48 protein-coding genes (1 of these 48 cut by a window edge) are annotated in these 57671 nt (G+C 68.4%); 28 read left to right on the forward strand and 20 right to left on the reverse strand.

What is annotated here, in order from left to right:
• Positions 1 to 143: 143 nt before the first annotated feature.
• The gene (locus QMG86_RS12345) at positions 144 to 584 is read right to left on the reverse strand and encodes a hypothetical protein (RefSeq protein ID WP_281879606.1); all 441 of its coding nucleotides are present in this window, start codon (positions 582 to 584) and stop codon (positions 144 to 146) included.
• Positions 585 to 1103: 519 nt separating this feature from the next.
• Here QMG86_RS12345 and QMG86_RS12350 point away from each other — a divergent pair.
• On the forward strand, positions 1104 to 2453 hold the full coding sequence (locus QMG86_RS12350) for an aminotransferase class I/II-fold pyridoxal phosphate-dependent enzyme (RefSeq protein WP_281879608.1): 1350 nt from the start codon (positions 1104 to 1106) through the stop codon (positions 2451 to 2453).
• Here QMG86_RS12350 and QMG86_RS12355 read toward each other — a convergent pair.
• The 3 genes from QMG86_RS12355 to QMG86_RS12365 are packed head-to-tail and all read right to left on the reverse strand — an operon-like array spanning position 2450 to position 5619.
• Positions 2450 to 3421: an LLM class flavin-dependent oxidoreductase gene (locus QMG86_RS12355; protein WP_281879609.1), complete on the reverse strand. Its 972-nt coding sequence runs from the start codon at positions 3419 to 3421 to the stop codon at positions 2450 to 2452. The genes QMG86_RS12350 and QMG86_RS12355 overlap by 4 nt on opposite strands.
• Before the next feature lie 20 nt (positions 3422 to 3441).
• Positions 3442 to 4746 carry an NtaA/DmoA family FMN-dependent monooxygenase gene (locus QMG86_RS12360; RefSeq protein WP_281879611.1) on the reverse strand — a complete coding sequence of 435 codons (1305 nt, stop codon included), beginning with the start codon at positions 4744 to 4746 and terminating at the stop codon, positions 3442 to 3444.
• Positions 4747 to 4764: 18 nt separating this feature from the next.
• Positions 4765 to 5619, reverse strand: coding sequence for a sulfurtransferase (locus QMG86_RS12365; RefSeq protein WP_281879612.1), 855 nt, complete (start codon positions 5617 to 5619; stop codon positions 4765 to 4767).
• 173 nt (positions 5620 to 5792) lie between these two features.
• Here QMG86_RS12365 and QMG86_RS12370 point away from each other — a divergent pair, with 173 nt between their 5' ends.
• From QMG86_RS12370 to QMG86_RS12400, 7 genes are read left to right on the forward strand one after another with little or no spacing between them, the layout of a single operon-like run.
• Positions 5793 to 6680: a sulfurtransferase gene (locus QMG86_RS12370; RefSeq protein ID WP_281879613.1), complete on the forward strand. Its 888-nt coding sequence runs from the start codon at positions 5793 to 5795 to the stop codon at positions 6678 to 6680.
• A gap of 6 nt (positions 6681 to 6686) precedes the next feature.
• Positions 6687 to 7634: an ABC transporter permease gene (locus QMG86_RS12375; protein ID WP_281879614.1), complete on the forward strand. Its 948-nt coding sequence runs from the start codon at positions 6687 to 6689 to the stop codon at positions 7632 to 7634.
• A complete protein-coding gene (locus tag QMG86_RS12380) occupies positions 7631 to 8482 on the forward strand; it encodes an ABC transporter permease (protein WP_281879615.1) in 852 nt (283 codons plus the stop codon). Before QMG86_RS12375 ends, QMG86_RS12380 begins: the two co-directional genes overlap by 4 nt.
• Complete coding sequence (locus QMG86_RS12385) at positions 8479 to 10092, forward strand: ATP-binding cassette domain-containing protein (protein ID WP_281879617.1); 1614 nt, start codon at positions 8479 to 8481, stop codon at positions 10090 to 10092. The genes QMG86_RS12380 and QMG86_RS12385 overlap by 4 nt, the downstream gene beginning before the upstream one ends.
• Positions 10085 to 11788, forward strand: a complete 1704-nt coding sequence (locus tag QMG86_RS12390) for an ABC transporter substrate-binding protein (protein ID WP_281879618.1) — start codon at positions 10085 to 10087, stop codon at positions 11786 to 11788. Before QMG86_RS12385 ends, QMG86_RS12390 begins: the two co-directional genes overlap by 8 nt.
• Positions 11789 to 11828: 40 nt before the next feature.
• Positions 11829 to 12827 (forward strand): ScbA/BarX family gamma-butyrolactone biosynthesis protein, encoded by a 999-nt coding sequence (locus QMG86_RS12395; protein WP_281879619.1) that lies wholly within the window; start codon positions 11829 to 11831, stop codon positions 12825 to 12827.
• Complete coding sequence (locus tag QMG86_RS12400) at positions 12824 to 13489, forward strand: HAD family hydrolase (protein ID WP_281879620.1); 666 nt, start codon at positions 12824 to 12826, stop codon at positions 13487 to 13489. Before QMG86_RS12395 ends, QMG86_RS12400 begins: the two co-directional genes overlap by 4 nt.
• 8 nt (positions 13490 to 13497) lie before the next feature.
• Here the strand turns inward: QMG86_RS12400 and QMG86_RS12405 are convergent, their stop codons facing one another.
• Positions 13498 to 14907 carry an FAD-dependent monooxygenase gene (locus QMG86_RS12405; RefSeq protein WP_281879621.1) on the reverse strand — a complete coding sequence of 470 codons (1410 nt, stop codon included), beginning with the start codon at positions 14905 to 14907 and terminating at the stop codon, positions 13498 to 13500.
• Between the two features lie 165 nt (positions 14908 to 15072).
• Here QMG86_RS12405 and QMG86_RS12410 point away from each other — a divergent pair, with 165 nt between their 5' ends.
• Together QMG86_RS12410 and QMG86_RS12415 are read left to right on the forward strand one after the other, a co-directional pair.
• Positions 15073 to 16401, forward strand: coding sequence for an MFS transporter (locus QMG86_RS12410; RefSeq protein ID WP_281879622.1), 1329 nt, complete (start codon positions 15073 to 15075; stop codon positions 16399 to 16401).
• Positions 16398 to 17609 (forward strand): cytochrome P450, encoded by a 1212-nt coding sequence (locus tag QMG86_RS12415; protein ID WP_281879624.1) that lies wholly within the window; start codon positions 16398 to 16400, stop codon positions 17607 to 17609. Before QMG86_RS12410 ends, QMG86_RS12415 begins: the two co-directional genes overlap by 4 nt.
• Here the strand turns inward: QMG86_RS12415 and QMG86_RS12420 are convergent.
• Together QMG86_RS12420 and QMG86_RS12425 are read right to left on the reverse strand one after the other, a co-directional pair.
• Positions 17599 to 17943 carry an ArsR/SmtB family transcription factor gene (locus tag QMG86_RS12420; RefSeq protein ID WP_281879626.1) on the reverse strand — a complete coding sequence of 115 codons (345 nt, stop codon included), beginning with the start codon at positions 17941 to 17943 and terminating at the stop codon, positions 17599 to 17601. The genes QMG86_RS12415 and QMG86_RS12420 overlap by 11 nt on opposite strands.
• Before the next feature lie 265 nt (positions 17944 to 18208).
• The gene (locus QMG86_RS12425; protein WP_281879627.1) at positions 18209 to 18760 is read right to left on the reverse strand and encodes a dihydrofolate reductase family protein; all 552 of its coding nucleotides are present in this window, start codon (positions 18758 to 18760) and stop codon (positions 18209 to 18211) included.
• Positions 18761 to 18961: 201 nt separating this feature from the next.
• Here QMG86_RS12425 and QMG86_RS12430 point away from each other — a divergent pair, with 201 nt between their 5' ends.
• The gene (locus QMG86_RS12430) at positions 18962 to 19651 is read left to right on the forward strand and encodes an esterase/lipase family protein (protein WP_281879628.1); all 690 of its coding nucleotides are present in this window, start codon (positions 18962 to 18964) and stop codon (positions 19649 to 19651) included.
• Between the two features lie 71 nt (positions 19652 to 19722).
• On the opposite strand, the gene QMG86_RS12435 is transcribed toward QMG86_RS12430, so the two are convergent.
• Entirely contained in the window at positions 19723 to 21000 is a 1278-nt protein-coding gene (locus tag QMG86_RS12435) for a serine hydrolase domain-containing protein (RefSeq protein WP_281879630.1), read from the reverse strand.
• 514 nt (positions 21001 to 21514) lie between these two features.
• Here QMG86_RS12435 and QMG86_RS12440 point away from each other — a divergent pair.
• Entirely contained in the window at positions 21515 to 23863 is a 2349-nt protein-coding gene (locus QMG86_RS12440; protein WP_281879631.1) for a serine/threonine-protein kinase, read from the forward strand.
• Between the two features lie 197 nt (positions 23864 to 24060).
• Here QMG86_RS12440 and QMG86_RS12445 read toward each other — a convergent pair whose 3' ends face one another.
• The 4 genes from QMG86_RS12445 to QMG86_RS12460 all read right to left on the reverse strand — a co-directional run bounded on the left by QMG86_RS12445 (position 24061) and on the right by QMG86_RS12460 (position 28349).
• Entirely contained in the window at positions 24061 to 25572 is a 1512-nt protein-coding gene (locus tag QMG86_RS12445; protein WP_281879632.1) for a lectin-like domain-containing protein, read from the reverse strand.
• Between the two features lie 350 nt (positions 25573 to 25922).
• Positions 25923 to 26606, reverse strand: a complete 684-nt coding sequence (locus QMG86_RS12450; protein ID WP_281879633.1) for a hypothetical protein — start codon at positions 26604 to 26606, stop codon at positions 25923 to 25925.
• A 329-nt stretch (positions 26607 to 26935) separates the two neighbouring features.
• Positions 26936 to 27619: a hypothetical protein gene (locus QMG86_RS12455; protein WP_281879634.1), complete on the reverse strand. Its 684-nt coding sequence runs from the start codon at positions 27617 to 27619 to the stop codon at positions 26936 to 26938.
• A gap of 433 nt (positions 27620 to 28052) precedes the next feature.
• Positions 28053 to 28349 (reverse strand): DUF1330 domain-containing protein, encoded by a 297-nt coding sequence (locus QMG86_RS12460; protein ID WP_281879636.1) that lies wholly within the window; start codon positions 28347 to 28349, stop codon positions 28053 to 28055.
• A gap of 188 nt (positions 28350 to 28537) precedes the next feature.
• Between QMG86_RS12460 and QMG86_RS12465 the strand changes: the two genes are divergently transcribed.
• The 3 genes from QMG86_RS12465 to QMG86_RS12475 all read left to right on the forward strand — a co-directional run bounded on the left by QMG86_RS12465 (position 28538) and on the right by QMG86_RS12475 (position 31043).
• Positions 28538 to 29440, forward strand: coding sequence for a LysR family transcriptional regulator (locus QMG86_RS12465; RefSeq protein WP_281879637.1), 903 nt, complete (start codon positions 28538 to 28540; stop codon positions 29438 to 29440).
• Between the two features lie 197 nt (positions 29441 to 29637).
• Positions 29638 to 30231 carry an ATP-binding cassette domain-containing protein gene (locus QMG86_RS12470; RefSeq protein ID WP_281880928.1) on the forward strand — a complete coding sequence of 198 codons (594 nt, stop codon included), beginning with the start codon at positions 29638 to 29640 and terminating at the stop codon, positions 30229 to 30231.
• Positions 30231 to 31043 (forward strand): ABC transporter permease, encoded by an 813-nt coding sequence (locus QMG86_RS12475; protein WP_281879638.1) that lies wholly within the window; start codon positions 30231 to 30233, stop codon positions 31041 to 31043. Before QMG86_RS12470 ends, QMG86_RS12475 begins: the two co-directional genes overlap by 1 nt.
• A gap of 71 nt (positions 31044 to 31114) precedes the next feature.
• On the opposite strand, the gene QMG86_RS12480 is transcribed toward QMG86_RS12475, so the two are convergent.
• Complete coding sequence (locus QMG86_RS12480; protein WP_281879639.1) at positions 31115 to 33223, reverse strand: polyprenyl synthetase family protein; 2109 nt, start codon at positions 33221 to 33223, stop codon at positions 31115 to 31117.
• Positions 33224 to 33622: 399 nt separating this feature from the next.
• Between QMG86_RS12480 and QMG86_RS12485 the strand changes: the two genes are divergently transcribed.
• Positions 33623 to 34720 (forward strand): YihY/virulence factor BrkB family protein, encoded by a 1098-nt coding sequence (locus QMG86_RS12485; protein WP_281879640.1) that lies wholly within the window; start codon positions 33623 to 33625, stop codon positions 34718 to 34720.
• A gap of 19 nt (positions 34721 to 34739) precedes the next feature.
• On the opposite strand, the gene QMG86_RS12490 is transcribed toward QMG86_RS12485, so the two are convergent.
• Both QMG86_RS12490 and QMG86_RS12495 read right to left on the reverse strand, forming a co-directional pair.
• Positions 34740 to 37124: a SpoIIE family protein phosphatase gene (locus QMG86_RS12490; protein WP_281879641.1), complete on the reverse strand. Its 2385-nt coding sequence runs from the start codon at positions 37122 to 37124 to the stop codon at positions 34740 to 34742.
• The gene (locus QMG86_RS12495) at positions 37124 to 41656 is read right to left on the reverse strand and encodes a HAMP domain-containing protein (RefSeq protein WP_281879642.1); all 4533 of its coding nucleotides are present in this window, start codon (positions 41654 to 41656) and stop codon (positions 37124 to 37126) included. The genes QMG86_RS12490 and QMG86_RS12495 overlap by 1 nt, the downstream gene beginning before the upstream one ends.
• Positions 41657 to 42033: 377 nt before the next feature.
• Here QMG86_RS12495 and QMG86_RS12500 point away from each other — a divergent pair, with 377 nt between their 5' ends.
• A complete protein-coding gene (locus tag QMG86_RS12500; RefSeq protein ID WP_281879643.1) occupies positions 42034 to 42237 on the forward strand; it encodes a hypothetical protein in 204 nt (67 codons plus the stop codon).
• Positions 42238 to 42438: 201 nt separating this feature from the next.
• Here the strand turns inward: QMG86_RS12500 and QMG86_RS12505 are convergent, their stop codons facing one another.
• Both QMG86_RS12505 and QMG86_RS12510 read right to left on the reverse strand, forming a co-directional pair.
• Entirely contained in the window at positions 42439 to 43362 is a 924-nt protein-coding gene (locus tag QMG86_RS12505; RefSeq protein ID WP_281879644.1) for an RNA polymerase sigma-70 factor, read from the reverse strand.
• Between the two features lie 80 nt (positions 43363 to 43442).
• On the reverse strand, positions 43443 to 44624 hold the full coding sequence (locus QMG86_RS12510; protein ID WP_281879645.1) for an NAD(P)/FAD-dependent oxidoreductase: 1182 nt from the start codon (positions 44622 to 44624) through the stop codon (positions 43443 to 43445).
• 246 nt (positions 44625 to 44870) lie between these two features.
• On the opposite strand from QMG86_RS12510, the gene sigJ reads away from it, so the two are divergent.
• Together sigJ and QMG86_RS12520 are read left to right on the forward strand one after the other, a co-directional pair.
• Positions 44871 to 45815, forward strand: a complete 945-nt coding sequence (gene sigJ, locus QMG86_RS12515) for an RNA polymerase sigma factor SigJ (protein WP_281879646.1) — start codon at positions 44871 to 44873, stop codon at positions 45813 to 45815.
• 82 nt (positions 45816 to 45897) lie between these two features.
• Positions 45898 to 47082, forward strand: a complete 1185-nt coding sequence (locus QMG86_RS12520; RefSeq protein WP_281879647.1) for an NAD(P)/FAD-dependent oxidoreductase — start codon at positions 45898 to 45900, stop codon at positions 47080 to 47082.
• 56 nt (positions 47083 to 47138) lie between these two features.
• Here the strand turns inward: QMG86_RS12520 and QMG86_RS12525 are convergent, their stop codons facing one another.
• Positions 47139 to 47738 (reverse strand): TetR/AcrR family transcriptional regulator, encoded by a 600-nt coding sequence (locus QMG86_RS12525; protein WP_281879648.1) that lies wholly within the window; start codon positions 47736 to 47738, stop codon positions 47139 to 47141.
• 94 nt (positions 47739 to 47832) lie between these two features.
• Between QMG86_RS12525 and QMG86_RS12530 the strand changes: the two genes are divergently transcribed.
• Together QMG86_RS12530 and QMG86_RS12535 are read left to right on the forward strand one after the other, a co-directional pair.
• Positions 47833 to 48855: a saccharopine dehydrogenase gene (locus QMG86_RS12530; protein ID WP_281879649.1), complete on the forward strand. Its 1023-nt coding sequence runs from the start codon at positions 47833 to 47835 to the stop codon at positions 48853 to 48855.
• A 189-nt stretch (positions 48856 to 49044) separates the two neighbouring features.
• Positions 49045 to 50148 (forward strand): spore photoproduct lyase family protein, encoded by a 1104-nt coding sequence (locus tag QMG86_RS12535; RefSeq protein WP_281879650.1) that lies wholly within the window; start codon positions 49045 to 49047, stop codon positions 50146 to 50148.
• 41 nt (positions 50149 to 50189) lie between these two features.
• Here the strand turns inward: QMG86_RS12535 and QMG86_RS12540 are convergent, their stop codons facing one another.
• Positions 50190 to 51221 (reverse strand): DUF2293 domain-containing protein, encoded by a 1032-nt coding sequence (locus QMG86_RS12540; protein ID WP_281879651.1) that lies wholly within the window; start codon positions 51219 to 51221, stop codon positions 50190 to 50192.
• Between the two features lie 123 nt (positions 51222 to 51344).
• Between QMG86_RS12540 and QMG86_RS12545 the strand changes: the two genes are divergently transcribed.
• The 3 genes from QMG86_RS12545 to QMG86_RS12555 all read left to right on the forward strand — a co-directional run bounded on the left by QMG86_RS12545 (position 51345) and on the right by QMG86_RS12555 (position 53906).
• The gene (locus QMG86_RS12545; protein ID WP_281879652.1) at positions 51345 to 52118 is read left to right on the forward strand and encodes an arsenate reductase/protein-tyrosine-phosphatase family protein; all 774 of its coding nucleotides are present in this window, start codon (positions 51345 to 51347) and stop codon (positions 52116 to 52118) included.
• Positions 52119 to 52194: 76 nt separating this feature from the next.
• Positions 52195 to 52590 carry a VOC family protein gene (locus QMG86_RS12550; protein WP_281879653.1) on the forward strand — a complete coding sequence of 132 codons (396 nt, stop codon included), beginning with the start codon at positions 52195 to 52197 and terminating at the stop codon, positions 52588 to 52590.
• 11 nt (positions 52591 to 52601) lie between these two features.
• The gene (locus QMG86_RS12555) at positions 52602 to 53906 is read left to right on the forward strand and encodes an APC family permease (protein WP_281879654.1); all 1305 of its coding nucleotides are present in this window, start codon (positions 52602 to 52604) and stop codon (positions 53904 to 53906) included.
• A 220-nt stretch (positions 53907 to 54126) separates the two neighbouring features.
• On the opposite strand, the gene QMG86_RS12560 is transcribed toward QMG86_RS12555, so the two are convergent.
• Positions 54127 to 55149, reverse strand: a complete 1023-nt coding sequence (locus QMG86_RS12560) for a zinc-dependent alcohol dehydrogenase family protein (protein ID WP_281879655.1) — start codon at positions 55147 to 55149, stop codon at positions 54127 to 54129.
• A 92-nt stretch (positions 55150 to 55241) separates the two neighbouring features.
• Between QMG86_RS12560 and QMG86_RS12565 the strand changes: the two genes are divergently transcribed.
• From QMG86_RS12565 to QMG86_RS12580, 4 genes are all read left to right on the forward strand, one after another.
• On the forward strand, positions 55242 to 55637 hold the full coding sequence (locus QMG86_RS12565) for an MmyB family transcriptional regulator (RefSeq protein ID WP_350356404.1): 396 nt from the start codon (positions 55242 to 55244) through the stop codon (positions 55635 to 55637).
• Positions 55638 to 56056: 419 nt separating this feature from the next.
• Positions 56057 to 56365 (forward strand): hypothetical protein, encoded by a 309-nt coding sequence (locus QMG86_RS12570; RefSeq protein WP_281879656.1) that lies wholly within the window; start codon positions 56057 to 56059, stop codon positions 56363 to 56365.
• Between the two features lie 396 nt (positions 56366 to 56761).
• A complete protein-coding gene (locus tag QMG86_RS12575) occupies positions 56762 to 57370 on the forward strand; it encodes a LysE family translocator (RefSeq protein WP_281879658.1) in 609 nt (202 codons plus the stop codon).
• Between the two features lie 286 nt (positions 57371 to 57656).
• Positions 57657 to 57671: the 5' portion of a manganese catalase gene (locus QMG86_RS12580; protein ID WP_281879660.1), read on the forward strand. 897 nt of this gene lie beyond the right edge of the window; only the first 15 of its 912 coding nucleotides appear in the window; its start codon is at positions 57657 to 57659; its stop codon lies beyond the right edge, outside the window.

The raw sequence follows: 57671 nt of genomic DNA on the forward strand, positions 1-57671 counted from the left end.
GGGTCGCCACAGGCGACTCGACGACGACGTGATCGCCACTACGGCGGCTCCTGTGGTTATCGATCGAGCCCTGGCCGCGGAGCCTCAAAGCAAATGACGAACAACGCCGGCCCGACGAAGCAGGCCGAGCCTTGTCCGCCTTCTCACCAAGGGACGAAGCGCCACAGCTGGGTACCGTCACGTGTGTTGTCGACGACCGTGAGCCCGTAGTGGGGCCCTGCTGGGGCGAGGGCGAGGGCGTGGTTGAAACCAGGTACGAGAACGGCCGCTTCCTCCTCGGCGTCCCCGTCGAAGCTCCATGGCATGGCACCGTGAATTTCCCCGCCCCCGCACACAACGGGATCACCTTTGTGGCCCGTCCCGCCCAGGAGCAGCATCGTGTTCGTTTGTTCGTTTGTCAGCTGGACAGTCGAATCGTCGTCCACCTCGACGAGCCAGAGTTGACCGTAGTCGTTGCGGTCCGGACCCACCAGCCCGACGGCCACGCCTCGGCCGCCGGTGTCGGCGCCCGTGAGCCCCATCGCGGCGCCGTCGAGTTGCGGGTTGAGAATCTGGTACCGGCCCTCGCGGGGGAACTTGGTCATGGTCTCTCCTCACTGTGGGCATACCGCCACTGAGCTTTACGCCGTGCTGATCCGATAGCTGTCGTCAGCAGCGTAGGATCTCGGCAGGAAGAATCTGATCGCCCAGTTCGGGTGATTTCGGGTGCGGGCCGGACACACGGGTCGACCCTTTGGTACGTTCCTGCGACGCTCCGACCCGCCACGGCCACCTCGATTCCTTACCGGATCCGAACCGCGGAAGGATCTGCGGAAGCACTCGCACCGCGGGGGATGTGGCACCTCCAGAGCGCGGTGTCCTGCCCCGCCGAGCGGGTGCTGCCCGGCCGCGTTCTCGTCGGCTATGACGGTCGCGCGGATGGTCGCGAGATCGCCCCCCTGCCCACACGGGCCCCGGGCACGGGCCGCCGATCCATCGGCTGATCCGCCGGTCGCTCCGGGGTCGCTGGACGGGTGGATACATATCTCTAGCATCCGGGAACAAATTGGTTCGCTGGACACATATATTCTCCGTACGGGTGGCCGACGACGAGTGGAGTGTCAGTGACGGAGGATTCTGCACTGCTGGTGCGGGCGTTGCAGGCCGATGCTTCGCACACCCCCGAGTCGGTACGGGCGGTCACGGCCCGGCTGATCCGGGATGGTGCGCTCACCTCGGGTGCGCGCTTGCCGACCATTCGCGAGGTCGCCCGGCGCTGCGGACTGAGTACGCGCACGGTCGTCGCCGCCTGGAGCGCGCTGCGCGCGGAAGGCCTGATCGCCACCAATCGACGCGGTGGCACGGTGGTGGCCGCGCTCGCGGAGGTCCCCGCGGGCCGTGCGCTCGCGGCCCGCGACCTGCTGACCGGAAGCCCGGACTACGCGCTGCAACCGGATCTGGCGCCCGCCATGCTGGCCGGATTGCACACCGATCAGCTCAACCGGCCCGGGCGTGACTACATCACCGATCGGCTGCGCGAGGCCGTCGTCGACGGCTGGCCCTTCCCGGCCGAGGCCTTCGCCGCGGCGGGCGGCGGTTCGGAGGGATTGTTCCTCGCGGTGGACGCCGCCGCGCCCGCGGGTTCCCTTGTCGCTGTGGAGGAGCCGGTGATGCCGGGCTTCCTCGACACTCTGGCGGAGGTCGGGTACGAGGTGCTCGGTATCGAGTCCGACGAACAGGGGGCGCTGCCCGGCGCGCTGGCGGCGGCGCTGCGGCGGCAGCCGTCGGTGGTGGTGCTCCAGCCGGAGGGCGGGTACGCGATGGGTGGCGCGCTGTCGGAGGACCGGGCCACGGAGCTGGCCGCGGTGCTCGCCGCGGCGGAGCAGGTGCCCTGGATCGTCGAGGACGATGCGGTGGGACCACTGGCCCTGGCCCAGGCGCCCTCGCTCGGCCGCTGGTTCCCGCGCCACAGCGTGCGGGTGCGCAGCTATTGCAAGGCCTACGGCATGGACATTCGGACCTGCGTCATCGGCGGCAGCGCCGAATTGGTCGACCGGGCCATCCGGGCCCGGGTCCACGGGATCGCCGCCAACAGTCGGATCCTGCAGAACGCTTTGGCGCACCTCATCGTCGACCCCGCGACCGCCGCACTGATCGATACCGCTCGCGATCGCTACACCGCCCGTCGGGAAGGGCTGCTCGCGGCATTGCGCGAACGCGGCGTCACCGCACGTTCCGGGGTGAACAGCCTGGTGGTGTGGGTGGAGGTCGCCGATGAACAGGCGGCGCTGCTCGGGCTGGCCCGGCACGGGATCGTCGTCGGATCCGGTGCGAAATCGTATGTGGCGCCGCCGCGTCCTGGCGTGGTGCGCGTCGCGGTGCCGCAGCTACCCGATGCGGACGCCGGGCTCGCCGAACTCGCTCGCCTGCTCGCCGAGGCCGCCGGTGCCACGCATCGGGAGTTCCTGGACTAGCGGACCGACCGTGGATGCAGCCGCGGGGCTATCTCGGCGCCGACGCGGTGCAGGCATTCCGCGTATCGGGGATGGCCGACCGCGAGGGGGATCTGGAACAGCACCTCGGTGGCGGCGGCGAGGCCTCGGTCCTCGCGCAGCTGTTCCACGATCTGCTCGGCGGATCCGATCCGGATGCGGTTGTCCGCCAGAAGCCGTCGCCGGTCGGCGGCGCTCGGCGGCTGCGGGTAGTAGGCCGGGCTCAGTCGGATGTCGGTGTCGAGCAGGTCGAGCGCGTCGCGCTCGCTGTCACCGGGCAGCACCGTGACGCTCGCCCCGATGCGCGGCGTGCCGCGGCAAGAGGACAGGTAGGCGTCGACGAGGTCGGCGACATCGCCGCCTGCGCGCGCCTGCGAGTTGCCGTGCGGAAGCAGTCCGTCGCCGGCCGCGCCCGCGCGCCGCGCGGTGTCGCTGTTGCCGGTGGACTGCCAGAGCCGGGAACGCAGGGTGCCCGGTGGCGGATACAGGGCGATGTCGTCGGTGACGCGCCCGGAAGCCAGTAGACGCTGTAGCGCGGCCAGCCGGTCGGCGTACAGCGACTCCCGGTCGGTGTCGGGAACACCGAATCCGCTGTAGCTGGAGGCGGAGTGGCCGAATCCGAGGCCCTTGCCGACACCGAGTTCGAGCCGTCCACCGCTGAGCGCGTCGGTGACCACCGCGTCCTCGGCCAGGCGCACCGGATGTTCGAACGGCAGCGCGACCACGCCGGTGCCGAGCCGGATCGTGGCGGTGTGCTGGGCGACCGCGGCGACGAAGGGGAACACGGAGGGCAGTGCGGCGTGATGGGCCTCGAAATGCCGGGTCGCGAACCAGACGGTGCCGAAGCCGAGTCGTTCGGCGCGCACACCGATGTCGATGGTGTGCCGGTAGACCTCGGCGACGGGCGGGCCGCTGCGCAACTGCACGAACAACGACGGCGCGTCGGTCACGGCCGGCGACGAAGAAGTGATCACAGCCGGTAGTGCCCTCTCAGGGTGGTGGTGTCGTATTCGGTGCGGAAGAGGCCGCGACGGCGCAGCAGCGGAACGACATGGTCGACGAAATCGGCCAGCCCGCCGGGCAATTCGTCGATCATCACGTTGAAACCGTCGACAGCGCCCGCCTCGAACCAGTCCGCGATGAATCCGGCCACCTGGTCCGGGCCGCCGACCACCTTGGCGTGCACACTGCCCGAGGCCAGCAGTCGCGCCGCGCCGCGCGTGTCCGCGCCACTGGAGCGCACGTACTCGAGCAGCACCGCGCGTTGTCCGCGTGATCCCGCGTCGGTGGTCTCGTCGGGGATCCGCTCCCACGGGAACGGTGCGTTCAGGTCGAGATCGGCGGGGTCGACGCCGAGCCGATCGGCGAGGTTGACCAGTTGGACGTCGTCGGGAATGAGGTCGATGAGCTCGCGCTCGCGTCGCCGGGCCGCGGCTTCGGAATCGGCGAGCACGACGATCAGCCCCGGCAACAGCTTCACACTGTCGGGGGCGCGCCCTGCGTCGGCGGCCCGACGCCGGAGTTCGGTGCGGCGCTGTGCCGCGGACTCGGGATCGACGTGTGCGGAGTAGACGGCGTCCGCCGTCCTCGCGCCCAGTTCCACGCCGTGGGTGGAGGCGCCCGCTTGGATCAATACCGGCCTGCCGTGGGTCAGTGGAGGCGCCTTCAACGGCCCGGCCACCCGGAAGAACTTGCCGTCGTGGTCGATCGGCCGCACCACCGCCGGGTCCAGGTAACGGCCGGTGGCCTTGTCCCCGACGACCGCGTCGGCGGGCACCGAATCCCACAGCGCGGTCACCACGTCGAGGAATTCGGCGGCGCGGGCGTACCGTTCGGACTTCGGCAGGGCCTGGTCCAGGGAGTAGTTGCGGGCTGCGGCGTCGCCGCCGGTGACGACGTAGTTCCAGCCCACCCTGCCACCGGACACCGCCGACAGCGCGGCGAACGAGCGTGCCAGATTGTAGGGGTCGCTGTAGGACGTCGTGGCGGTGATGATCAGGCCGATGTGGCTGGTGTGCGCGGCCAGCACGGATTGGGCGATGAACGGGTCGAGCAGCCGGCTCGGCGCATTCCAGTCCTTGGCCTGGATGTCCGGTGAGTCGGCCAGGAACACGGCATCGAGCAGTCCGCGTTCGGCGATGCGTGCCACGTCGAGGTAGTGCTCGATCCCGACGAAATGCGCCGCGGGTTGTTCGGCGCGCCGCCACGGGCTGCCGAGGGTGCCGCCGGGTATCAGGTTGGCGTTGAGGATGACATGTCGTGGCTGGTCGGCCATGGGCGGATCTCCGGGGGATCAGAGTGACGGGACGGGGCCGGGCGCGGGGGAGTCGCCGCGGACGAGGGGGCGTGCCGGGTCGGCGGTCCACTGCGAGAGCGAGCCGGGATACAGGGCGATCTCGATGCCGAGCGTGGCGAGGACGAAGACCTGCAGGGCCGCGGCCATCGCGCTGCCGCAGTGGGTGGCCGCGGGCGTCGCGGGGCCGAGGCCGAGGCCGTGATAGCGCGCACGCAAGGTGTGTTCGTCGCGGAGCAGTCCGTGCTCGTCGAAGTCGTCGAAGACCGGCGCGCTCACGGCGTCGGGGATGTGACCGGCGAATAGGCCCTCGCCGCGATAGTGGCTGTGCGGGCGGGCATCGAGGAGGATGCCGCGTGCGGGCAGGGTCGCGACGGCGGCGGTGCCGACGACGGGAAGTCCGCCGGGCCGCGCGGACACGGTTCCCGCCGCGACGGTTTCGGCGCCGCGGACGACGGGGCCGCCGGCCGCGCGCCACGCCCGCAGCCCACCGTCGAGGAGCCGGACGTCGGTCAGTCCCGCCCAGCGCAGGACCCACCAGGCGCGGGCGGCGGGCACCGAGCGGGAGTCGTCGTAGACCACCACGGTGCTGTCGGCGCGGATGCCCCAGCGCCGGAGCGCGGCGGTGAGTGGTCCGGCTTCCGGAAGCGGGCGGGCGCCGGAGCTCGCGGTGGCGGCGCCCGCCAGGTCGGCGTCGACGTCGACGAACCGCGCTCCGGGCAGGTGCCCGCGCCGGAATCCGTTCGGGTCGGGTCCGACCGCGCCGACCCGGACGTCGAGCAGCACCAGCTGTTTCGGTGGGTCGTCACGCAACCTGCTTGCGGAGATGAGGTGGGCGGCACGGGCGCCGGACATCGCGTTCCTTTCGACGCTCGGACGATGCGCGGTGCCGAGGATATGTATTCCGACGCGCTGGAAACATAATTCCAGTCTTCGTGACTTTTTGTGTTCACAGTATCGCGGTGCCGCTCATATGTTTTCACCGCCGAGGTCGCCCGACCCGGCGCAAATCAGCGGGAGGGGCTGCTGTGGGAGACATCCTGACGAGCCGAGTCGTCGACGCGGAATGGTTGCGGACCCGCCTCTGGGACCCCAGCGTCGTCGTCATCGAGGTGACCAACACACCGGCTGCCGAGTCGGACCGCGGCGCCATCGCGGGTGCGCGCACTGTGTACTGGAAGGATCTGCTCTGGCACCGCTCGCGCCGGGAATTCCCCTCGGCGCCGGTTCTGATAGATCGTCTGCGCGCGCTGGGCGCCGGTGCCGAGTCGACGGTGGTCTTCGCGGGCGAGCCGACGCAGTTCGCCGCGTACGCCCTCTGGGTGGCCGCGGCCGTCGGGGTCGGTGGCGACCTGCGCTATCTGGACGGTGGATTGCCCGCGTGGCGCGCCACCGAAGCGGCGAACGGCACCCCGTCGAGCGCCTCCGCCGCACCGATCGAGCGCGCTGCCGAGGCGCGGGTCTCCGAGTCGCCGCAACCGCTGCCTCAGGTCGCGCCGCGCCACGACGAAATCGTCGTCGGCCGGGACGAGGTACGCGCCGCACTCGGATCGCCCATCGCGATCCTGGATCTGCGCTCGCCGCAAGAGTATTCGGGTCTGCGGGTGTCCCCGCTCACCGAGCCGATCGATCACGGCGCCGAACGGGCGGGCCGGATTCCGGGCGCGCGGAGCCTGCCCGCGCAGGATCTGCTCGACGAGCACGGACTGCTGCGGCCGGTGTCCGAACTCCGGGAGCGGGTGGCGGCGCTCGGCATCGACGGCGCCGACCGGATCATCGCCTACTGCCGGCTCTCCCATCGCGCCGCGCTGGGCTGGCTGGTGTTCACCGACCTGCTCGACGATCACCGGATCCGCGTCTACGACGGATCCTGGACCGAATGGGGCAGCCTGGTCGGCGCGCCCATCGAGGACTGAGCCGCGATGAATCCACACCGGCGCAGCATGATCGGCCGCATCGCGGGCGTAGTCCTGTCCGCGGTGGCGATGATGTGGGCCGCGGTCACCCTGGCATTCCTGGCCGTGCACATCGCCCCCGGTGATCCGGTCACCGCGATCATGGGGGAGTCCAGCGATCCGGCCCTGCGTGCGCGGATCGAACAGGACTGGGGTCTGGACCGCCCACTGCTCGTGCAGTACGGGCGACACCTCGGACGGCTGCTACACGGCGACCTCGGCTACTCGTACGTGCGTGGCGAACCCGTCACCGACATCGTGTTCGGCGAACAATTGGGCAGCAGCGCGCAACTCGCCGGATTCGCCCTGCTCCTCGCGGTCATCCTCGCGCCACTGCTGGCCGTGCTCACCGCGGGCAGGCGCGATGTACTGAGCCGGTCGATCACCACGGCCGAGATCGTGGTGGCCTCCGCGCCGCCCTTCTGGACCGGACTGCTGTTGATCTGGATCTTCGCCTTCACGCTGAAGGTGCTGCCGGTGACCGCGGGCAACGAGTTCCAGCGCCTGATCCTCCCGGCCGTCACCCTGGCCCTGCCCATCGCCGCGGTGTTGTCCCAGGTGATGCGTGAGGGGATCGAGCGCGCGCTCGAGCAGCCGTTCGCGTTGACGGCCCGATCGCGTGGGATCGGCGCCATCCGCCTGCGCCTGCGCCACGGACTGCGCCATTCCCTGATCCCCGCCGCGACTCTGGCCGGATGGGCCGTGAGCGGACTGCTCACCGGGACCGTCGTCATCGAGGAGGTCTTCGGCCGGTCCGGCGTGGGGCGGGCGACGGTCGAGGCCGTCGGCTATTCCGACGTTCCGGTGGTGCTCGGTGTCGCGCTGCTGTCGGCCGCGGTCTATCTGATCGTCACGGTCGTCGTCGACATCGCCTATCTCTGGATCGACCCGCGCCTGCAGGAGGCTTCCGCATGACGACAGCCATACTGCGGCAACGCTTCACGCTCTCGGTGCCGCACCGTCCCGTCGCCGTCCTGATCGCAGGCGCGGTGCTCGTTCTCGCGGTGGCCGCCGCCCTCGTGCCCGCCCTGCTCGCCTCCGGCGACCCCCTGCGGACCGACCTGGTCGCCGCGCATCTGGCGCCGTCGCTGTCACATCCGTTCGGCACCGATCAACTCGGCCGTGACGTGTTCACCCGTGTCGTGCACGGCGCCCGGTTGTCGCTGTTCATCGGGGTGTCGGCAACGGCGCTCGCGGTGCTGCTCGGCGTGAGTGCCGGACTGGTGGCCGGAATCGGTGGCCGAGTCGTGGACGCCATCGCCTCGCGTGTCTTCGATCTGCTCGGCGCGTTCCCCGAGGTGCTGCTCGCCCTGGTGCTCATCACCTTCACGGGCACCGGAACCGGCAATCTCGTTCTCGCCCTCGGCATCGCCGCGGCACCGAGATTCGCCAGGGTGATGCGGGCGGAGACCCGGGCGGTGCGCGCCGCCGACCATGTCGCGCAGGCGCGCCTGCTGACCCGGTCACGCGCGCGGATCGTCGTTCGCCACATCCTGCCGAACGCGTTGCGGTCGCTGCCGGTTGTGGTCACCCTCGGCCTCGGGACCAGCATTCTCGGCGCCGCCGCCTTGAGTTTCCTCGGCTTCGGCCCGCAACCTCCCGATCCGGAGTGGGGTTCCATGCTCGCCGAGGCGCACGGCGATCTGCGTATCGCGTGGTGGTCGGTCGCCTTTCCCGGCGCCGCCGTCACGGTCGTGGTCCTGGCCACCACGGTGCTCGGCCGCCACGTCGGGCACCGCTTCGAACGAAGGGCACAGCCATGACGCTCACCGCCGCCGCCGTGCCGAGCACGGACACCGTGACCGACACCGTGCTGAGCGTGCGGAACCTGCGCGTCGGTTTCCCAAGGACCGCGGGCGATGTCGTCGAGGGCGTCGGCTTCGACCTGCGGCGCGGCGAGATCCTCGCCATCGTCGGCGAATCGGGTTCGGGCAAATCGGTGACCACGCGCAGCCTTGTCGGCCTCGCGGGGGCAGGCGCCCGGGTGCGGGCCGACCGTTTCGAGCTGTTCGGCGCCCCGGCCCTAGGACTGAGCGAACGGCAGTGGCGCCGGGTCCGTGGCACCCGGATCGGATTGGTGTTCCAGGACGCGCTCGTCGCGCTCGATCCGCTGCGCACCATCACCGACGAGATGACCGAAGCGTTGCGCGCGACACCGCGCTCCCTGCGCGCGGCCCGCATCGACGAGCTGCTGCGCTCGGTGGGGATCGCCGATCCCGAGGTGCGCAAGCGGCAGCGACCGTTCCAGCTGTCGGGTGGCCAGCGCCAGCGCGCGCTGATCGCCTCCGCCCTGGCGGGCGATCCGGACATCCTCATCGCCGACGAACCGACCACGGCGCTGGATGTGACGGTCCAGGCGCAGGTGCTCGAACTGCTGGTCCGGCAGGTCGCGGGCGGGCGGTCGATGATCCTGGTGAGCCACGATCTGGCGGTGGTGGCCTCGGTGGCCGATCGCATTCTGGTGATGAAAGCGGGCCGCGTCGTCGAGCAGGGGCCCGCGGCGCAGGTCATCGGCGATCCGCGGCACGTGTACACCAAGGCACTGATCGCCGCGGTGCCGCGGGGCCGGGCGGGCGCACCGCCGTCACGTTCGGGCGCACCGGTTTTCACCGCTAGGGCGCTGACCAAGTCGTATCGGGTGCGGGGCCGTGCGGTGCCCGCGGTAGCCGACATCGGCTTCGAGGTCCGGGCCGGTGAGGTGCTCGGCGTGGTCGGCGAATCCGGTTCGGGCAAGTCGACGGTGGCGAAGATGATCACCGGGCTGATCCAGCCGGACGGCGGCGAGATGCGTTTCACCGGAGCGCCGTTGACGCCGCGCACCCGCCGTCCCGGGCGGATCGGCCTGGTCGCGCAGGATTCGACCGGCTCCTTCGACCCCCGCTACCGGGTGGGCGAGATCATCGGCGAGAGCGTCGCCTTGCGGGTCGGCCGTCGCCGGCGGCGCGCCGAGGTGCTGGATCTGCTCGACGCGGTGCACCTGCCGACAGGCAGCATCGATCGCCACCCCCGCGAACTGTCGGGCGGACAGCGTCAGCGCGTCAATATCGCCAGGGCGCTGGGCAGCAGGCCGGAACTGGTGGTGTGCGACGAGCCGGTGTCGGCACTCGACATCTCGGTGCAGGCCCAGATCCTCGAGCTGATCGCCGAACTCGCGCGTGAGCGCGGGGTCGGCATCGTCTTCATCTCCCACGATCTCGCCGTGGTCCGGCAGATCTGTCACCGCCTGCTCGTTCTGCATGGCGGCGTGATCGTCGAATCCGGTTCGGCCGACGACGTTTTCACGGCGCCGGCTTCCCCGTACACACGTTCCCTGCTCGATTCCGTGCCGCGCCTGGCGGTACCGGACACCACAGAAAGCCCTTCGCGTGCGTAATCGCCTCACTCGACTGTTCATCGCGCTGGCCGTCGGCGTCGTCCTCGCCGCGGGAGCCTGCGCCTCGGACCCGGAACCCGGCAGCGGCAAGGGCGGACCGACCTCGCCCGCACAGCCGGGCGGCACCTTCACCATCGCCTTGCCGTCCTATCCGACACGCGGCCTCAATCCCCACGTCGGCGCGGCCTTCGACGCCTCCCAGGTGCTCCGCAACAGCTACGACAGTCTCATCGCGGAGGACCGCGACGAAAAGTTCCACCCGTGGCTCGCGTCCGAGTGGACCGTTTCCCCCGACGGCACGGTGTACGAATTCACGCTGCGCCGGGACGTGACCTTCCACAACGGGGAGAAGTTCGACGCCTCCGCGGTCAAGGCGAACATCGATGTGCTGAGGAATCCGGACACCCCGTCCTGGACGGTGCTCGGCCTCCTGCAGTACTCCAGCGTCAGCGCGGTCGACGTGCTCGACCCCTACAAGGTGCGGGTCACGCTGAGCACACCTCGCGCGGACTTCCTGTCCACCCTCGCCGGACTCAGCGGCGCCATCGTGGCTCCCAGCACGCTGAACGTCGACAAGGAGACCCTCACCAGCGGGACCGGGCTGGTCGGTTCGGGTCCGTTCATCCTGGACAAGGCGGTCCAGGGACAGGAACTGCGGTTCCACCGGAATCCCGACTACCGGTGGGGTCCCGCCACCGCGACGCATCAGGGCGCCGCGTACGTGGACGACCTCGTCGTCAAGTACATCCCGGAAGCTTCCACCCGCGCGGGCCTGCTGCGCAGCGGCGAGGTCGACGCGATCGGCACGGTCAAGGCCACCGACATCTCCCTGTTCGACGGGATCGACCGATTCCAGTACGAACAGATCGGCTCGTCGGCCGCGCCCACGGTGATCATGCTCAATCTGACCAACGGCCCGACCACGGACGTGCGGGTGCGGCGCGCCATCGCCGGCGGCGTCGACATCGCCGCGGTGGTGGACAGTCTGACCAAGGGTTCCCAGCAGCGCGCCTGGAGCCTCATCTCTCCGGACAGCGCCTACTACGACGCCAAGTACGAGACCAAGGGCAAACCCGATGTCGCCGCCGCCCGCGCCCTGCTCGATCAAGCGGGCTGGACCGGCAAGGACGCCGACGGCTACCGCACCGACGCGGCGGGACAGCGCCTGACCGTCCGGCTGCTCGCCACGACGCCCACCTACCCGGAGGACGATTTCCTGAAGGCATGGCAGGCCGAGCTGCGCCAGAACCTCGGGATCCGGGTCGAGTTGCAGTTCGTCGAGAACGCCCAGGTCTACGACCTGCTGGCGCGCAACCAGTACGAGGCGTTCCCGCGCCAGGTCGGCGGCCTCGACCTGTCGCTGCAGTTCAACCGCGCCTACGGTTCCACCACCCCCGATCTGAAGTACGGCCAGATCGACGGCATCACCCTCGGTTCCATCGTCGCGGGCGCGAAACTCGCCGATCCGCAGGTGGACCGGTGGCTCATCGAATCGACCAAGGCGACCGACCCGCGACAGCGCAAGCAGCTGTTCGACACCATCACCGCGCACCTGCTCGACAACGCCGTCGCGATCCCGCTCTACACCGACCGCAACAGTGTCGCGGCGAGTTCCGCGATCCACAACGTGACCTCACTGTTCGACCCGCCCCGCAACACCGTCAATGCCTGGGCATACGACATCGCCGTCCGCTGACCAGTCTGCCGCCAACCCATCCTTCCAGGAAGGCACGATCATGACCGCCGCAACCCAAACCCTGACCTTCGATCGCAATATTCCGCGAGGCATCGTGCACCGGGAATCGATCGCCGAGGTCTTCCTCACCGACGCGCAACCGATTCCCGACGGTGCGGTGTTCGCCGCCCAATTGCCCCGCAACCACTCGTATTTCAGTGACCATCGGGGCACCGCGACCACCTACGATCCACTCCTGCTCATCGAGGTGTTCCGGCAGGTCGCGATCTATCACGCGCACACCTTCCTCGGGGTGGCCCGCACGGAGAAGTTCATCTTCGGATCGGCGGATTTCACCATCGCCGACCCCGACACCCTGCGGATCGGCAACTGCCCGGGGCACTGCGTCATCGAGGCGCGGGTGATCGGCGAGAAGCGCCGTGACGATCAGGTCGTCGGCCTGTCGCTCGAGATGGTCGCCGAGATCGAGGGGAGGGAAGCCGCACGAGAGGTGATGGTCTACCAGTGGATGCCCGCCGCGGTGTGGAACCGGATCAGGGTCCGCGGGCGCGAAGCGCTGGGTCTGCCCGCCCAGCATGTGATTCCGGGGCATTTACCGGTCGCGCGGATGCGGCCGGGTTCGGTAGGCAGGCACAACCCGCGCAATGCGATCCTGGCGAATCCGGTGCTGTCGGGGGAGCGCGAGCTGACGGCGTTGACCATCATCGACACCGACCATCCTTCTCTCTTCGATCATGCCCTCGATCACGTTCCCGGCATGTTGCAGTTCGAAGCGGCCCGGCAGGTCGCGATGGCGGCCGCGAACGCTGTCCTCGGCCTGGACACCAGCCGCATGGTGATGCAGCAGCTCCAGATCGAGTTCACCAAGTTCGGGGAATTCGAGCGCGAGACCATCGCCAGGGCCACCGTGGCCGCACTTCCCGGTGCGGGCGGCGGCGTGCGGGCGCGGGTCGACCTGACCCAGGGCGCGGATGTGATCGCCGCCGGTGAGGTGGAACTGCGCTTCCGTCCGGCCGACGTCGGGACGATGGTCCAGTGACCGCCGCGAAGACGGCGGGGCCGTTCGTCTGGTTCGATTTCGGCGGGGTGCTCTCACCGCCGCTCGACGACCTGTTCCTGCGCTACGAGGAGGTCGCGGGCATTCCGCCCGACCTGTTGAAATTCGCCATCGCCGAGGTGGGCGCCGAATACGGGCTGGCGCCGCTGGCCCCGATCGAACTGGCGCTGCTCGACGAACGCGAGTGGGTCGGCAAGCTGCACGCCGTGCTCAGGGCCAAGCAACCCGAGCTCGACCTCTCGCGCAGCGAACCGGATTTCGGCAGGCAGTGGTTCGCAGGCCACCGCGCCAACAGCGCGGTCCGCGACTTCGCGATCGAGCTGGCCGACAGCGGAACTCCGGTCGGGGTGCTCAGCAACAATGTCGTCGAATGGGAGCCCTACTGGCACGAGATGATCGATCTGGATGGGGTTTTGAGCGCCCTGGTCGATTCGTGCAAAGTCGGGGTCCGCAAGCCCGATCCGGAGATCTTCGCCCTCGCCGCCGAGCAGGCGGGCGTCGCCGCCGGTCAGTGTCTGCTCATCGACGACCTCGCGGAGAACTGCGCCGCGGCACGGGAATCCGGCTGGCAGGCGGTGCGGTTCCGTGCTGCCGGACAGGCGATCGCCGAGGTGCGCGAGGTGCTGGAACGATGGCCGGGCTGAGCGCTGTCTCACCAGGCGCAGGCCAGGTAGCCGTCCGGGCGGATCAACGCGCAGGTCCACGCCTGGTCCGGAGTCACCTTGCCGGTCACCGTGATGGCGTCGGCGGGGACGTGCGGGACCGCGACGTGCTCATCGGGCCGGATCGCCACGAACCGGCCCGCCCGCAACAGCTCGGTGAGGGTCAGCACGCCGCCGTCGGCCTCGGTGACCACCAGATCGTGCTGGAATCCGGACTGGAACTGGCCGCTGATGAGCTGCGCGACGGCGTCGTGGATCGCCGGGACCGCGAGCATGGCCAGCATCGCCGCACGCAGTTCGGGCTCACGCGGGTTCATCATCCGCGATTGCAGCACGGTGTTGGCGACCACCGCCGCCGCGACGGCGACCCGTTCGCGCGAGTACTCGTCGAGGACGGCGGGCCCGTCGTGGCCGGTGATCACGCGGGCCAGTCGCCAGCCCAGCGCGAACGCGTCCTGCATGCCGGTGTTGAGGCCTTGGCCGCCGAGAGGATAGTGACTGTGCGCGGCGTCGCCTGCCAGCAGCAGGCGTCCGTCCCGCAGGCGGGTGCGGTAGCGGCCGTGGTCGCTGAACCGGGTGAGGTGGCTGATCTCGCTCAGTGCGGGCGATGCGCCGAGCACGTACTCCAGGCGTTGCCGGTACTCCCGCGCGTCGGGCTCGGGCCGGTGGTCGAGGGCGCCGCTGAAATCCATGGCGATGATGCGCGCGGGACCGTAGGGATTCGGATTGTGCAGGGTCCATCCGGTGGGCGTCGGACTCCAGCCCGGCGGGATCCCGTCGTCCGGGGCCGTGACGGCAAGCCCAGCGATGGCGTTCATAGTCGCCGGGTACACCTTGGCCGGGAAGTCGCCGGTGCGGGCGACGAGGCTGCGGGCGCCGTCGGCGCCGACGGCGTAGCGGGCGCGGACACGCAGCGAGCGGTGTTCGTCCTCGCCGGCCACCTCGGCCACCACCGCGTCGTCGTGGACCTCGAGTCCGGTGACGGTGTGACCGCGCAGGATTCGTGCGCCGAGATCACCCGCGCGCTCCTCGAACGCCGCCTCCAGCCGTGCCTGCGGAATCCCCGCGATCGGACCGGGCTCGACGCTGGGCGCGCTGATCGTCAGCACCGGCTGTGCCGCGAACTGGAACGGGGTCCGGCGCACACCGTGCGGATCACGCTGGATCGCTTCGGGATTCACGGAGGGGAGATATCCGCGGCGCGCCAGCAGCGACAGCGATCGGGCGTGCACCGTGCCCGCCCGCGGGCGCAGGTCCAGTTCGGTGCGGGTCTCGACCACGACGACCCGGATGCGCTGCAGCGCCAATTCGGCGGCTACCAGCATGCCGACCGGGCCGCCGCCGACCACCAGCACATCGGTGTCGAGGAAATCCGGTCCGGGCCGGTGCGCCGTGCTCATCACATGCTCCTGGGGCGAGGTCGGGGATCTGGTCCGCGGCAGCAGTTGTACGAAGATGATCGTAGCTACTAATATCATAGTACCTATTAGCCCGGTGGTACCTCGCGCATTCCGAAGTCCTCCCGCCGTGCCGAGCCCACCCGACCACCGCCCCAGGGGGTATCCATGTCGACCGTCACCACCGAAACCGAAACTCGCGGCGCGCCACCCAGCGGCGCGACACTGCCCGTGGTGCTCGCCGCCCAGTTCGTCACGCCGATGGCCATCGCGGGCACCGCCATCGCGCTTCCGCTCATCTCGCAGGACCTCGGATCGAATCCCGCCGCGCTGCAATGGGTCGTGAACGGATTCAATGTCGCCTTCGCGCTCACCACGCTGCTGTGGGGTGCGGTCAGCGACCGCATCGGACATCGGCGCACCTTCGGGATCGGTACCGCGCTCGTCGTCGCGGGGAGTGTCGGCAGCGTCGCCGCACCGAACCTGTTCGTCCTGGACCTGGCGCGCGTCGTCGCGGGCGTCGGCGCCGCGGCCATCCTGACCGGCGCCACCGCGCTGCTGTCGGCGGCTTACGAGGGGGCTCGCCGGACCAAGGCGTTCGCCGTCTTCGGCACCGTGAACGGGCTCGGCCTCGCGCTCGGCCCCACCATCTCCGGGATTCTGATCTCACTGCTGGACTGGCGGGGCGTCTTCCTGGTGCACGCGGTGATCCTCGCGGCCGCCGGTGTCGGCACACGGGTGCTGCCCGCCGTGAAACCCGCTGTGGCCGAACACGGTCCGATCCTCGATCTCGGCCTGCTGCGCAACCGGGAGTTCCTGGCCATGTGCCTGGTCCCGGTCGCCGGATCGATCGGCTTCGTCACCCTGCTGACCTACCTGCCCTCGGCGTTGAGCGGCATCACCGACCTCTCGGCGGGCGCCTCCGGACTGCTCATGCTCGCGATGACCATTCCGGTCTTCGTCGCGCCGGTGGCCGTCGGACAGCTCGTCACCCGCTTCCCGTCGCTGACCGTCGGTCGGGTGGTCTACCTCGCGCTGGGCGCCGCGATCCTCGGCAACGCCGGTGTGCTCGCCCTCTCCGAAGACCGTTCGGTGGCCTGGATCATCGTGCCGATGGTCTTGCTCGGCTTGGGTTTCGGCCTGCCCATCGGTCTCGTCGACGGTCACGCGCTCTCCGTGGTGCCCGCCGAACGCGGCGGCACCGCCGCGGGCCTGCTGAACTTCTTCCGCATCGGCAGCGAAGCGCTGTTCGTGGCCGGGTACGCCATCGTGCTGTCCACGGTCGTCGGCACCCGGCTCAGCGGGAAGGCCGCCGACGACACCGCCGCGGGCCAGTTCGGCCATCCCGACGTCTACCGCTCCGCCTTCACGATCACTGTCGGCGTCCTCATCGCCCTGCTCGTGGTGCTCACCATCCTCATCGTCGCGGTGCGCGGCAACACACGAGCCACCGAGAACCGGGACATCGGTTCCAGTCCAGAAGGAGTCACCTCATGACCCACGCACTCGACGCGGTCCGGGTCGATCTCGACGGTATCGCCAATATCGCGCCGCCGCTCATGATCGAACCGCTACCGCAGCGTTCCACCGGCGGCTTACCGCAGGTGAAACTGCCCAGCGGCCACACCGCCGTGCACGTGACCGCCTACCGCGACGTGCACGCGGTGCTGACCGACCTCAGCTTCGCGCGCGCCGAAACCAACGTCGAGGACGGGCCGAGCTTCCTGCCGACCATCATGCCGACGGAAATGCTGCTCAACCTCGACCACCCCGATCACGGGCGGCTCAAGGGCTTCGTGGCCTCCGCCTACAGTGCCGCCACCATGGCCCGGCGAGTGCCCGCGGTGCACCGGGTACTCGACGACGCGCTCGCCGAACTGCGCGCACAGCACGAGCGCGGATCGGCCGATCTCGTTCGCGCCCTGCTGGATCCGGTCACCATCGGCGTCAACGTCGACTACCTCGGCATACCGACTGCCGATCTCGCCTATTTCCGGCACCTGTCGCGGGAGATGCAGCTCGGCGACGACAGCGACGTGGACAAACTGCTGGCCGATTTCTGGACCCTGTACCACTACATCGAGGATCTCGTCGCCCGGCGGCGGGAGCTGCGGCCCGGCCTGATCCTCGACCTGCTCGCGGCGCGCGATTCCGTGTCCCCGCCGGTCACCGACGGGGAGTACGCGGCGATCCTGCTCGGCTCACTGGTCGGCGGGGACCAGAACATCCTGTCGGTGATCGCCAAGATCGCCTATGTGGCCCTCGCCAGGCCGGAGCTGTGGCAATACCTGGTGGACAATCCGGACGCCATCCCCGCCGCGGTGGAGGAGTTCCTGCGGTTGCTGCCGCTGGGACGGATCTCGACCTTCCCGCGCGTCACCACCCGTGCGCTCACGCTGTCGCAGGGGACGCTGTATCCCGGCGACATCGTCTACGCCGACGCGCATTCGGCCAACCGTGATCCCGAGGTGTACCCGGACCCGGCGGTGATCGACCCGGCCCGTAACGGCAAGCGGCACCTGCAATTCGGTTACGGCATGCACCACTGCATGGGTGCGGCCATGGCGCGCATGGAGATCACCGAGGTGCTGCGCAGGCTCGTCACCGAGCTGCCGACGCTCCGGCTCGCCGTGCCCGAGGACCGGATCCCTTGGGAGACCGGCATTCTCGTCCACCGGCCGACATCACTGCCGGTCACGTGGTAGCCGGCGCGGCCGGATGACGACCCCTGTCGGCGTCGAGAATCGCCGCCAGCAGGCCGGGAAACACTTTTTCCATGTCCTCGCGTCGCAGGCTCGTCATCCGGCCGTTGCCGACGTCGCGCTGCCAGATCAACCCCGCCTTGCGCAGCACCCGGAAATGATGGGTGCGCGTCGACGGCGCCCACGGCATCCCGAACACACTGCAGAACTGCTCGGTCCCCTCCGGCTCCGCGTACAGTTGCGCGATCACACTGCGCCGATTGTCATCGGCGAGCGCGGCCAGCACCGCGGAGAGATCGAACTCCCCGATATCGGGATGCCCATCCGCATCGGCCACGACCCACTCCTCTCCACCACATCATCCCGCGAGCGATTGCCGAAGGTATGAAGTCCATAGTACCTATGGGGCGGGTTTCAGACCTGGCGGGCTGAGCCCTCCGGCCACGCCACGGTGGCCGGTTTCCCGTGTTCGGCGGCGACCCCCGCCGGGAGCATCGTGCGGACTCACCTGCACGCCACAATCCGCATCGGCCTACAGACCACTGACCCGTCCGGTCGGCAAGCCTGCGTTGCGCAGCGGATGCCGAGCCAACGGGCGGATCTCAGTCGGCGAGATAGCGCAGCATCACCGCGGTGTCGAAGTGCCTTGTCTCGGCCAACCGGAGCTGGACGCGCTTGTCCAGCGATGGGAAGACCGGTGTGCCGCCGCCGAGTACCACGGGCAAGAAGAACAGCTGGTACTCGTCGATGAGCCCGTGTGGCATCAGCGAGGCCGCGAGGCTCGCACCACCCACCTCCATGACGCCATCGCCTCCGGCCTTGAGCCTGCGGACCTCCTCGACCGCGTTTTCGCTGATCAGCGTGCTGTTCCAGTGGACCTCGGTGAGCGTCCGGGAGAAGACGACCTTCGGCTTGTCCGTCCAGAGCCTGCCGAACTCACGCTCGATGCGCGGCGCGTCCTCGGGCACGTGCGGCCAGTACTCGGCCATCAGCTCGTACAGGCGACGGCCGTGCAGCGAGACCTCGATCTCGCGGTAGCGGTCGTTGTGGAACTGGTGCAACTCCTCGTCCGGGTTGGTCCAATCGATGCCGCCGTCGCGGTCGTTGATGTAGCCGTCCAGGGACACGCTGAATCCGTAGATCAGTTTCCTCATGATCGAGTAGACCTCCTACGCGGTCGAAACTCATCGGCGATCAACGGACAGGCGCGTCGGCGCTGTTTCTCCCGCGATGCCCGCGAGACATCACGAAACCGGAGGCGAATTGAAATCTTCAGCTTTCACAATGCTCGGATGGGCGGTCGAGGCGCTACCTTCTGTCTGCTCGCAGTGCTGCGAGCAGATCGGAGTCAACGCATGCACATCACATCGATCACGCGCCGTCTCGGGATGGCCGCAATCACCCTGGTCGCGACGGCTACCGCCACACTCGGTATCGCCACGCCACAGGCGGCTGCGGCGCCGGCGCGAGATCCCATCCTTTTCGTTCACGGATGGCGGGGATCGGCGTCGGACTGGAATTACATGTGGGGCCGATTCCTGGACGCCGGGTACTCCGCGGAGCAGATGGCGCGATTCAGCTACGATTCCACCCGGTCGAACAAGGACATTGCGCTGGAGGTGAAAGCGCAGGTCGATGCGCTGCGCGCGAAAACCGGTGCCGCCACAGTCGATATCGTCACCCACTCGATGGGCGGCCTCAACAGTCGCTGGTACCTGAAGAACTTGGATGGCCTGAACTCCGTCGACGACTGGGTCTCCATCGGCGGCCCCAATCACGGCACCGACGCCGCCAACGGATGCCTCGACGCATCCTGCGAGGAGATGCGGCTCGGCTCGGCCTTCCTCGCGGAGCTCAACAGCACCGACGAAACCCCCGGCCGGGTGAATTACGGCACCTGGTGGTCACCGTGCGACGAGATCATCAACCCCGATGACAGCACCATTCTCAGCGGTGCCACCAACACCCAGACGCAGTGCATCGGCCATGTCGCGCTGCTGTCGTCGTCGACGGTTTTCGAGGGCGTGCGCGACTTCGTGAAGTAGTCGGCCGAACTCGAGCCCGGCGGCGCCCAGGACGGAACCGCCGGGCAGCGGATGACATCGACCGCGTGCTGCTACCGGATCCCGGGGGTCGTCGGATGCGGGCCTACGCAGCCGAGGATGAAGCAGCCCGGCGGCCAGTTCGCGAACGGCGCGGACATGGGCTTGCCCAGGCAGGACAGCGGGTTGCAGCCCGGATAGGCCATCGGGCCGATACCGAGTGCGGCGAGGGTGGCGTCCGGATTCGAGATCATCGGATCGGACAGTTGGACATCCGATTGCTGTTCGTAGGGTGCCGCGGCGGGTAGGCGGGGTTCCCGGAAGGCGGCGCCGACCGCACGCAGGACGTCGTGCGGGAAGCTCAACGCGCTTCCCGGGACCGTGACACCGGTCCAGCTGACCATCAATCCGAGGCTGGGCACGACGAAATTGTCCTGGCGCATCATTCCCGACATCTGCATCGCATCCGGCGGCAGACCGGGGAAGTAGTTGGCGCAGTCCGGCCCGTTCACCACGAACAGGAAGCCGTAGCACGGGTTCGTCGGGGTAGGCCGGCCGGCCTGCGCGAGATAATCGGCCGAAATGATCCGATGACCGCCCCACTGGCCGCGGTTGGTGAGCAGCAGGCCGAGCTTGGCGAAATCGTCCGGTGGCAGGAGGAGATGCGCGTAGCCGTAGGTGTTTCCGCTGCGGTCACGTCCCCAGAAGTAGTCGGTCGGCGGAATACCCAACGGATCGAACAGTTTTCGCTGCGCGTACGCCTGGAAGTCCTCGTCGACCGCACGCTGGATGACGTAGGCGAGCAGATCGACAGCGCGCTGACTGTAGCGCCACTCGGTGCCCTGCTGCTGATCGATCGGCATAGCCAACGCCTGCGCGACCACATTCGGGTCGATTTGCGCCAACCCGGTGATGCCCTCGGAGGCCACCGCGACCCGCATGCCGCTGGATTCGGTGAGCAGATTCCGTACCGTGATCGCGCGATGTCCGGCATCACCGAGTTCGGGCGGCAGATAGGCGCCGATCGGGTCATCGAGCCGCAGCCGCCGCTCGTCCACCGCGATCCCGGCGACCATCGAAACCACGCTCTTGGTGCTGCTCCACAGATTCCATGGCACACCGGCGGCCCGCGCGTTGTTCGGGCCGGTCGCGATCAGGCAATTGTTCCGGAATATCTGCAGCGTCGTGCGCGTCGAATCCGCCGCGAGAGCCACCGCCTCGCGCAGCGCCGCCGAATCGAGTCCGACCTCCTCCGGCGTCGCCGTCTCGGGCACCCGTCCACTGCTGACCGCACAGTGCCTCAGCCCGTCCGGCGCGGCCTGCGCCATCACCGGTGCACCAACCCCCAACATCGACGTGGCCACCGTAATAGCCGCCACCGCAACGCTTCTCATACCCAGACCCACGCCCGGCCTCCGCTCTCGACGAACTCCACCAGGCACATCGCCCCCGCCCCAACCCCGGTTACCATCTCGGCTGCCCCCACTTGTGGGGGGCGGAGGTCCGCACGTGCACCTTCGCCGGACGCGTGGAAGTAATCCGTTGCGTTGCCGGCCGTACCTGACTGGATCGCGGATCCGGTCCAACCAGCGGACGCGGTCGGATCTGCTAGAGCGGATGTGGGAAAGCGGATGAATCCGTTCGTGGCACGATCACACCGCTCCGGCGCGCTTCGGGACAGTCACTGTTGAAGACCTGCTGGCCGCTCCAGTTCCGGAGCTGTGCGGTCACAAGCCGGGCAATCTCGCAAATGGCAGGGACTTGGTTGGAGGACATACGGCCCGCGTTGATCGCTCACAGAGTTGCCGATGTGGGCGGGATGGGCTGTGATCAATCTCGACGTTTCGTTTGGGGAGGTATCGCACGTTGGCCGCATTGGAACCGGGGTCGGTGTTCGCCGGATACACCATCGAACGCCTGCTCGGTGCCGGGGGGATGGGAGAGGTGTACGTCGCCCGGCATCCCCGGCTGCCCCGCTCCGACGCGGTGAAGGTGCTCGCCGCGCAGTTCACCGGCGACGAATCGTACCGGCGCCGCTTCGAGCGCGAGGCCGATCTCGCCGCGTCGCTGTCGCATCCCGGCATCGTCAGCGTCCACGACCGCGGGGAATTCGACGGGCGGTTGTGGATCGCGCTGGAGCTGATCGACGGGACCGATCTGTCGGCATTGCTCACCGCCGCGCCGGGCGGATTGCCCACAGCCGATGTGGTGCGGGCGGTCACGGAGGTCGCCCATGCGCTCGATTACGCGGGTGCTCGCGGGCTGGTCCATCGGGACGTGAAACCCGCGAACATCCTGCTCGCCGGGACCGGTCACTACCTGCTGACCGACTTCGGGATCGCCCGCATGGGCCCGGGGACCTCCGATCTCACCGGAACCGGCCTGACCCTCGGCACGGTTGCCTACGCCTCGCCGGAACAGATGCAGGGGCTTCCGGTCGATCCGCGATCCGATCAGTATTCGCTGGCCGCTACCGCCTTTCATCTGCTCACCGGTGTTCAGCCGTTCACCGGCACCAGCCCGGTCGCGGTGATCATGGCGCATGCGCAGCAGCCGGTTCCCAGTGTGCGCGAGCGGCGGCCCGATCTAGCGCCGCAGGTCGACTCGGTGCTCGCACGGGCAATGGCGAAAACTCCGGAGCATCGCTTCGCCACCACCGAGGAATTCGCGGCCGCCCTCGGCCGTGCGGGCTCGGTCTCCGTACCGCACCCGCGTTGGCCGGCCGCTCCTGCCGACCGTTACGCGGCCACAGTCGTCAACCCGGCCCCGGCCGGCCGCAGTCCGCATCATCCGCCCCCGGCATCACTGGGTCTGGGTGCGGCGCGGCAGGGATCAACCGGTCGGCGGGGATCGCTGCTCATCGGTGCGCTGGTTGCCGCGGTGGCGCTGGTCGTGGTGGGAGCGCTCGGTATCCGGGGGCTTCAGCACGACGGCGGCGTGGAAGAAGCCGCGCAGCTACCCCGCCGGCCTGTGACGCCCATACTTCCGTCCCTGGAGAAACGACCGGATACTCCGATCTGGACGCTGGGGGATATTCCGGGTACTCCCGCGGACCAGCCGAGTGGCCCGTCGGCGCTGGGCGGCGATTCCGAGGTCGTCCTCTTCGGCCGCACCGTCTATCCGGACCGCGGGGACGCACTCGAGTATCTCGAGATCATCGATGCGAACACCGGTCGGGCCTGGGCCGGCACCCAACCCGTCGTGATCGATTCGACGGGTGACCTGAGTGCCGAGCGTTGTGTCGTCAGCGAAAGTCACACGGGGGCAGCCTGCCACCTCAACGGCCGTAACTCCGACACGCTGACAGTGGTCGATTTCGCGACGAGCCGAATCACCGGCACAGTGGCTGCCGCGGGCGATATCTCCGGCCTGACCGCCGCAGGTGAGCGTTTCGTTTTCGTGGACAGGCAGAGCTACGGTGCGCCCCCGGCACTGCGGTCGATCGGTGTGGACGGCCGGGAACTTCCCGCGATCGGCTGGCCCGCGGCGAGATCGTCGTCCAATACGCGGCATTCGATAGATATCTTCGGATTGGTCCGGCTGGCCGTGGTCAGGTCCGCACCGGACCCGGCGCAACCGCTGTCCAAGTGGGAATTGAAGGTGATCCGGCTCGAGGACGGAAAAGAAGTGTTCCGGCGGGACTCCGTCGAGGAGATCGCGGACGACGAATGGAACGTCTTCATCGACGGATTCGTCGTCGGCGGCGGTGCGGCACCGTACGGGATCTACGACCGCAACGGCACGGAGACCGCGCAACTGCCGAGGGGTTGGCGGCCGAGTCGGCATCCGACGATGTCGGGGCCAGGGCCGGCCGAGACCTCGGTACCGACCGCGATCCAGGTCGACGGCGACAAGACGACCTACGCGGGAATCAGTCCGCGCACCGGGGCCGTGCTGTGGAAGCAGCAGTCCTTCAGCGCCGGCGACAGCGACGATCCACTCCTCTTGCGCGGTATCGGAAATCTGATCCTCACCTCGAAATCGGGCCGCCTGGTGGACGCGTATACCGGCGACTACGTGATCCCCGGCTACGTGCCGGAAGGCACCGAACTCGGCACCGACGGCAGCCGGATTGCCGTCGCCACCGACACCGCGGGTCCGGGATATTCACTGGAAGTATGGAACGATAGGAACTCGGTGTGGGAGATAACCAGCAAGTCCGCACCGGTATCGGTCGGCGGCAAGATCTACGTCGGAAACCTGCGGCTCTTCTGAATCAGCGCTGCACGTTTACTGCGGCCGGCCCAGTTCTGCCGCGCATCCGCGACGGAGAACATGGGCACCCATGCTCGACGTGTCAGTGTCCAGAGCTCGGTCTATCCCTGCGCTACCCGACAACGGCGCGAACAGCGTCAGGATGAAGTGGTTTCCCCAACCTGACGCTGTTCTGCCGGCCTTGGCTGGAGATCGGGCTACGGGCGAGTCACCTCGGTGGCCTGAAGGTTGCGCAGGGCGCCGTCCCCGGCCTCGTGCTGGGAGGGGTAGAGCAGTTGCACGGCCACGGTGAGGGGTGTGCCGGGCTCGATGGTGTGGGTGTCATCCGGCGTGGCGATCACGACCGACCCGCTGGTGCCGTCCTCGATCACGCGGTACCACTGGCTCTGCTGAGGATTGATGCGGGTTCGCGGCGGAACGTCGAAACGGATTTCCCACCACACCACCCGCTGCTCATGGGCGGCCAGAGTGAGGTCGTAGCTGATGACCCATCCGGTCGCGTCCTCGGGCCAGGTCTGGGGCCACTGCCCGACGATCACGGGGGAGACGGTGACGGGAGGCCGATCGACCTCGGTGGTGACCGAGCCGGAGTGCCGTTCGGCGGTGTTGGCGCGTGAGGGCGAGGTGATGAGGCTGGTGCAGGTGAGTCGGCCCTCGAATCGGGGGCCGATGGTGCCGGTCAGGGTGATGGTCGCCTTGCTGCCCTTGGGCAGGTCGATCGGCATGTGCAAGCCGTCGCGAACCGAGCCGGTGCCGCAGACGGCTCCATTCTCGGCCTGGCAGCTCAGTTCCAGATCGGTCAGCTCTGTCGGGACAGTGGCGTCGAGCACGGCGTCGGGGGCGTCGTTTGGGCCGAGGTTCTGCACGCCGATGGTGTAGGTGATCCGGTGTCCCGATTGCGCGGTCTGCGGGCCGCTGATCTCCAGGGGCATTTCCGCGGGCAGGGTCACCTTCAGGTTCTTGATCCGGTGGTGGGCGGTCGCGGCGCCGGTCCCGGCGGCGAAGCCCAGTTTGAAGGTCTCGGGCACACGCGGTTGACCGTCGGCGCCGGCGAGATCGAAGTTGTCGATCAGCAGGGTGCCGTTCGGGTTGGTCTTGTCGGCATGACGAACGGTCAGCCGCCCGCCGATGACGGAGACCTGAATGTGGGCGCCGCGCTCCCACTCCGCGCGGAATCCGCCCGGCACCGCAACGCCGGTGAGCCAGCCGAACCCCTCCCGCAGATTGCCGGCTCCACGCACCCCCAAGGTCTTGGGCCGTTGCGCACCGCCTCCGGTGCCGGCCAATGGTGTGGCGAAGTTGCCGTAGTTGTCGAAGCCGACGCCGACGAATCCGGCGGTGACTCCCGGCGCGACGATCTGCCCGGAATCGGACTTGGTGACGGAGTAGCCGAGGGCGGCGCCGAGACCGCCGGGCTGGGTGGTGTGCGCGCCGTCGATCAGATAGACGCTGAAGCCGTCGCCGAGGTTGGCTGCTCCCTCGCAGGAGTAGTCGAAGTCGATGGTGACCCCGAGGGTGGAGGAGAACGCCTGATCGAGGAACGCCGTCCCCGCCTGGGAGTTGGCGTTGGGGGTGAGTTCCAGGCTGCCGTCGTGCAGCCGTGCGCTGCCCAGCAGTTGCCAGTGCGGGTTGGTCACGGTGTCGTGGGTGAACGATTCGACGATCGGGAACTGGGCCTGCTGGATGGTGACCGGTGCATACGTCGTCATTGTCAGATCCTCCTCGAGGCCGGACGTGCATGAGATGAGCGATTACGCCACGCAGATCGACTCCGCCGCGTATCCGGCGAAGCCCCGGTCCACAGATGCGGCTCCTGGCCGGACACCCCAGGGCCACAAAGTCGACTGTAGGAACATCCGAACGCGACCGATTCACCTCTTTCGAGTGAACCCGTGCAGCCGCCTACGCTCCGACTTCACGGCGCGACGCCAATCCTCGCCGAGCGCATCGGGCGATTCGTACCGGCTGCCAGATTCACGGCGCCACCCTGGACGGTTCACTCCGAAGGCAGCGCCGCATTCGCCGCCGCGGTCACCAGCGGCCGCGACGCCACTGGTGGTTACTTCTTCCGCAGTCCATCCAGGGCCTGCTTGGCCTGATTTCTGGCGATGGCGCCGAGTTCGTCCGGATTCACCGGCGGCTCGCCGTGCTGGCGCAGGATGGGGATTCGCACTCGCACCGAGACGTTGCTGTCCTGCACGCCGACGAGGTAGTCCATTCCAGTGGTGTAGCTGAATTCCGATACCGAGGTGTGCCAGTAACCCTGGGCACCGATTCCGGTCAACTCGCCGGATCCCGACCCCGACCCCGGGGTGGTGTCCTGGCGTTTCCAATCGTCGTAGGCGGGAGCTGCTCCGGCCGTTGTGAACTCGACGCGAAGGTCGATGCCCGCTTGATTCCAGTGCACGCCGTCGCCGGCGAGGCTCTTGTAGCTGAATTGGCAGGACAGACGGCCCGGGTCGTCGGCGCTCGGCGGGGTCTCGTGGTGGAAGGGCGGCCGGTCCGGTATAGACGACCACTTGTGCAACGGGGCGGGATCGACCAGATCGCACGCATCGGCGATCCCGTTCATCGAATAGATGCCCGGCGCCGGTTCCGGGCGTGGAGTAACCGTGGCGGTCGACGATGTCGCCGGTGCGCCGGCGGACGCCTCGACAGCGGCGGACCGACTGCCACTGTCGCCGTCGGCGATGATGATGCCGATCATCACACCAGCGCCCAGCATGGCCACCAACGCGATCACACCAGCGGCGAACAGGACTGGCTTACGGTGATCGTCAGACGCGGACGCACCCTGCGATGCCACCGGCTGCGGCTGATACCCCTGGCCGATTCGGCCGAACCCTGTGTCGGACCGGGTCCAGTCCCCTTCCGAGGAAGATGGTCGCGGCGAAGTGTGCTCGAAGCCGCCCGGGGTCGAGTTGTCGGGTGCGTGCTGTGGGTCTGTCATCTCTTGCAGCCCTTCGATTCTCGACGTGCTTCCCGTCGGCCCTCCGCTTCGCGCCGATCGTACTTTCCCCCTTGCCGAGTTACCACCGACCGGCCTCGTCGGTCTGTTCGAGTCGACGGCTGCTAATTCTGTCGCAGTCCGGCCAGCACCTTGCGGGTTTGGGATCTGGCGACCGAATCGAGTTCGTCTCTGTCGACTACGGGTGCGTCCTTCTCGCGGGAGAGGTCGATCTCCACCCGCACCGCGACCCCGCCGTCCCACACGCACATCACGTACATCGCGTCCACGATGCCACCGAAGTTGTCGGCTTCGAACTGCCAATATCCTCGAGTGCCGATTCCGGTGAATTCCCCGGACGTCACCACGGAACCGTCGGCGGCGAGGTCGGCGGCGCTGCGTTTCCAATGGTCGTACTTTCGCGAAGCCGAACCGTCCATGACGTCGGCGCGGACCCGGACCGTCGCGGTATTCATGGGAAAGGCATCACCGGCGGAATTACCGTAGTGGACAGCGCAACTCAGCGTGCCGAAGTCGCCGGATGACGACGTCTCCTCATGGTCGGGAGCGATGCGCGGCGCTGAGGCCCACCTGGTCAACGGGGTGAGATCGACAAGGTCGCAGGCATCGGTGATCGCCCTCACCGAATAAGTCACCGGTCCCGGCGGCGCACTGGTCGATGTGCCCGCGGAGACGCTGTCGCTGTGTCGATCACGCACGACGAAACCGATCACCACCCCGATCGCCAGCATCATCACGCCGAGCCCGACAAGACCGGCGACGATGAACCCGGGCTTGCGGCGACCCAACTGCCGCGTCGGATCGGCTGGTGGGAGAGGTTGTCGCGGCGGCCAGTGCCCGCCACCGGGCGGCTGGTGCCCGGCGAAGGGGTGACCGGAGGGCGGAGACGACATAGGAGAGTAGTCCCCCGAATCCGGTACCGGCCGGCCATGTGTCGGAGAATCCGGTGGCCGTGTCGCAGAAGTGGCGTCCACCGCCCGCACCTGATCACCGGATTCGTGCGCAGCACCGCTCATGCCTGTAGCCCCTCCGGCCCTGGACGGATCCCCATCACGTCATCGAGTCGCCCCTGATCGTAGCTGTTGCGTCGAATGCCGGGCGGTCGGCGAAGGTGATCGCGCGGAACCGCCGCTTCTCGTCAGTAGCTCTTCGGTGCGGGTGGACGACCATGACGGTGTGCGTATCAGGTGACGGTTGCTCAGCGATGGCTGGGCCCGCCGGTCAGTCGATGCCTTCGATGATGCGGAAGTCGCGCTCGACGCCGTCGGGAAGGGCCGCCAGCGCCTTCTGGTATGCCTCGCTCTCGTATGCCGCGACGGCCTGTTCAAAGCTGTCGAACTCGATCAGAATGACGCGTTGCGTGATTCCGGCCTCGTGGGCGACGACTCGACTACCGACATGGGACAGGAGGCGCCCGCCCCCAGCCTGGACAGCCGGACGGGCCAGCTTGTTGTAGGCAGTCAGCCTCTCAGGGTCGGAAATGGCGGGGTAGACACTGACCCAGTAGCCCTTAGCCATGGAAACCTCCTGTGTTCGGCCGGACACGTCCGACTTCGAATCGACACTCGGATCGATCGATCCCGGCGACGGGTACTGCGGTCAGTTGAATCGTCATATGCGCAGGTTAGGGCTTGATGTGCGGTCGAGGGAAAGATCGGTACGCGCTAGACTCAGAACGGATCGTTATCAATCGACAGGGAGGACACGTGGCGCCGGATACGGTGAGCCTGCGGTACTTCCTGGTGCTGGCGCAGGAGTTGAACTTCACCCGCGCCGCCGCACGGATCGGTATCGCACAGCCCGCACTCAGCGCCCGGATGCGCCGGTTGGAGGCAGAACTAGGTACTGCCCTGCTGGTCCGCAACACGCGTAGCGTGGTATTGACCACGGCCGGTGCGGCTTTGGCGGAGTCCGCGCCGCCCGCGCTGGCGGCGCTGGACCGGGCATGGGACACCGCCCGGAGCGCGGGGGCCGGTGAACTGGGCACGCTGCGCATCGGATACAGCCTCAGCGCGGGAGCCGGGACGGCGCCGGCCCTGGTGGACAGGCTCATTCGCAGCAGCCCGGGACTCGAGGTCGGCGCGGTCCCGATGGCGACACCGGAGATCTCTCCCGCGGTCGCCGACGGCCGCATTGATGTGGGGATCACCCGCGGTGAACAGCCGGGTCGTGGCGTGCGCCGGTTCCTGCTGCGGCGTATGCGCGTCGGGGTCCAGCTGGCGCAGCACCATCCGCTGGCCGAACACCCGGAGATCGAGATCGCCGACGCGGCCGCGTATCCGCTGCGACTGCCCGACCGTGCGGCCAACCCCGTTGTCCACGATCAGCTGTCCGCACTGTTCCGCGACATCCGACCACGCCCCCGATTCCACACGCCCGCAGTTTCTTTCGACATGTCTCAGCGCGACCTACGCGACGGGCTCACCCTCGCCCCGGCCGGAGAAGCCGCGGTCACGACACAACCGGCCGGTCTCACCTGGCGACCGCTGCGGGGCGCGCCCAGCCTGACGATCCACCTGGTCCTCCCACGCGAGCAGTCGCCGCTACACCGCCGCATCCGTGCCGTCGCCAAAACCCTCGCGCACGAGTTGCACTGGCTGCCGGACTGACGCGCGAGAGGTCAAGCGAGACGGACGCCTGCGGTGGCGAGGACCGAAGACCTGCGGACTTCGCGGTGATAACGGGTGTTGTGGTGTGGGCGGAGACGACGTGCGGACTCGTGAATTGGCCTTTCCGGCACGGTGTTTCGTGAGTTGCGGGTAATATTCGAGCGTTGGTGGGGTGACTACATCGGCGGGCGGTGTTGATGGAAGTAGAGGGCGTCCACCACTCATACGGCAGGCGGTCGGTGCTGCGTGGCGTGGATTTCGCCCTACCGCCGAGGATGGTGGCGGGCGTCGTCGGCGAGAACGGGACGGGCAAGTCGACACTGTTGAAGGTTCTCTCGGGAGAGCTGCGACCGGATCGGGGCGTGGTCCGCCATCGGGGGCGGTTCGGGTACTGCCCGCAGCGGGTCGTCTTGAACGACGCGTTCACAGTTCGTCAGCACTTGAATCTCTTCGCCGCGGCTTATTCGGTACCGGACCTGCGGCGAGCCGAGCAGACCATGGAGATTCTGCGTTTCTCCGAGTACGCCGATGAGCGGGTCGCGACGTTGAGTGGCGGTACCCGGCAGAAGCTCAACCTGACGCTGGCGGTGATGCACAACCCGCAGGTTCTGCTTCTCGACGAGCCGTACCAGGGCTTCGACTGGGAAACGTATCTGCGTTTCTGGGATCTGGTCGAGCAGTTCCGTGACTCCGGCGGCTCGGTTCTGGTCGTGTCGCATCTGGCCTACGACACCGATCGACTGGATCAGGTGTGGCGATTGCACGACGGCGTCCTAGGAGGCAGGGAGTGATGGATCGAACGAACGAGAACGTGCGGCTGTTCGTGATAGCCACGCGCTACGGTCTGGTCGAGCATGCTCGTAACCGGTTCGCCTTGCTTCTGGTCGCTGTCTTCATCCCCGTGTTCGTCACACTGGCGGGCCTGATCATCACCGATACGCAGGTACCGTTCCGGCTCCGCGACACCGGTGTGGTCCTGCAGGCCAAAGGCAATGAACTGGCGCAGATTTCGGGTGCCCTGACCGCCGTCTGTCTGATCGTCGGGTTCATGATGTTCGCGGCGACCTTCAGCAGCGGGGCGTTCGATCGGCGTCTGTGTATGGCCGGGTATCCCCGGGTCGCGCTGGGTCTGGCGAAGGTCGCTTGCCTGGCGCTGGCTGCGATGGTGGTCAGCGTCTACGCCACCGTGGCGATCTGCTTGTCTTGGTCGCCGCACCAGCCGATCGTGCTGGCCGTGGCGCTGTTCTGCGACGCGATGACCTACGGGGCGCTGGGTGTCGTGTTCGGCACGCTGCTGCGCCGAGAGGTGGAGGGCATGTTCGCGATCGCGATGATCAGCTGCTTCGACATGGTCGTGCAGAACCCCGTGGCGAGTATCGGCGCGGACAGTGATGTCGTGCGGTGGCTGCCTTCCTACGGCGCCATGCAGGCTTCGACCGCGGCCGGTTTCTCCGACGCCACACTGTTCACGGGATTCGTTGTGCAGCTGGGCTGGTTCACCGCGAGCGTCCTGGTCGGGCTGGTCGCTTTTCATCTGCGCACCCGTTCGGCTCTCGACGCCACGACACCGATCGGCCTTCCAGGACAACCGGCGAAGCAATGACCGGTATCCCGCACCGCGCAACCATCTGATGCACCGTGCGGGAGCACCCGCGTCGCCGGGCAGTGCCGGGCTTACACTCCGGTACGCGCCGGGTCGGGGGCCGGGTAGTAGTAGAGCTGACGACGCAGGCGTTCCAAGTCCGGAGTCCCGGAGGACGTGGTCGGCGTGTACCGATCGGCCTGATGTAGCCGCAACGCCAGGTCCTTACCGTTCTCGAAGATCGCCAGGTACTCTCTCCGTCGGCCGGACAGACCTGGGATCATGCGGAGCAGCGGCGGGATATAGCGGATGATCGCGTCGATCTGAGTACGCTTCTCGGCCACCTGGTGTCGCACCTGCTCGACGGCTTCGTCACGACTGCATCCGGTCTCGTGGCAGATCGCGCGAACCAGGTTGTAGGGAGTGTTGTCGGCCTCGTCCTGGTCCAGTCCCGCCAGATCGTTCTCTGCCGCGGTCACCGCGAAGAGCAGTTCCTCGAAACGGCGGAACACCGGGTGGCGACGCAGCGTCGACGGCAGTTCGAGGTCGTAGTACGCCTCCATGCAGGCGAGGAAGATGTCGGCCCCGAAGGTCGATTTCCGCAGCGGCAGGTAATCGGCTGTGGTGGGGATGTAGCCGTCGATGCGATGGTGCGCTTCGCGTTCGCAGGCTTCGAACCAGTCTTCTGCGCTGTCGAGAAACCGCTCCTGCCAGCCGATGGTGCGGCCCTCGCGCAAGCGCGGCCATACGCTCGCCCACGCAGTCGCGATCGCGCCGGAACGCGGAGCCTGCGGGTCCTGGCGCAGCATGGCCACCAGTCCCCGCCGCAGCGCGGTGACAGCTTCGCGATCCCTCCAGCGGGGATCCTCGAACATGTCATCCCACACCACGGCCAGTGCTGCCATTCCGACGAAAGCCTGTTCCCGGGGCGTGTCCATCGCCGCCGCGACACGCATCGGAAAGCGGAACGCCCCTGCCCACCGGTGGTGACGATCGAACTCCTCCGCAGAGGCGATCAATCCGGTGTCGGCCATCCAATTTCGCAGCCAGCTCATGACAGATGGTGGGAACACCGCACCGTCGGCCTGCGGCTGCGTCGACTGCTCGGCGACAGCAGCACCTGGCGTTCTGCGGTCGAGTATGGATCGGGCATAGGCGATCATCTCGTGGCGGGCGCGAGGGTCGACGGCCACGGCGGCCAGCCGACCGGCGGCCTCGTCCATGAATTCGTCGGCCAGCGCGTGCGCCTCGGTCACGGCGCCGGAGGCGAGGACGAGTTCCCGGGCACGGGCAGCTTCCTCGGCGGTCATCGCTCTGTGGAGCAGACGGGTGAGATTCCGGTCGACGGCAGCCGCGCGGATCACGGGCAATGTGTAGATGCCCTCAGGCAGGTCCGCGTTGACGGGTTTGCCCATTTCTCCGGCGGTCGAGGTCAGGTCGAGGATGTCGTCATACAGCTGGTAGGCCAGTCCGAAGTGTCGACCGAACGATGCCAGCGCCTCTTCGTCATCCTCGGGCCGCCCCGCCTGCATGGCGCCGACACGGCATGCCAGCGACAGGATCGCCGCGGTCTTGCCGTCGATCGAGTCCAGGTATGCCTGTTCGCTGCGGGATGCCGCGTACTGATCCGCCGCCTCGATCACCATGCCGGCGCACATCTGCTCGCCGGCGATGGTCGCCGCGAGAACTTCGCGCAGGCCGAGTTCGGCGAGCAAGCGCGTGGCCGATGTCGTTATACAATCACCGGCCAATACCGCCATATGCGAACCCCAGACGGCGTTGGCGCTGGGACGACCCCGACGCTGGTAAGCATGATCGATGACGTCGTCGTGGTACAGCGATCCCAGGTGCAGCAACTCGACCGCGGCAGCGGCACGCACGGCGCGGTCATCGGCCGGTGCTGACGGATCGGTGAGCAGATAGTACGACAACAAGGTCAAAGTGGGACGAACCAGACGGCGGGTGCTCTCCGAAGCCTCGTCGGTGAGCGCGGTCAGTTCGGGCCTGCCCTCGAATCGGACGGGGCCGAGGACATCTCGGACGCGGTCGAGGTCGGCATCCAAATGCGGGAAGACGGCAGAATCGATTTCACTGGGCACGTGCGCGCTCCTGACTGGGGTACATCGCTCATCCACAACACCACCACGCATGAGCATTTCATCACCTTTGCGCGAAAAATGTTGTGAGAACGCTGATTTCAATTATTTATCAGCTCGATAGATGGGCCGGAGGCGCGCGGTAACGGCGGCTCTGTAGCCCGCCACCGCGCAGGGTTCAGCGTGGGCGCACCATGTGCCGCGGAAGTGCCTGCACATTGACCGGTCGGTCGTCGACCCGACGCCGAGACCCTGCGGCGCTGGTTGCTCGACCTCGCCGATTGCCGGCCCGCCGCCTCCTGGCGAATCCTGGTTGTCTGCCGTACGACGGTTGCGCTGAGCGGAAGGAGCTGGGAGGCAGCTGCGCGACGCGTGCCGAACCCGCCCGTGGAAACCCGGGCCGAGCGGTTTCGGCAACGCCGCTTCGGGCACTACTCGTTCGACGCGGGAGTTGCGGTGCCCGGCGTGGAAATCGAGACGGACGTGTCTGAGCGAGGCAAGCCCATGACGACAGAGCGCGGTGAAGGAAAGCGGCACGAGGACCAGCGAGCCGATCTGGCGAATACCCACGATCACCTCGGGCCGCCGATCGGTGCGACCGATACCGGAGCCCGGCCGGATCTGGACTCCGACGAGCCCGACAGCCCGGCCGACCTGTCGAAATCCTCCCTTCTCGCGGTGGTCAAGCGTGCGAGCAAAGAGTTCCAGCGCGACAACCTCACCGATCTGGCCGCCGCCCTCACTTATTACGCGGTGTTGTCGATCGTGCCCGGCCTGATCGTCATGGTCTCCCTGCTCGGCCTGCTCGGCCCGACCGCCACCGACGAACTCGTCGACCAGGCCCAGCAGATCGCGCCCGGTTCCAGCGCGGATTTCGTGCGCACCCTCGTCGACCAAGCCCAGGCCAACAAACACGGCGCGGGCTGGGGCGCGATCCTCGGCCTCGCCGTCGCGCTGTGGTCCGCGTCGGGGTACGTGGCGGCCTTCATGCGCGCCTCCAATGTCGTCTACGGCATCGGCGAGGGCAGGCCGATCTGGAAGACCACACCCATCCGGCTCGGCGTCACGATCGTCGCGGTGATCCTGCTCGTCGTCAGCGCCGCCATCGTGGTGGCGAGCGGGCCGGTCGCCCAGCAGATCGGCGACCTCCTCGGCCTGGGCGCCACCACGGTGACCATCTGGAACATCGCCAAATGGCCGGTGCTGTTCGTCCTGGTGTCGGTGCTGCTGGCGATCTTGTTCTGGGCCAGCCCGAACGCCCGCCAAGGCGGCATCAAGTGGATCAGCCCCGGCGGGGTGATCGCCGTCCTCATCTGGCTGGTCATCTCGGTACTGTTCGCCGTCTACATCGCCAACTTCTCCTCCTACGACAAGACTTACGGCTCGCTTGCCGGGGTGGTGATCTTTCTGGTGTGGCTGTGGCTGACCAATATCGCGCTGCTGCTCGGAGCGGAGATCAACGCCGAACTCGACCACGGCAAAGCCATCGCCGAGGGGCTTCCCGAAGAACTGCAGCCCTTCGCCGTCCCGCGCGACACCCGCAAGCTCGACGACGCGGACAAAGAAGCGGTCCGAGCCGCCGAATCCGCCCGGCGGGAATGACCCGCGGGGGCGACCGCGGTTATCCGCCGCCCGGCGCGTCTTGACTCGGCCCCACTTGGATGCCCACCACGCAGGTGTCGTCGTCGGTGTCGGCATCGCTGGCGTCGAGCAGGTCGTCCAGACGGTCCTCCAGGCTGCCGGTGAGTTGTGCCGACGTCGTGAGCAACCGGTCTACGCACTCGTCCAGAAGCCGGTCTCGGCGCTCGATGAGCCCGTCGGTGTAGAGCAGGAGAGTGTCGTCGGTTTCCAGTTGGAGTTCTGCTTCTTCGAAGGTCGTCTCCGCCACGGCGCCGAGGAGCATTCCTTTGAGCATGGGCAGGCTGGAGGCCCGGCCCGCACGCACCAGCACCGGCGGCAAGTGGCCCGCGCGGGCCCAGCGCAGCACCCGGGTGTGCGGATCGTAGAGCCCGCAGATGGCGGTGGCGAAGATGTTGTCGGTCAGGTGGTGGGCGACCTGGTTCAGCCAGGTCAGCATCTGGCCCGGGCCCGCGCCCGTGGCGGCGAGGCCGCGCAGGGCGTTGCGAAGCACGACCATGCCGGTGGCCGCCTTGATGCCATGGCCGGTGATGTCCCCGACCGACACCAGGATCTGTTTGGTGGGCAGCACGATCGCGTCGTACCAATCGCCGCCGACCGTGTAATCCTGCTCGGCAGGCCGGTAGCGCACCGCGATGCGCAGCCCGAACGCCTCGATGGACGGCTGCGCGTCCGGCATGATCGCCTGCTGGAGTTGCCGCGCCAGCTGGCTCTGTTCGGCGGCGTGCTGCTCGGTGTGCGCCAGCCGGTCGCGCGTCGCGGACAGCGCGACCTCGGTCCAGTGCTGCGCGGAGATGTCCTGATAGGCGCCGCGGACGGCGGCCAGGTGCCCCGCCTCGAGGACCGGTTCGGCGACGATCCGGATGTGCCGGGCCACGCCGTCCGGCCGAATCAGGCGGAAGGCCGTGGAGGCCGAGCGGCGGTAGCGCAGCAGGGTACGCAGGAACCGCCCCACCGCATTCGCGTCGTCGTCGTGGACGTGCGCGGGCAGCTGGGAAAGCGGAATCGGGTCCGCGGTCGGCGCCAGCCCGTAGAGGTCGAAAAGCTGGTTGCTCCAGGTGATCTCGCCGGTGGCCGCGTTCTCCTCGAATCCGCCGACACGGCCCAGACGCTGGGCGTGTTGTAGCAGCGCCGCCAATCGCGCCGTCTCGTCCTCGACCCGCCATACCACGAGCACGGTGTCTCCATGGCGGCTGATGCTGAGCGCGGCCGAGACGGTGAGCGGCACTTGGTCCACCAGTTCGGTCAGCAAGACCCGGTCGGCACGGTAGGTCTCACCGGTGGCGAAAACGTGCTCGATTCGCTCGAACAGCCGCCCATCGCTCGCGGCCATCGGGTACGCCTCGAGCAGCAGCGCGCCGTTGACCAGGCCGCGGGGCCGGCCGGCCGGGTCGACGAAGCAACTGTTGACGTAGTGAATGCAGAAGTCGACGAGCGCGCCGCTGTCGTCGAGGTGGGGCAGCAGCACGAGCGCTGGGTCGAAAAGGCCGTCCGCGAGCCGCACCAGAAGCGCGACGTCGGGCCGGTCCGGTGTGCGCACCGCGGCCGAGTCCGACTCCAGGGTGTGCGCGCACAGCTCGGCCAACGCCTCCAGCTGCCGGTGCACCGGGGGCGGCTGCGGCGCGAGCGGCTGTGGCCAGCACACCTCCAGCACGCCGAGCAGCTTGCCTCCCGCACCCGCCGGAATCGCCGCACGGCCGCCGTCGCGGGCACCGATCGACGGGAGCCCGGACCGGCCCAGGTCCCGGATCCACACCGCGTTGCGTTCCACCAGCGCCTGCCGCGCCGGGGTCGCCACCCCAGGCGGAACATACCGCCATCGCTCGGCCTCTTGCGGGCTGATGCCGGCGAAACCCGCCAGGGTCAGCGACGCGTCGGCGCCTGCCGCCCAGATCGCCACGGCTGTGGCGCCCAGCGGCGTCACGGCGTGCTCCAGCACCGACTCCGCCACACGGTGCGTGTCGCCGGCCGCGAGCAGCCCGCTTTCGGCGGTGCGCAACCGCACAGCCGCCGATGGCTCCTCCCGCGTGGCGGTGCGCAGCAGGAACTCTCCGACGACCGCGCTGACCTCGTCCTGGGCCGCTTGGTCGACCAGCTCGGCGGCCAACTCCAGCGGTGTGATGCCCGCTTGCTCGGCGAGGGCGTCGAGTTGCCGCGCCGCCTGCGCGGGTCCGCAGTGCAGCCGTTCCACCAGCACGCCCTTGGCCATCTCGATCAGCGCGCGCCCGTCGGCGGTGGCCTGGGCCTGCTGGATCTGCGCGCGCAACCGCTCCACGGTGGCGGCGAGTCGGTGGACGGCGGGCCCCGTCGCCGGGTGGGCGTTCGCTGTCGTATCGGTCTCCGCGTCGGGGCTGTCCAACTCCGTCATCAGGCACCCAGCCAGTGCTGGATGCACGCGATCAAGGCGTCCGCGTCGACCGGCTTGGTGACGTAGTCGTTGGCACCCGAGGCGAGGCTTTTCTCGCGGTCGCCCAGCATCGCCTTGGCCGTGACGGCGATGATCGGCAGGCTCTCGTACTGCGGCATCTCGCGGATCGTCGCCGTGGCGGTGTAGCCGTCCATCTCGGGCATCATCACATCCATCAGGACCAGGTCCGTCTCCGGATGAGCGAGGAGCTTGTCGATGCCCTCGCGACCGTCCTCCGCGTGCAGCACGCTCATGCCGTGCAGTTCGAGGATGCTGCTCAGGGCGAAGAGATTGCGGGCGTCGTCGTCGATGATGAGCACTGTGCGGCCGGCGAGCTTGCCGTCGGGCCGCTGCGGCGCCGCGGTCGGTGCGTCTTCCCGACGGACCAGCGGCAGCATGTCGCCGGGCGCCTCGGCGGTGACGTGCAGCGCGATCCGTTCCCGCAGATCGTCCAGGCTGGACAACAGCTCGAGCGGCTGACGCGTGGTGCGATGTTGCAGCAGGCGTTCTTGCTCGGCGTCGAGCCGGCGGTTGTGGACGAGTACCGGAACGCTGCTCAACGCGGCGTCCCCGTTCATCGTCTCCAGGAACCGCAGCGCGGCGCCGTCGGGCATGTCCAGCTCGAGCACCACGCAGTGGAACGCTTCGGCGGCCATCGCCGCCGCGGCTTCTTCCACCCCGACCGCGGTGACGACCTGGACCGGCCCGCGGGGATCGTTACTGTCCGCGAGTTCGGCGACGGCGCTCTGCGCGACCAGCGACAGCAGACCTTGCGGGCGTTCCTCCACGACCAGCAGCCTGCGGTGCTGTGGGGGCGCGGAGGGAGCGGGAGTGCGCTCGGGGCGGTTGTCGGCCCGCGGTGCGTCCTCCCGTTCGCGGGGCGGCGCCTCCTGGAAGTCCGGGCGGGCGACCGGAAGATACAGGGTGAACGTGCTGCCCTGGCCGGGCACGCTCTCGGCGGTGATGGCGCCACCGAGCAGGTAGGCGATCTCGCGGCTGATCGACAAGCCCAGACCGGTGCCGCCGTACTTGCGGCTGGTCGTGCCGTCGGCCTGCTGGAAGGCGCCGAAGATCGACTCCAGCTGGTGTTCGGCGATGCCGATACCGGTGTCGATCACCCGGAACGCGACGGCCGCGCCGTGCTGGCGCACGGCGGCGGGCAGCTCGCTCGCCTCCGCCGGTTCGATCCGCAGCTGCACCGATCCGGTCTCGGTGAACTTGACCGCGTTGGACAGCAGGTTCCGCAGCACCTGCCGCAGCCGCGAGTCGTCGGTGAGCAGGTCCGACGACAGGCCGGGCGCGGTCGTGACATGGAAGCGGAGACTCTTCTGAGTGGTCATCGGCCGGAAGGTGGCCTCGACGTAGTCCAGCAGCTGACGCAACGACACGCGCTCCGGGGCGAGGTCCATCTTGCCCGCCTCCACCTTGGACAGGTCGAGGATGTCGTTGATCAGCTGCAGCAGGTCCGAACCCGCAGAATGGATGATGCCCGCGTACTCGACCTGCTTGGGGGTGAGATTGCGGCTCGGGTTCTGGGCAAGCAGCTGCGCGAGGATCAGCAGACTGTTCAGCGGAGTGCGCAGCTCGTGGCTCATGTTGGCCAGGAATTCCGACTTGTACTTCGAGGCGAGCGCGAGTTCCCTGGCGCGGGTCTCCAGTTCCTGCCGAGCCTGCTCGATCTGCAAGTTCTTGGCTTCGATGTCGCGGTTCTGCATGGCCAGCAGCGCCGCCTTGTCTCCCAGCTCGGCGTTGGAACGTTGCAGCTCTTCCTGCTGTACCTGCAATTCCTCCGACCGGGCTTGCAGTTCGGTGGTCAGGCGCTGGGATTCGACCAGCAGCTCGTCGGTGCGGGCGTTGGCGATGATCGTGTTGACGTTGACGCCCACCGTCTCCATCAGCTGGTCGAGGAAGTCCCGGTGGATGCGGGTGAAGCGGTGCAGGGTGGCCAGTTCGATCACACCGAGGACTTGGTCCTCCACCACGATCGGCAACATGAGCAGATGGACCGGCGCGGTCTGTCCCAGTCCGGAGGAGATGGTGACATAGTCGCCGGGCACGTTCTCCACGGCGATCGTGCGACGGCTGCGGGCCGCCTGGCCTACCAGGGATTGGCCGAAGGCGAATCGCGACGGGCTGCCGGGCTCCTCCGGGCTGCCGTAGGAACTGATCAGCCGCAGTTCCGGCTGCTCCTCGCTGTCGTCGGCGAGGTAGAACGCGCCGAATTGCGCGGAAACCAACGGCGCCAGCTCGTCCATGATCAGCCCGGCCACCACGTGCAGGTCTCGCTGGCCCTGCATGAGACCGGAGATACGGGCCAGGTTGGTCTTCAGCCAGTCCTGATCTTGGTTGGCCTTGGTGGTCTCGCGCAGCGACTCCACCATCGCGTTGATGTTGTCTTTCAGCTCCGCGACCTCGCCGGAAGCCTCCACGGTGATGGAGCGGGTCAGGTCGCCCTCGGCCACGGCGCTGGTGACCGCGGCGATCGCGCGGACCTGGCGGGTGAGGTTGCCCGCCAGCTCGTTGACGTTCTCGGTCAGCCGCTTCCACGTGCCCGAGACGCCTTCGACCTCGGCCTGCCCGCCCAGCCGGCCCTCCGAGCCCACCTCGCGGGCGACGCGGGTCACTTCGGCCGCGAACGCGGACAGCTGATCGACCATCGTGTTGATCGTGGTCTTCAACTCGAGAATCTCGCCGCGGGCGTCCACGTCGATCTTGCGGGTCAGATCGCCCTGCGCGACCGCGGTGGTGACCTGGGCGATGTTGCGGACCTGGTTGGTCAGATTGTTCGCCATGGAATTGACGTTGTCGGTCAGGTCCTTCCACGTGCCCGCCACGTTCGGAACGCGAGCCTGACCGCCCAGCATGCCCTCGGTGCCGACCTCGCGGGCGACGCGGGTGACCTCGTCGGCGAACGCGGACAGCGTGTCGACCATCGTGTTGATCACACCGGCGAGTGCCGCGACTTCGCCCTTGGCCTCCACCGTGATCTTCTGACTCAGATCACCGCGTGCCACCGCCGTGGCGACCTGGGCGATCGACCGCACCTGGCCGGTCAGGTTGGAGGCCATCACATTGACGTTGTCGGTCAGGTCCTTCCAGGTGCCCGAGACGCCACGTACGGTCGCTTGGCCGCCGAGATTGCCCTCCGTGCCGACCTCGCGTGCGACGCGGGTGACTTCGTCGGCGAAGGCGGAGAGCTGATCGACCATCGTGTTGATGGTCTCTTTGAGCTCCAGGATCTCGCCGCGGGCGTCCACCCTGATCTTCTGGCTCAGATCGCCACGGGCCACCGCGGTGGTCACCTGCGCGATCGACCGGACCTGCGCGGTCAGATTGTCGGCCATGACGTTGACCGACTCGGTGAGATCCTTCCAGGTGCCGGAGACGCCCTTGACGTCCGCCTGGCCGCCCAGCCTGCCTTCGGTGCCGACCTCACGGGCGACGCGGGTGACCTCGTCGGCGAACGCGGAGAGCTGGTCCACCATGGTGTTGATGGTGTTCTTCAACTCCAGGATCTCGCCACGCGCGTCAACCCTGATCTTCTGGGACAGATCGCCCTGCGCCACCGCGGTGGCCACCTGGGCGATCGAACGGACCTGCGCGGTGAGGTTGCCTGCCATGAAGTTCACGGAGTCGGTGAGGTCGCGCCAGGTGCCGGAGACGCCCTTGACGTCCGCCTGGCCACCGAGGATGCCCTCGGTGCCGACCTCGCGCGATACCCGGGTCACTTCGTCGGCGAAGGACGAGAGCTGATCGACCATCGTATTGATGGTGTTCTTCAGTTCCAGAATCTCGCCGCGGGCGCTCACCGTGATCTTCTGGCTCAGATCGCCCTGCGCCACCGCGGTCGTGACCTGGGCGATATTGCGGACCTGATCGGTCAGGTTGCCCGCCATGAAGTTCACCGAGGCGGTGAGGTCGCGCCACACGCCGCCGACGCCGGGCACCTCCGCCTGACCGCCCAGGCGGCCCTCCGAACCGACTTCGCGGGCGACGCGGGTGACCTCGTCGGCGAACGCGGAGAGCTGGTCCACCATCGTGTTGACGGTGTTCTTCAGCTCCAGGATCTCACCGCGCGCGTCCACATCGATCTTCTGGGACAAGTCGCCGCGCGCCACGGCCGTCGCGACCTGGGCGATGTCACGCACCTGACTGGTCAAGTTGCCCGCCATCGCGTTCACCGAGTCGGTGAGGTCCTTCCAGGTACCAGACACGCCCGGCACCTCGGCTTGACCACCCAGTCGCCCGTCCGTCCCGACCTCGCGCGCAACCCGGGTGACCTCCGAGGTGAACAGCGACAGCTGATCCACCATGCCGTTGAACACCGTTGCTATCTCGCCGAGCAGCCCGTCGGCGTCGGTCGGTAGCCGAGTGCCGAAATCACCGTCGCGCACGGCCGTCAACCCGGCCAGCAACTGGCGCAACTCGTCCTGGTCCGCGGCCATGACAGCCTGCTCCGCCGCGGCGCGGACAGATGCCGCCGTATCCGTCATGCTCATCCTCGTTCTGCCCCACCCGTATAGGACGCGACACCGCGCACGGCGGGTCGCCGACCAACGGTGCTGTGCTGGCTGCTGAACACGGATGCACCGGCGGCTATGCCCCTGAAAGTATCATCAGCAGACCTATCGCTCAGCATTCATCGAAGGCTTCGAGGAATGACACCCGCCGCCGGCCGGCTACACGGCTGCTGCCCTGGATTGGCGAAGTTGCTCCGAGCCGCCTGACCCGGCGGCGCGACCTCACCCGCGTGGAACAGGTCGAAACTTCTGTTGCGGAAGGTTTCCCGCGGCGCGGAGGTGCTATTCGGTGAAGTACCGGACACAGTGCCCTGCTGAGGGTTGCGATCAGACTGTTCAAGGAGGATTTCGTGGCCGAGAAGAGCTATCGCTCCGCCGAGACCGGCGAATACGTGAGCGAGGAGACCGCGACGGAGAACCCGAAGACCACTCTCGGTGAGGATGAGCCGCACGACGGTGACAACCGGCGCGACCGCTCGGCGATCACCGGGCACTTCGTCAAGCCCGACACCAGCCGCCGCCACCCCGACACCACCGTCACCGAGAACGGCTGACACACCACACGTGACAGCGATTCCGTCTCCTGGCGACGGCTCCGGTTCAATGGGTTTGCAGCGTCCGTGAATTACGTCCGAGGGCTCTGCCAAGCGTCGCTCGGCCATCCCCACCGTGCGGTAGGGGCGGTGCCGGACGCGAGCGACTCCGCGCTCGGAGGGCGCAGCGGCGGGGGAGGAGGCGGCGCGAAAGCGCGGTGCTCAGGAGGGGTCGCCAGCCGCCTGGATGCCACCCAACTTCTGTGGATTGACCTGGAAGCGGATGTTCTCGACGTGGCCGGCGTGAATGTCGTAGGTCAGTACGCCGACGGGATAGTCGCCGATCAAGCCGACAATGCTCAACTCGCCGTTGACGACAGCGGATTCGAGGCGAATGCCTGCGGAGACCGGTTTCGCCATGACGCCGAGCAGCCAGCGCGCCACATGGTCGGGGCCGTGCAGCGGACGGCGCGCTGCGGTGACGATGCCGCCGCCGTCGTTCCACAGCGTCACCTCCGGGGCGAGCAGTTCCATGAGAGCGTTGAGGTCGCCGCCGTGACAGGCGGCCATGAATTTCTCGGTGATCTCCTGGCGGGCCGCCTCGTCCGTCTCGAAGCGGGGGCGGCGGGCCTGCATGTGCGAGCGGGCGCGGTGCGAGATCTGGCGGACGGTGGCCTCGGGGCGATCGAGAAAACCGCCGATTTCGGCGCAGGAGTAGCCGAAGACCTCGCGCAGCACGAATACGGCTCGCTCGGTGGGGTTGAGGGTTTCGAGGACGACCAGCATCGCCGTCGACACCGTGTCGGCCATTTCGGTCTCCTCAGCGGCGTTCGGTGCCGTGATCAGCGGTTCGGGCAGCCATGGTCCTAGATAGGTTTCGCGGGTGGCCCGGGCGGATGTGAGGCGGTTCAGGGCGAGATTGGTGACGGTGCGCACCAGGTAGGACTTCGGGTGCTCCACCGAAGTCTGGTCTGCCGCATGCCACTTCAACCAAGCGTCCTGCAGGATGTCCTCGGCGTCGGCGACGCTGCCCAGCATGTGATAGGCGGTGCCGAAAAGTAGCCTGCGGTGTTCGACGAACGGGTCGATCGTCGCGTCGCGCGGCCTGGGCGCCGGGGTCGGCTGGTCGGGTTGGCGATCCTGCATGTGACATCCCTAGCGGTCGGCGGATCCGGCGTCCAGTGGCCGAGAGACCTGTCGGTTCCCCGGCCGCGGACTGCGGAGCATCATGCGGTCTTACGGGTGGCGCGGCCGCCCTTCGACAGCTGCACCGGGAGTGCGAGGTAGCGGCTCATCTTGGCGGCCACCGGAGGGGTGCTGCTGACCTGCTCCTTGTAGATGACCGCGGCCTTGCCCGCGAGGTGCCACCGGTTCGGGGTGTCATCGGCGTTGGTGAACTGGATGACCGCGTCCTTGCGGCCCAGGCTCACCGGCTGGTGAAAGTAGCCGAAGCGCAGCGGCCGCACCGCTTTCCCGCGCAGCAGACGGGCGATGACGGTGGCGGTGTAGTCGGCGGTGACCACGCCACTCTGGCAGGTGCCGTGCAACTGGCCCCATGCCTGTCGCACCGATGCGGCGTCTCCGACAGCGTGGATCTCCGGGTGCGACACCGAGCGCAGGGTGGGGTCGGTGATGATGAGTCCGCTTGCGTCGGTGGTGATTCCGGCCTGAGCGGCCAGCGGCGACACTCGCACGCCGGTGGTCCAGAGGATCAGGTCGGAGGGAACGAGTTCGCCGGTGTCCAGCCGCACTGCGTCGGGCAGCACCTTGGTGACCTTGACCCCGGCCATACGCACCACCCCCAGCCGGTCCAGGGCTCGGTTGAGGTAGGCGCGGGCCTTCTCGCCCATCATGCCGCCGAGTTCGGCTGCGCTGACCAGGTTGACGGCCAGACCCGGGTGCGCCTCGGCTATTTCGGCAGCCGCCTCGATGCCGGTGAGCCCGCCACCGCAGACGGTGACCGTTCCGCCCACGGCGGCGATGTCGCGCAGCCGCCGCGAGAAGCGATGCGCGAGCCGGGGGTCGTCGAGGGTCCACGCGTGATCCGCCGCGCCGGGGACGATGCTCGTGTCGGTGGCGCTACCGAGGGCGTAGACCAGCGAGTCGTAGTAGAGGACCGAGCCGTCGTCGAGGGTGACGATGCGGTCGGCGGTGTCGATGGCGGTGGCCGTCGCCTGGCGGAATTCCACGCCGGTGCCCTTCAGCAGGTCCGGGATCTGGTAGTCGGTCAGTTCCTGGCCCGCCGCGACCTGGTGCAGGCGCAGTCGCTCGGTGAAGCGGGGCGAGGGGTTCACCAGGGTGATGCGGGTGTTCAGCTTGCGGGTGTAGCGGGCCAGCCGAGCCGTGGCGATGAGGCCGGCGTAGCCGGCGCCGAGGACGACGATCTCGTGGGTTGTGGTGGTGTTCATCGCTCGCTCCCTGTGGGGCTTGTTCGTGGGGTCGGCTATGGGACAGGGCAGCCCCGGAGAACGTGACACATCTTCGATGTGACCTGCATCACTACTTGCTGTGGCATCTGTCCAACAGTCGGAACTTCCGGGACGAGCGGTTTGTCCAGCGAAAACAAGCGGTCGGGGTAGCGCGCGGTGCGTATGTTCACCTGTTCGGTGGTGTGGCCGTTCGCGGCGGCAGCTCGCAGCAATTAACTTCGAGGAATGTTGGTTGGTGACCGTGAGGTCGAGGTGTTCGAGAACTCCAGGCCGCGATTGGAGGCGATCGCGTACCGCCTGCTGGGTTCGGCGAGCGATGCCGAGGACGCGGTGCAGGATACGTTCCTGCGCTGGCAGGCCGCCGACCGCGAGCTCGTCGAGACGCCCGAGGCGTGGCTGACGAAGGTGCTCACGAACATCTGCCTCAATCAGCTCACCTCGGCGCGGTCGCGGCGAGAGGCGTATGTGGGCCAGTGGCTGCCCGAGCCGGTCTTCGCCGGGGACCGGATGCTCGGTCCGGCCGACACTGTCGAGCAGCGCGAATCGGTCTCGATCGCGATGCTCACGCTGATGGAGCGGCTGTCTGCCCGGGAACGCGTCGTGTACGTGCTGCGCGAGGCGTTCGGTTACTCGCATGGTGAGATCGCCGAAGTCCTCGAGGTCACCGAGTCGAATTGCCAGCAGATCTACCGGCGCGCCAAGCAGCACATGGCCGGCGAACGGACTCGCGTGGAGGTAGACGAGGCCGCCGCCCGCAAGATCGTCGACGAGTTCCTCGCCGCCGCACTGAGCGGCAACACCGACTCACTGGTGCGGCTGCTGACCGATGATGCGATCAGCGCGGGCGACGGCGGCGGCGTGGTCTTCTCGCTGCCGGAGCCGATCACGGGCGCGCTGCGGGTGGCGAGATTCCTGCGCCGCCTGTTCGAGCCGACCGCCGCCAAATGGGAGATGATCGGCGGTCGCGCCGCTCTGTTCGCCGCGGTGGTCAATGGCGTGCCCGCGCTGGTGATCGTGGTCGGCGACCGGGTCGTCGGTGTCATCTCCTTGGAGGTGACGACCGACGGCATCGCGGCCGTCCACACCCAGGCCAACCCGAGCAAACTGGTACGCGCCACGCGCCGCTGGGCGATGTCCGGGCATGGGGACCCACTCCTCGACGTCTGGTGACCTAGATCACATTTCACTTCTGTCAGGGTTCGCGCCGCTGTCCGGTTCAGGTAGCGAACACCACCCAGACAGGAGTGAGACCATGACCCACCGCATCGTCATCCTCGGCGCCGGATACGCCGGAGCCAACGCCGCCGGTCGCCTCGCCAAGCGGCTGCACCCCGCCGATGTCGAGATCACCCTCGTCAACGCCGATCCGGAATTCGTCGAGCGGGTCCGCATGCACCAGTACGCGACCGGCCAGGATCTCGAGCGCCGCGCGCTGATCGACGTCTTCGCGGGCACCGGCGTGCGGGTGCGGCCGGCGCGAGTGACCGCGGTCGACGCCGAGCGTAAGACCGTGAGTGTCACCGACGCCGACGGTCCCGGCGAGATCGCCTACGACACCCTCGTCTACGCCCTCGGCAGCGCCGCCGCCGACGGTGGTGTTCCCGGCGTGGCCGAGCACGCCTACGACATCGCCGGCAAGCAGTCCGCGCAGCGGTTGCGAGACCGTCTGGCAAGCCTGGCCACGGGTGCGACCGTGCTGATCGTCGGGGGCGGCCTGACCGGCATCGAAGCCGCCACCGAGATCGCCGAAGCCCGACCGGATCTGGCTGTCGCTCTCGCCGCTCGCGGCGGCCTCGGGGACTGGCTGAGCGACAAGGCCCGACAGCACCTGCGCAAGGCGTTCGACCGGCTCGGTATCGATGTGCACGAGAACACCGACATCGTCCGCGTCCAGCCGGCCGGCGCGGTCACCGCCGACGGCCGCACGATCCCGGCCCGGATGACCGTGTGGACAGCCGGTTTCACCGTCCACCCGATCGCCGCGGCCACCACCTTGCAGGTGTCGGCGACCGGGCAGATCGTCGTCGACGACACGATGCGGTCGGTCTCGCACCCCGATGTCTACGCCGTCGGCGACGCCGCGCTCGCCCCTGGAGCGAACGGCGATCCGCTGCGCATGTCCTGCGCCTCGGGAGTCCCGACGGCCTACCAGGCCGCCGACGCCATCGCCGCACGACTGACCGGCCGGAAGATCCCTCGCAATGCGATCGGCTACACCGGCCAGTGCATCAGCCTCGGCCGCCGCGACGCCATCGTGCAGTGGGTCACCCCCGACGATCAGCCCAAACCCTCCGCCCTCACCGGCCGGGCGGCCGCGCGAGTCAAAGAGCTCATCTGCAAGAGCGCGGCCTGGAGCATCTCGCACCCGACAATGATGATCCCGTCCCGCCGTCGTCACATCACCACAGCCGAGCCGAGCCACGCGATCAACGCGTGACGCCGCGCCCGCTACGGGCCGTGCCGAACGATCCGGCGGAGTCGCACTGGAAGTCGTCAGGCGCGGTCGGGAAGCGGGTGGGACTCCAGGCTGCCCATGATCATGTCGGTGAGTGCGGTGATCGCGTCGGCGGTGGTCGTGCGGCCGTGGTTCAACTCGATCGCGATGGCCTCGGCCGCGCCCAGGATGCCGACGCAGCGCAACCGCAGCGCCGGGGGCGCCAGGGTCGAGTGTGGCTGGAGTGCGGCGGCCATCAGGTCGGTATAGCTGTCGTACATCTCGCGTTGGGCCGCCTCCATGTCCGGGTTCCCCCTCAGCGCGGCGGAAATCGCGGTGAGCTCCGGCATGTCGGCGGCGCAGGCGAAGTAGACGGCACTGGTGACGCGGGCGACGTCCGTCGCGGTGGGTCCGGCCTCGCGCAACGCTTGTACCGACGCGGCCCGCTGCCGTTCGTCGAGCCGCCGATAGAGGGCGAGCAGCAACCCGGGGCGGGTGCCGAAGTGGTCGTACACGACCGGCCTGGTCACTCCGGCGGCCTCGGCGAGAGTGACCAGGGTGAGGGCGTCGGCGCCGTGAGCGCGCACGACCGACAGTGCGGTCTCGAGCAATTGCTCGCGTCTGGCCTGCTTGGACAGGCGAGGCGGCGTGGTGGCCATCGATCCTCCCTTGCGTTGTCGGCCAAGTTTAGCTACACATTGTATCTACAGAATGTATATACAAAATGTAGTTAGCTGGACGAGGAGTGGACACATGTCGGTACGGTCGGAATCGGTGCTGATCCTGGGCGGTTCGGGGCAGGCAGGGGCGGGTGCTGCCGCGATACTGCGGCGGTGGCATCCGGCACTGCCGCTGACCATCGCGGCACGTGATCTCGCGCGCGCCCAGCAGGTCGCCGACGAATTGGGCGCGGCGACGGCGGTGACCATCTATCTGGAGCGTCCGGACCTGGGTCTCGCGGCCGATCACGGCTACTCGGCGGTGGTCGCGGCGGTGTGGGACCGCAAGCTGTCGGGACTGCGCTTCGCGCAGGACCGCGGATTGCCGTATCTGAGCATCTCCAGTGGCTTGGTGGAGATCGCGCCGGAGATCGTCGCGGGCGCGCAGCGCGCGGAGGCCGCACCGGTTCTGGTGGCCAGTCACTATCTCGCCGGTCTCGTCGTCCTCGCGACGTTGGCGGCGGCCGAGCGGTTCGGTCGGGTAGACGCTGTCCGGATCGGCGCCGTGCTGGACGAAACGGACGCGGGCGGGCCCGCGGGGATGGCGGATCTGGAGCGGCTGTCGGCCGCTACTTCGGCGGGATGGCTACGGCGTGACGGCGTTTTCACCTGGCTGGCGGCTGCCGACGCCCAAGCCGGTGTGCGCAGCGTCGACGGTGTCGAAATACCCGGGCAGAGCATCCCCATTCTCGACGTGCCGAGTATCGCGCTCGCCACCGGCGCGGAGGACGTTCGCTTCGACCTCGCGGTCGGGGAGTCCGCGGGCCGCCGCCGCGGCGCATCCGCTTCCACGGAGGTTCGGATCGACATCGAAGGAGCCGACGAGGTGGGCGAACCGTTGCGAACCAGCCGCTACCTGGTCCATCCGGCGGGGCAGCGGCCGTTGACCGCGCTCGGTATCGCCCTGGGCGTCGAGCGTTTGCTCGGGTTGCGCGGGCACGCCGTCGCGCCCGGCATCCACACTCCCGAAGCGTTGATCGATCCCCACCACGCGGTCGAGTGGATGCGCGAGATCGGCACCGAGTTCATCGACGTCCAGCCGCTGACACGCCGCTGATCGGACATTCGGCCGATGCCGTGCGCTGTCCCCGCTTGCCTCCGCCCGGAAGGCCGCCGCCGCGGCGATGGTCTGCGGCTGCCGGAATCCGTTCCTGCGCCGCAGTGCGGCGGCTCGTTGCTGTGAGATCGCCGATGTGGAGGTCGCGTGCGTCCACCGGATGTCGGTGGGGTGGGGTAGGCAGGGGGCATGACTCGATTCGTCCCAGCTCCGGACCCTTTCCGGCCCACGGCGGGTCCCCGTTTGCTGGACGTCCGTCGCCTGTGGGCCGAACCGGATGCGCTGGCGAGCGCGCGCGGGCAGCAGGTGCGCGCGCGCTTTCCCGACGCCGAGATCATCACCGTGGCCTCCCATTGGAACATCGACCAGCTGCACGGCAACGCGGGCAATGTCGACCGCTGGATCCGGGTCAAGACCGAGGACCTCGTACTCGGGGTCAAGAAGTCGCTGACGGCCCGGCCGAACGGCCGTTCGGCCGACTGGATCGCACCCTCGACGTCCAACGGCTGCGCGATGGCGTGCGCCTACTGCTACGTCCCCCGCCGCAAGGGTTACGCCAACCCGATCACGGTGTTCACGAACATCGACAAGATCATCGGCTACCTGGAACGTCACGTGCGCAGGCAGGGATCCAAGACCGTGCCGAATCAGTGCGACCCGCACGCGTGGGTCTACGACCTCGGCGAGAACAGCGACTGCTCCGTCGACGCGCTGGTCAGCGACAACGTCGCCGACCTGATCACCGCGTTCGGTGCGTGGCCCACCGCGAAGGCTTCGTTCGCCACCAAGTACGTCAACCGCGACCTGCTCGATCTCGACCCGCGCGGGCGGACCCGGATCAGGTTCTCGCTCATGCCCGAGACCGACTCGCAGCTGCTGGATCTGCGCAGCACGCCGATCCGGCAGCGCATCGCCGCGATCGACGACTTCGTGGCGGCAGGCTACGAGGTGCACGTCAACTTTTCCCCCGTCGTCGTCCGCCCCGGCTGGAAGGAGGACTGGGCGGAGCTGCTGGAGGAGCTCTCGGACGGTACGGGCGCCGCCTTCAAGGCCCAGGCCGCCGCGGAGATCATCATGCTCACCCACAACGAGCAACTGCACGAGGTCAACCTCGGCTGGCACCCGAAGTCCGAGGAGCTGTTGTGGCGGCCGCAGATCCAGCAGGCCAAGCGCTCCCAGTCGGGCATGTGGAATGTGCGTTATCGCAACGACGTGAAGGCGGCGGGGGTCCGGACGCTGACCGAGCTCATCGCCCAGCGGACCCCCTGGTTGACGGTGCGTTACGCGTTCTGATGACGGACCGGCGGGTGATCGCCCACCCGCTGACGGCAGAACTAGCCGCGCCAGGTTTCGAGGACGTGGTCGACGGTGGGGCGGATCCTGGCCCTGGCCTCCGAACGGGGAATGCCGGTCATGAGGAGGTGGTCGTAGTCGGTGTCGCGGTGGCGGATGGAGGCTATGACGGCGAGGGTGAGCGCTTCGGGGGAGAGGAGTTTGGCGGCGGCGGTGCGCCCTACGCGGCCGCTGCCGCGGGCGGCGGCGTGTTCGGCGATCCGGTTGGCGCGGTCTGCGGGGCAGCCGGGGAACAGCCGGCGGATCTCGTCGGACATGCGGGCGCAGTATTCGACGTCCTGGGCGGTGCGTCGGATGCGGTCGCGTTCGCGGCGGCGGGCGCGGGCATCGTCGTCGGCCAGGCACTGCTGCTCGGCGCGGATGAGGGCGGCTTCCTCGACGAGGATGCCCAGCCGTTCGTAGCGTTTGCGTCGCCGATTGAGGCGGACCACGACGGCGGCGAGGGTGCTCTCCTTCTTGGCACGCCGGCTCAGCGCCGCGTTCCCGGCGGGCAGGAACTCGAGATGGTCGAGGTCCGAACAAGTCAGGCACAGCGGCCCGGCCGTGGAGGTGATCGAATACGGGCCGGTTTCGGCGCATTCGGCGCACGTCCACGGCTCCGCGGCCTCGACCACCGTCAGATCCGGTGCCCGGTTCTGGCGTTGGACGACCTGTTCGCGGCGCGCCGGGCTGAGCTGCGGGGAGAGCCAGTGCACCCGGAACACCTCGTCCGCGCCGTCGTCGGCGAACCGCAACGCCTCGCGATCGCGCCCACCCGACAGATACGTCGCTGTGCTCGCGGTGAGCCCGTGCTCGCGAGCCCACTCGCCCAGCAGGTCCGCCGCCTCGTGCATCCGCCGTGCGTCCACCGCCAGGATCTGCTCCAACGACCGCACCTGCCCCTGCCGCCAGCGATCGACCTGACTGGATCGCACCCACCCCAGAACGGCGAAGACGTCGACTGCCGACACATATTTGCGTTGGGCCAGCGCCGCTTCCGCAGCCTCTGCCACTCGCCGCCGCAGCTTGGACACGGGTTCGAACCCTAGCGCACGTCGCGGACCGGCCCGGCGATCGGATCGCGACGGTGTACGGCATGTGCCGATCGATCCGGCTGACGCGGATGCCGCGGAACGGTATTTCATCAAATGAATTTGATGTATTCTGCCGTTGTGGTCGCCCCCGATCGAGTGCCGGTTCCGTTGCTGATGCGCATGGCTTCGCATCCGGTGCGGTGGGCGTTGCTGACCGAGTTGGCGTGCGGTGATCGCCGGGTGCGAGAGCTGGTGGCGGCGGTCGGCGAGCCGCAGAACCTGGTGTCGTATCACCTGCGGCTGCTGCGCACGTCGGGCCTGGTGGGCGCACGCCGCAGCAGTTTCGATGCGCGCGACACCTACTACCACCTGGACCTGTCGGCCTGCGCGAACGCTCTCGGCGACGCGGCCGTCGCCCTGCATCCGGCGCTGGCGCCCGCGCGCCGGGAGTGGCCCCGCGGCAGTTCGGTGCTGTTCCTGTGCACCGGTAACAGCGCGCGCTCTCCGATGGCGGAGGCGATGCTGCGGCATCGGGCCACCGGGGTGGAAGTCGCCAGCGCGGGTAGTCATCCCGCGGCACGGATGCATCCGAACACGGCGCGCGTCCTGCGGGCTGATTACGGCATCGACCTCGAGCCCCGGCAGCCGCAGCCTCTGGAGGCGATCACCGGGCGGCGCTTCGACTACGTGATCACGTTGTGCGACAAGATCCGCGAAGTTCCCCGCGATCACGGAGCGGCCGTCACGACGCACTGGAGTCTGCCCAATCCGTCCACCGCCGCCGGCGCCGATCGTGCGACATATCCGGAATTCCGGCGCCTCGCAAGCGAACTCGATATCCGAATCGGATTCGGGCCGCCACTATCGCAGCAACGTCGAGTCCGCACGCCGGCGTAGACACCGCCGGTCGGCGACCGCCCGTCCCGATCAACTCCGTGCCTGTCGAGGAAATGAACCAAAAGGAGACCCGACCATGACGACCGCGCCGACCGAACTCGCCTGCGTCCGCTATCTCGTCGACGATGTGCGCGCGGCGGTCGACTTCTACACCACTCACCTCGGCTTCACCGTCGACTTCGACGCCGCGCCTGCCTTCGCCGCTGCGCGGCGGGGCCCCTTGCAGCTGCTCCTGTCCGGGCCCGCGAGTTCCGCCGGACGCCCGATGCCCGACGGCGCCACCCCGGCACCCGGCACCGGCTGGAACCGCATCCAGCTCGTCGTCGACGACATCTCCGCCGAAGCAGAACGACTGCGAGCCTCCGGCATCCCCTTCCGCAACGACATCATCAGCGGCCCCGGCGGACGACAAGTCCTGCTGCAAGACCCCGCGGGCAACCTGGTCGAACTGTTCCAGCCCGCCGCCTCGTAAGCGCTTCTTCCATGTCGAACGACGCATCGGCTGTTCCCGCATTGCCCGACGAACTCCGCCGCCGGCTGGGCGTGACAGACGCGGTGGTGATCGGGCTGGGGTCCATGATCGGCGCGGGAATCTTCGCCGCCCTGGCGCCGGCCGCGCAGGCTGCCGGATCGGGGCTGCTGGCCGGGTTGGCGATCGCCGCCGTGGTGGCCTACTGCAACGCGACGTCCTCGGCACGGCTGGCCGCACGCTATCCGGCCTCGGGCGGCACGTATGTCTATGGCCGGGAACGCCTCGGCGATTTCTGGGGCTACCTCGCAGGATGGGCTTTCGTCGTCGGCAAGACCGCCTCCTGCGCGGCCATGGCGCTGACCGTCGGCAGCTACCTCTGGCCGGCCCGAGCACACGCGGTCGCGGTCGCGGCCGTGCTCGCGTTGACCGCCGTCGACTATGCCGGAGTGCGGAAATCGGCGTGGCTGACCCGGGTGATCGTCGCGATCGCGCTGGCGGTGCTCGCAGCCGTGGCCGTGGCCACCCTCACCTCCGGCAGCGCGCAGGTGGCGCAGCTGCGCATCGGCGGGGATGTCACCGGCTCCGGTGTTCTGCAGGCTGCGGGCCTGCTGTTCTTCGCCTTCGCCGGATACGCGCGGATCGCCACGCTCGGGGAGGAGGTGCGCGACCCCGCCCGCACGATTCCGCGCGCGATCCCTCTGGCGCTCGGTATCACCCTCGTCGTCTACGCCGTCGTCGCGGTCGCGGCGCTGACTGTGCTCGGTCCCGGCAACCTCGCGTCGGCCACCGCGCCACTGACGGATGCCGTCACCGCCGCCGGCGCCGATCGGCTGGCGCCGGTGGTTCGGGCCGGTGCCGCGGTGGCGGCGCTGGGGTCGCTGCTCGCGCTGATCCTCGGCGTCTCCCGCACGACCCTGGCCATGGCCAGGGACCGGCACCTGCCCCACGTCCTCGCCGCGGTCCATCCCCGGTACGCCGTGCCGCATCGTGCCGAGATCACGGTGGGCGTGGTCGTCGCGGTCCTGGCCGCCACCGTGGACGTGCGGGGCGCGATCGGTTTCTCCTCCTTCGGCGTGCTGGCCTACTACGCCATCGCCAACGCCGCCGCGTGGACGCTTTCCCCCGCCGAGAACCGCCCGCCCCGCGTCATCCCCGCGACCGGCGTGGCAGGCTGCCTGCTTCTCGCCTTCGCCCTGCCGGTGACCTCGGTTCTGGCCGGAGTCGCCGTTCTCGCGGTCGGCGCGCTCGCCTACCTCGCCCGCCGCACGCTGACACGCGGCCGAGTCACATCCGCCGAGACCACGGCCACCGGCTGACCATCGGCGCGAGCGGCGTCGACGACGGGAACACTCGGCGGCGCGGCGCCCGACGGTGGCCGCCGTCGGCAGCCGTGCCGGCGCGCGCCGGAACCCGGGTCGGCGCCCGTGGTGCATGCGCTGGTCAGAGGCGCATGGCGCGCTGGTAGTCGGCCGTGGCGACCGGTCGGCCCAGTCGATGTCACCCCAGAGCGTCCTGACCTGGCCGGGGCGATGCGGGTCAGACGGTGAGCAGCACTTTGGTGGCGCGGCGCTCGTCCATGGCGCGATAACCTTCAGCGGCCTGCTCGAGGGGCAGGGTGAGGTCGAAGACGGCGCCGGGATCGATCTCGCCGCGCACGATCAGATCGACCAGCTGGGGCAGAAAACGCCGCACGGGGGCCGGGCCGCCGTGCAGGTGCACGCCGGAGAAGAACAGTTCCATGCCGTCGAGGTGCACGTCGTGGGCGACACCGACGTAGCCGACGTGCCCACCGGGACGCGTGCAGCGGATCGCCTGCTGCATCGACTCCTGGGTGCCGACGGCCTCGATCACCGAGTGTGCGCCGAGCCCGCCGGTGAGTTCCTTGATCCTGGCCACGCCCTCGTCTCCGCGTTCTTCGACGATGTCGGTCGCGCCGAACTTGCGTGCCAGCGCCTGACGGTCGGAATGGCGGCTCATGGCGATGATGCGCTCCGCGCCGAGCTGGGCCGCGGCCAGCACGGCGAGCAACCCGACCGCGCCGTCCCCGACGACCGCGACCGTCTTACCGGGCCCGGCTTCGGCGGCCACGGCGGCGAACCAGCCGGTGCCGAGCACATCGGAGGCGGCCAGCAGATGCGCGATCTGCTCGTCGCCCGGTCGGCTGGGAACGGCGACCAGGGTGCCGTCGGCGAGCGGGATGCGGGCGCGTTCGGCCTGGGTGCCGATCATGCCGATGGGCACGTTGTGCACGCACCGGCTCTGGTAGCCGGCGCGGCAGATCTCGCAGGTGTTGTCGGAGGCGAAGAACGATCCCACCACGAAGTCGCCCACCGCGACATCGCGGACCTCCGAGCCGATCTCCTCGACGACCCCGACGTACTCATGCCCCATCGGGGTGGGCCCGTTCAGCTTTTCGACCCCGCGGTAAGGCCACAGGTCCGACCCGCAGATACAGGTCGCGGTGACGCGGATGATCGCGTCGGTCGGCTCGATGATCCTCGGATCCTCCCGCTGCTCGACTCGCACGTCTCCGGGAGCGTGCATGACGACTCCACGCATAGTCGGTCTCTCCTTCGTTGTCTGTGCGGATCCCCCGCGTAACGACCAGTCAACCCCGGTGCGCGCACCCGGGGGAGTCTCTGTCGTTGGGTGTGCGCGACCCCCGTCAAGATCTGCTGGCCACCAATCACCTGGGCCGCGCCTTCTACTCACCGGTCTTCGGGGCGGGCGGCCGCACGCCCAACCTGGCGCGATTCCAGTTCCTCGATCCGGCCGCCCGCGAGTTCTACCCGGATTGGGACCTGTTCGCGCAAATGTGCGTGGCGATCATGCGTACCGAAGCGGGACGCGACCCGCACGACCGCGGCTTGCAGGAACTCGTCGGTGAACTGTCCACCCGCAGCGAAACCTTCCGCCGGCTGTGGGGAGCCCACGATGTCCGCACTCACGGAACCGGCACCAAACGCTTCCACCACCCCGAAATCGGCGATTGGTTCTGGCTTACGAAGAACTCGCCGTCACCGCCGAGCCCGGCCTCATCCTCATGATCTACCCCCGGAACCCGGCTCCGCCTCTGCCGAGCGCCTGCAGATCTTGGCCTCCTGGGCGGACACTCACTCGCCGGAGCAGACTCGCTAGGGGCTTCGGGGTCCGTCTCCTTCGTGGTCACGCCCGTCGGCCTGAGACGGCGTGACCAATGCGCCTAAGTGACCTCATATTCACGATCATTCATCAGTATCGTGTCACGACGGTCGGTAATGCGACAAGGCATCCCTTCTTGACTGGAGGGCGGCTCCTTCAGTAGTGCCGCCGGTGGATATATGCTGCTCAGTCGGTTATGTCTCTGCTTGGAAACGCGGCGCGGGCACCGTGTGACAGGTACCGATCATTTCTGGCCAATCTCCATGCACGGGTCTGCGTTTCAGCTAATATGTAAATAACGATTCCCTAACAGAGGAGCGCAATGATGCGTACCCCCCTTCGCCTTGCCGCCGCTTCGGTCGCGGCGGCGACTCTGGTCGTCACCGCGGCCGAAGCGGCGGCCGAACCGAGCGGCACCGCTCCGGTGATCGCCGTGGCAGGCGAAACCGGCTCGTCGGCGCTGGACTCCGGATCGGCGGCAGCGCGCACGGGGGCGTGGTATCTCCAGCGCGGCGACGTCATCGGAATTCTCACGCTCCTGGTCGCCGCTCCCTTACAGATACTGACCAGCGGCATCTGCGACCTGGCCACGATCTCGGCCCTCCCGAATCCGTGCGTCTCGCCGACCCGCTGATCGGGGAGCAGGGCCTGTCTTCGAACCCTCGGGCGTGAAAGTGGCCGGCGGCGGGGTCACTCCGGCGCTCGCACACCGCTGGGGCGCTGAATCGTCCACGTCGCCGCGGACATCAGCGGATCTGCCGTCCGTCGGGTGATCGGATCGCCGCGCCGGCCGAGGGGGAGCGCGGGCCGTGTGATTCCCCCTGTTCCACGGCAGAACTGGTGCGGGCGCATGGCTATTCGGACTTCCGAGTGGTGCGAACAAGCGTCCGGCGCTGCGGCGTGCAGCCTGATCGTGGTGATCCGAAGCGGTGGGTCGCCTCGCCTAGGCTGGCGGGGAGATCGTTGTCGAGGAGCCGGAAGGTCTTGAGTGGACGCTCATCTCGTATGGGGTTTCGTAGCGGCGGTCCTGGTGGCCTATGTGGTTCCCGGCCCGGATTGGTTTGTGGTTCTGCGCCAGGCCTCCCGCTCGCGGGCTGCGGGTATGTGTGCGGCCATCGGCGTGCAATGCGGCTTGATCGTGCACATGGCGGCCGCTGCGGTCGGTGTGTCGGCGATTCTGTTGACCAGCGCCGAGGTATTCACCGTGGTGAAACTCGCCGGTGCCGCCTATCTTGTCGCGCTGGGGGCGCGCGCTCTGTGTGATGGCTATCGCGGTTGGCGGCGCCGGAACGCCGAGCGGGTCCCTGGCGTGCCGGCGCCGACTCCGGCGACGGGTTCGAAAGTGTTCGCTCAGGCGTTCATCGCCAACGTATTGAATCCGAAAGCGGCGCTGTTCTTCGTCGCGGTGTTGCCCCAATTCCTGGCCCCGGCGAACCCGGTACTCCCGCAAGTGCTGCTCCTCGGCGTACTCGACATAGCCATCGGCTGCGCCTGGTGGCTGCTATTCGTGGTCACGGCCACGCGCTTCCACTCCCTGCTACGACGTCGACGGGCCCAGATCGCCGTCGACACCCTCGCCGGCGTCGCGCTGACCGGTCTCGGCGGTGCACTCGCCTGCACCGACCGCGCGCGGGTATAGCCCGCGCGCGTGTCCGCGGGTTGCTGCCGAGAGCGGGCGCGGCGAGGGTGGTCGGGCACGGGCGAAGTTTCACGCGGGGGAGTGGGGGTAGGGCGTGCGGGAAGCCGACCTACGACGAAGGAATCCGCCGATACGCCGTTTACTCGCGCTGTTATGCGTTAAAGCTATTGCCGCACAATATAACTCAGGTGGACGAGAGTGATTGCCGGGGTTTGCGCCGCGTGGTTGGCGGTACCCGCACGACGGGAAGAGTTCTGAATTCGCTTGTCGTGCCGGAGGAGAGTGCATGTTTCGTCATACC

Source organism: Nocardia sputorum, from assembly GCF_027924405.1.
GTDB classification, from domain to species: Bacteria; Actinomycetota; Actinomycetes; order Mycobacteriales; family Mycobacteriaceae; genus Nocardia; species Nocardia sputorum.

What these genes read in the sequence shown, in the direction of transcription:
- QMG86_RS12375 (WP_281879614.1), top strand. Translation starts at nt 6,687, where the DNA reads ATGAATCCACACCGGCGCAGCATGATCGGCCGCATCGCGGGCGTAGTC.
- QMG86_RS12495 (WP_281879642.1), bottom strand. Translation starts at nt 41,656, where the DNA reads ATGACGGATACGGCGGCATCTGTCCGCGCCGCGGCGGAGCAGGCTGTC.
- QMG86_RS12365 (WP_281879612.1), bottom strand. Translation starts at nt 5,619, where the DNA reads ATGTCCGGCGCCCGTGCCGCCCACCTCATCTCCGCAAGCAGGTTGCGT.
- QMG86_RS12510 (WP_281879645.1), bottom strand. Translation starts at nt 44,624, where the DNA reads ATGAACACCACCACAACCCACGAGATCGTCGTCCTCGGCGCCGGCTAC.
- QMG86_RS12395 (WP_281879619.1), top strand. Translation starts at nt 11,829, where the DNA reads ATGACCGCCGCAACCCAAACCCTGACCTTCGATCGCAATATTCCGCGA.
- QMG86_RS12415 (WP_281879624.1), top strand. Translation starts at nt 16,398, where the DNA reads ATGACCCACGCACTCGACGCGGTCCGGGTCGATCTCGACGGTATCGCC.
- QMG86_RS12525 (WP_281879648.1), bottom strand. Translation starts at nt 47,738, where the DNA reads ATGGCCACCACGCCGCCTCGCCTGTCCAAGCAGGCCAGACGCGAGCAA.
- QMG86_RS12535 (WP_281879650.1), top strand. Translation starts at nt 49,045, where the DNA reads ATGACTCGATTCGTCCCAGCTCCGGACCCTTTCCGGCCCACGGCGGGT.
- QMG86_RS12555 (WP_281879654.1), top strand. Translation starts at nt 52,602, where the DNA reads ATGTCGAACGACGCATCGGCTGTTCCCGCATTGCCCGACGAACTCCGC.
- QMG86_RS12445 (WP_281879632.1), bottom strand. Translation starts at nt 25,572, where the DNA reads ATGACGACGTATGCACCGGTCACCATCCAGCAGGCCCAGTTCCCGATC.
- QMG86_RS12550 (WP_281879653.1), top strand. Translation starts at nt 52,195, where the DNA reads ATGACGACCGCGCCGACCGAACTCGCCTGCGTCCGCTATCTCGTCGAC.
- QMG86_RS12520 (WP_281879647.1), top strand. Translation starts at nt 45,898, where the DNA reads ATGACCCACCGCATCGTCATCCTCGGCGCCGGATACGCCGGAGCCAAC.
- QMG86_RS12490 (WP_281879641.1), bottom strand. Translation starts at nt 37,124, where the DNA reads ATGACGGAGTTGGACAGCCCCGACGCGGAGACCGATACGACAGCGAAC.
- QMG86_RS12485 (WP_281879640.1), top strand. Translation starts at nt 33,623, where the DNA reads ATGACGACAGAGCGCGGTGAAGGAAAGCGGCACGAGGACCAGCGAGCC.
- QMG86_RS12425 (WP_281879627.1), bottom strand. Translation starts at nt 18,760, where the DNA reads ATGAGGAAACTGATCTACGGATTCAGCGTGTCCCTGGACGGCTACATC.
- QMG86_RS12345 (WP_281879606.1), bottom strand. Translation starts at nt 584, where the DNA reads ATGACCAAGTTCCCCCGCGAGGGCCGGTACCAGATTCTCAACCCGCAA.
- QMG86_RS12435 (WP_281879630.1), bottom strand. Translation starts at nt 21,000, where the DNA reads ATGTTGGGGGTTGGTGCACCGGTGATGGCGCAGGCCGCGCCGGACGGG.
- QMG86_RS12475 (WP_281879638.1), top strand. Translation starts at nt 30,231, where the DNA reads ATGGATCGAACGAACGAGAACGTGCGGCTGTTCGTGATAGCCACGCGC.
- QMG86_RS12385 (WP_281879617.1), top strand. Translation starts at nt 8,479, where the DNA reads ATGACGCTCACCGCCGCCGCCGTGCCGAGCACGGACACCGTGACCGAC.
- QMG86_RS12360 (WP_281879611.1), bottom strand. Translation starts at nt 4,746, where the DNA reads ATGGCCGACCAGCCACGACATGTCATCCTCAACGCCAACCTGATACCC.
- QMG86_RS12410 (WP_281879622.1), top strand. Translation starts at nt 15,073, where the DNA reads ATGTCGACCGTCACCACCGAAACCGAAACTCGCGGCGCGCCACCCAGC.
- QMG86_RS12460 (WP_281879636.1), bottom strand. Translation starts at nt 28,349, where the DNA reads ATGGCTAAGGGCTACTGGGTCAGTGTCTACCCCGCCATTTCCGACCCT.
- QMG86_RS12430 (WP_281879628.1), top strand. Translation starts at nt 18,962, where the DNA reads ATGCACATCACATCGATCACGCGCCGTCTCGGGATGGCCGCAATCACC.
- QMG86_RS12530 (WP_281879649.1), top strand. Translation starts at nt 47,833, where the DNA reads ATGTCGGTACGGTCGGAATCGGTGCTGATCCTGGGCGGTTCGGGGCAG.
- QMG86_RS12570 (WP_281879656.1), top strand. Translation starts at nt 56,057, where the DNA reads ATGCGTACCCCCCTTCGCCTTGCCGCCGCTTCGGTCGCGGCGGCGACT.
- QMG86_RS12560 (WP_281879655.1), bottom strand. Translation starts at nt 55,149, where the DNA reads ATGCGTGGAGTCGTCATGCACGCTCCCGGAGACGTGCGAGTCGAGCAG.
- QMG86_RS12405 (WP_281879621.1), bottom strand. Translation starts at nt 14,907, where the DNA reads ATGAGCACGGCGCACCGGCCCGGACCGGATTTCCTCGACACCGATGTG.
- QMG86_RS12470 (WP_281880928.1), top strand. Translation starts at nt 29,638, where the DNA reads ATGGAAGTAGAGGGCGTCCACCACTCATACGGCAGGCGGTCGGTGCTG.
- QMG86_RS12505 (WP_281879644.1), bottom strand. Translation starts at nt 43,362, where the DNA reads ATGCAGGATCGCCAACCCGACCAGCCGACCCCGGCGCCCAGGCCGCGC.
- sigJ (WP_281879646.1), top strand. Translation starts at nt 44,871, where the DNA reads ATGTTGGTTGGTGACCGTGAGGTCGAGGTGTTCGAGAACTCCAGGCCG.
- QMG86_RS12380 (WP_281879615.1), top strand. Translation starts at nt 7,631, where the DNA reads ATGACGACAGCCATACTGCGGCAACGCTTCACGCTCTCGGTGCCGCAC.
- QMG86_RS12545 (WP_281879652.1), top strand. Translation starts at nt 51,345, where the DNA reads ATGTATTCTGCCGTTGTGGTCGCCCCCGATCGAGTGCCGGTTCCGTTG.